Here is a 56,768-nt window from a genome sequence, read left to right as displayed (position 1 = left end):
CTTGTTGTGATCGACGTCGGACGGTGAGCCGACGTCCAGCGGGTTGAAATAGCTGGCGATCTCGCCGAGACCCAACAGCGCGGCGAGAATCCAGAGGATGGTCGCGATGATGTACCCGATCGGGCCGGCGGCCAGCAGCAGCACCAGCGCTGCGATCAGAATCGCCAATGTCAGATTGGCCCAGATCAGCATGTTGCGGATGCCGCTGCCTTCGAATTCGCAGTGCAGCATCTTCATGTGGTTGAGATCCGAGCCGTTCTGCCCGTAGTGAAGACCGATCTGCAGGATTGCCGGCTGCTCGGCGACCAGATCGCCGAGCGGGCCATCCCAGAACTCCTGCTTGGGCCGTGCAATGTCGGTCGGGCCCCCGGCCAGAAAAATGTTGATTGTGTAGTCGTCGTCACCGGCCTTGGTCAGATCGGGCGGATGATTGTGACCCTCGACGAGACCGATGGCGCAGACCACGCCGCCCAGGCAGATCAGCCGGTCATAGAGCCACCAGAGAAGAAAAATGATCAGCGCGATGAAGAGTGCGATCAGGATCGGCAGCGTGTAGATGAGAGAAGAACCCCCCGGCACCGCATAGGCAGCGATGAAAGCCGCGGCGATCAGCCCTAGAATGCCCAAGAGATAGGTATAGCCAACAACAGTGGCACCCACGAAATTGATCGGCTGGACGCAGGATGTGTATTGGCGATAGGCCATGACGTCCCCCTAGCTCTTGGTGACCTTGAGTGTCACACCGCCGGCATAGACGCCATCTGACAGGGCGTTCACGTTGAACGGCTTTTCGCCTGTGAAGCCGGTGCGCGGTGTGATCTCGACCGCGACCTGGACTTCCTGGCCGGGCGCGAGCTGCGGGGCCGGCGGCTGGATGTCGACTGCCCATCCGGGCGGCACTGGGAAGAGCGCGCGGTTGTGGCGCACCCTGATGCGGCGCAGGCGCTCCGGAAATGTGCCGCGGTCCTCCGGGCCGATCGCGGCCTTGCAGGCCTCCGGATCGGGAATGGCATAGGTGTCAACCTCGAAGGCGTAGCTTCGCGGTTTCGCGGAATCATTGCGCAGGCCGAAGGCGAACTGGGCCGGCGAATGGGCAGCAACAACGTCGAGATTGTTTTGCCCGAGATTGTTCGCCGGATTGGCGTCGTCGACCCATTCTAGCAAGACCTGCAGGCAATAATGCCCCGCCGTCGGCGGCGTCCTCCAGGGCATGCGTGCGTCGGCCGGAGCACCGGCACCGCCCTTGACGCCGAGATTGACGAAGGTCGTGCCGATCGCGGTCGAGACGGTCGCGATGCCAAAGGACAGATAGGAGAAAATCACCTTCAGCCCGACGCAGGGCGCCTCATAGGAATTGTTCCAGATCGTCGCGCCAATCTCATAGTCGGTATCGGGCAGGAGATCGTTTTCCGGTACGATGACACCGCCGCGGCGAAGGACGATGTCGGGGTTGTCCCAGGTGACCGGCAGGCCGAGGCTCAGGAGATACTGCTGCGAATAGATACAGGGATCGGGGCGGTGGAAGGAGGGATGATCGACCTCGCAGGGGTCCTTGCCTGCCGCCTCCTGCTCCGAATGGGGGAGCTTCAGCCGGGCGCACAGAGCCCTGATCACCGCGATCAGGCGCTTGAGCAGATCGATGCCGTCGACCGCCCACCGATAGGTGAGGACCTGCAGCAGATGGAGCACGATCCTCAGGATGAACTTGACGTGGTTCATGCCGCAGCACTCCCGTCGCCGGGCCGGTGGCGCTCGATCTCCGCTTCAACGTCAGGAGGCGCCCACTTTTCGCCCAGCGGTCATATATCGTCCGCTCACCGGCCTCGCTTATTCCGCGTCGGGGCCGCGCTGCGCCCTCTCCATCGGGACCATGCGACGAAGGCGCCGTAGGCGACGAACGGGATCAGCAGAATCGCCGCCTCGAGAGAACCCGATCCGCCGTCCGGGGAGACGCCGAAGATACGTTCGATGAAATCCATGTCGAAATGTCCTTCCCCTCGGCACCGGCGAACGAAGGGCGCCCGTCAGCCGCACCGCAACTGCCCGCGAAGCGCCGGACAGGATGGAGACCGGCCAACGACAGTTGGCGATCAAAAGCTGCGATCAGCCCGCAGCCACAACGCATGCCAATTTCGACGGGGCGAACGATAACGCTAAAGCCCGCCGCTTGAGGAGGGCAATATCGGACGCCGATTAGCAATAAAAATGCCGAGGGATACATGTTACCACAGCGAGCCTGCACAATTAAGCCCAAATCAGCCGCAATCGTCCAAAGGTGCTAGGCCGAGGTCGAGTGAGCGGGCTCTTCGACAAATGTCTCGATCCCCGCTGGCGGCGGAAGCCGATGGCGACGAACTCAACGCAGCAGCGGGGAGCCGAGTTAGATGACCGGTTTTGGAAGGCTCTGGCTCGCTAGGTCGGCCAGAAAGAGCCCAATCTAGCCAGTTCGGCCAACATCCGGTTTAGTGAAGCCGCAGCTATGGCCGGATATGGCGGATATCATTGAAAAAGTCCTGAACGACTACTTGGAGTGCAATATCGAGCAAGTTTGCTGCAGATTCGTCCGCCATCTAGCATCTTTTTGTGCTCCAGACGCCTACTTTTAGTCTCTTTGTTGCGCACGGAAATGGCGCTCCGACTTTTTCAACAGAATCCGCCGCTTGCGGACATCGGCCGAGGCGACGCCGCGCACCTCCCAAGTCCGCTTTCCACCCACAGGTGACGATCTCAACGGTGGGGCCGCTCGGACTTTGCCTCTAGGGTGCCGCCGGGTTCTTGCCGACCACCTTCTGCAGGTCGCGATCGACCTGGACCTTGACCTGCTGGTCGACCCGGACGTTCAGGTTGATCTCGATCGGCTTGTCCGGCGCCTCGACCCGGATCACCGGCGAACAGCCGCCGAGCAGCCCGGCGAGGCAGAGGCCGGCGCGGACGGCGCGGCCGGTTCGGGATCGGTCGGTCATCGGTGTCGGGCCTTTCCCGTTCGGCATGTCGGCTTCGTCAGCATGGCGCGGCCGTGCGGCGCCCCAGCCGCTGCGCATAATAGTCCCGGACGCGGTCGCCGATCTGCGCCAGGGCCATGGTCTGCCGGGCGATGACGTAGAGCGCGCCCGACAGGTCGACATTCAGCGCGATCGGGAAGCCGCCGTAGAGGTCGGGGTTGGACCCGCGCACCGCCAGCCGCACCCGCGCCTCGCCGTCGCTGCGGCCGTCCAGCGTCGCCCGCAGCGACTGGTACTGGAAGTTCTGCAGCGCCGTCATCAGCGTGTCCATGCCCGGCTCGGACGCCGCGGCCTTGATCGCCTCGGGCGCCGACTGGGCGCCGTAGCGGATCTCGCCCGGGCCGCGGGTCGCCAGCACCCCGCCCTCGACCACCACGGCGCCGCGGTCGAGGCGAAACGGCACGGTGCCGTCGATCGTGCCGGTGGCGACGACGTCGCCGATCCCGGCCGCGGCCACGGCCCGGGCCAGGTCGAGGCCCTCGATCCGCAGCACCGAAAGCGCGCGGCGCCCCGGGCCGCGGTCGATCCGGATCTTCGCCCCGGTCCAGTCCAGCGCCACCTGCCGCAGGTCGATGCCGCCGGCCTGGCTCCAGCCGAAGCGGGCGTCGATGCCGGACACGGGCGGCGTCTTGTCGTCGATGACGAAGCGCCCGACCGTCATCCGCTGCCCCGCCGGCAGCCGCAGCGGCGTGAGCTGGTCGAGCCGCAGGTCGGCGGATGCGCCCTCCGCCCGGCCCCAGGGGGTGCGGAAGGCAACGTTGCGCAGCTGCAGGCCGATCAGGGTCCCGGCGCCCTCGCCCCAGGCGATGCGCCCGTCGCCGGCCAGCCGCCCGTCGACGCAGGTGAGCGGCGCCGCGGCCAGGGCGGGGATCACGTCGCGCGGCTGCAGCCCGCGCTTGCGGAAGCGGATCGGGTCGAGATGCAGGTCGAGCCCACCGGCGCCGGTCGCCAGATCGTGCTGGCCGGTGGCCGTGGCCCGCGCCCGCCCCTGCAGGTCGGCGATATCGGCCTCGACCGAGAGGATGTTGGTGACGGAGTCGAACCGGGTGTGGGCGGTGGCCGACAGCGGCGCCACCGGGTTGCCGTCGATCGACAGTTGCCGGGCGGTGAGGTGGGCGTCGGCCGGCGCGTCGGCACCGGGATCGAGGGCGATGTCGGCATCCACCCCCTGCACCGTCAGCCCCGCCCCCGGCAGCGCCAGCTGCCCGTCCTGGGCGGTGATGCGGTAGGTGCCCACGGGCTGCACCGGCACGATGGCGAGGCTGGGCGTGGTCGCGACCAGCCGCGTCGCCGACGCCCCGCCGCCGATCGACAGGTCCAGCGCCACCGCCGGCATGGTGCCGCGCAGCAGCGGCGGGAGGTCGGAGGCGAGGTCGGTCTCGAGCAGCGGCAGGTCGCCATCCGGGCACAGCTGGGCGGCGGTGGGTTCGGCCAGGCGCAGCCGCGGGGTGAAGTCCTGGGCCGGGATGTCGACGCCCAGGCAGCCTTCCGGCCGCACGGTGACGCGGTTGTCGACCGAATCGACCCGCATGGTGCCATGCGCCGTGGCGTTGCCGCCGGCCTTGCCGGGCAGGCCGATGGTCGAGCTGCCGGAGAGCTTCGCGGTCCAGCCGTCATCGGTGGTCTCGCCCGACACCGTCATCGGGCCGGGATCGACGGTCAGGCCGATCGCTTCGAACGGGTCGAGGTCCAGCACCGCCTCCGGCACCCGCACCCTGGCCTGGCCGGCATCGTTGAGGCCCAGCTCGGCATCGACCGAGCCCGAGACGTCGAAGCCGGCGACATTGCCTTTGGTGGCGCCGGCCAGCCGCGTCCACCAGGTGTCGCCGACGCGGCTGAACACCAGGCGCTGCGGCCCGCCGTCGCCGGGCAGCCAGTCGAGATCGACCGACAGCTTGCCGGCGGCGAAGCGGCCGACCACCTTCCAGGGCCGGTTGCCGGCCAGGGTCAGCTTGCCGCCCGCCAAGTCGATATCGGCGTTGACCTGCCCGGTCTGCAGCACCACCCCGCTGCCGACCCGGACCCCGTCGGTCGACAGGCGGATGAAGCCGTCGGCCAGCATCCGCGGCAGCTCGTCGATGCTGGGCAGGCCGGGCGTCCGCACCGTCACCCAGGCGTTGAGGTTGGCCTTGCCGGTGACGCCGCCCTCGAAGCCCAAAGCGGGCGCCACCGCCGCCAGGTCGTTGGCGGCGACCTGCAGCGCCAGGTCGGTGCCCTCGCCCTGCCGCGCGCTCTGCAGCTGCAGGCCGATGGTGCCCTTCTCGTCGCCGATCTTGGCGGCGACGTTCAGCTGCTCGACACGCTGCAGCGAGCCGTTGCCCTGCAGGCCGAAATCATGCAGCCGGGACGTGCCGCGCTCGACCTCCGCCACCGTCAGCGCGCCCTCGATCTTGCCGCTGGTGTCGCGCTCGCCGCCATAGGCGATCCAGCCGCTGACGCCGTCGAGCGACAGCTGGTCCGAGCGGAACACCGCCTGTTCCAGCTGGACGCCGCCCCAGACCTGGCCCTTGGGGGTGTTGGTCAGGTCGAAATGGGCGCTGGCGGTGCCGCCGGCGCCGGCGGGCGTCAGCCGGCCCTTCCACACCAGCCGGCCCAGCTCGTTGACCTCGCCCTCGGCCTCGACCGGGGTGCGGATGGTGCCGTAGGGCGTGTCGAGCACGATCATGCTGTCGGTGACCGAGATCGACTGGAACGGGATCTCGATGTCCTGGCCGCCGCCGGTCGACGGCCGGGTCAGCACCTCCATCCGCGGCAGGGCCAGCGCGCCGGAGCGGTCGATGCCGATGCGGATCGAGACCCCGGACAGGGCGATCGAGCCGAGATGGCCGCTGCGGATCAGGGTCCAAGGGTTAAAGCCGAGCGAGATGCGGTCGATCTTGATCTGCCCGTCCGCCAGGGCGATGCCGCCGATCTCGGCCGAGCCGATGTTGAGGTCGGACACGGTGAGGCGGTCGACCGGGATGCCTTCGGCCCGCAGCCGGGCGATGGCCTCGCCCTGCACCCAGCCCGGCAGCACCGCCCGCGCGCCGACGGCCAGCACCACCAGAAATCCCAGGAGGCCGAGAAGGCCGATCGTCCAGCGACGATTGGGGAGAAGGCGCGGCATAATGGTCAGTCTAGCCGACGCCGGCGGCCGCTGGAACCGCGCGGCGACAAGGGGTTCGGAACGGGCGCGGCAGCGTCATGCGCCAGGAACGCCGGGGCGGCGTCCCGGTTCCCTTCCTGTCCGCTCCGAGATCGTTCGGAAACATGGCGGCGTGAGTCGGCTGGCGGTGGTTCCGAGAACCGGCGCGCAGCGGACATGGTCGTCCGTGAGCACCGGAAGCGCAGGAACCGCCGTCAGACGGCCGCGCCGGCGCGTTTCCGGACGGTCTCAGACCGGCTCCTCCTCGCCGACGGCCGAGATGCTGCGCCCCGGCTCGGCGCTGCGGGCCCGGGCCACGGCGCTGATGGTGCGGCGCAGGTCGGGATGGGCGCTGGCCAGCTCCTGCAGGTCGCGGGCGTTCAGCACCAGGAGCTTGCAGAAGGCGATGGCGGTGACCGAGGCGGTGCGGCGGCCGCTGATCAGCACCGCCATCTCGCCGAAGAAGTCGCCGCGGCCGAGCCGGAACTTGCGCCCGCCGCGCCCGATCTCCACCGCGCCGGAGGAGATGAAGTACATGGTGTCGCCGCGGTCGCCGGCATTGATGATGGTCTCGCCCGGCACCGCGAACAGCGGCTTCAGCAGCTTGCAGATCTGGGCGATGCGCTCCTCGCCCAGGCCCTGGAAGAACGGCAGCCGCTGCACCAGCGCCTCGGTGCTGAGGCCGAGGTCGAGCGCCGGCCGGCGCTGCAACGTGTCGTTGAGGCGGCTGACGTCGCGCTGCAGGTCCTCGTAGATCTCGCCGCTGATGAACTGCTGGTTGCGCAGCTCGTCGTATTCGGCCGATTCCAGGCGCAGCGCCGCCCAGCGCAGGAAGCGCTCGGACATCGCCCGCTCGTAGTCGGGATATTGCAGCCGCAGCGCGTCGATCGCGGCGACGCAGCCGTCCAGCCGGGTGGTCAGCACCGCGTCGAGCGACTGCCAGACCTCGGCGCCGAGCAGCCGCCGCAGCTCGGCCTCGGCGTGGCGCTTCAGCATCTCGATCATCATCCGCGCGACCTTCAGCATCTCCAGCCGGTCGGCGATGCGGCCCGCCAGCGGGCCCTGCCAGCCGGTGTAGCGCTGCAGCAGCATGGTGACGCGGAAATTGGTGCTGAAATCGATGTTGCGGGTGGACGCCGCGAGGTAGCCGGCGCGGCCGTCGGTCATCGCCGCGTCGTGCAGCCGCCCGACCTGGGCCAGCAGGTCGACCGTGGTGCGGCGCGACATCAGCTTCTGGTCGAAATGCTCGACCACCAGGTCGCGCTCGCGGTTGGCCAGGGCCATCAGCCCGACCCGCTCGCGCTCGACCGGGTCGAGCATGAAGGGCCGGCTGGCGAGGCCGCTGAGGCGGCTGCGATAGGCCTCGGCGGCCTCCTTGGCCAGCTCCGGCGCCAGGTGCTGCTCCTCGGCGATCTCCTCGATCCGCTCGGCGATGCCCTCGCGCGCCTGGTGCAGGGCGCGGTCGCGCAGCGCGACCTCGGTCGGGCTCAGGGCGTTGAGGCCCACGGCGCGCATCACCAGCCGCAGCGTGGTGGCGTTGACCAGCAGCGTCCACAGCACGAAGCCGGTGGCCAGCACCTCGACGAAATGGGTCGCCTCGGGGCCGAGCTGCGGGTTCTCGCTGACCGCCAGGGCCAGCGCCAGGGTGACGGCGCCGCGCAGCCCGCCCCACAGGATCACCAGCCGGTAGGGCCCGCTGACCGGCTGGGAGATCTTGAGCGCGGTCAGCAGCGGCAGCAGCCCCCACAGCACCACCGCCCGCGCCGCGAAGGCGGCGACGATCAGCACCAGCAGCAGCAGCCCGTCCTCGACCGTGGTGTCGCGCAGGAAGTCGGGCACCAGCATGGTGGCGAAGACGAAGATCAGGGCGGCGGCGCCGAAGCCGAGCAGCTTCCACACCTTCTCCAGCCCCTCCCAGCCCTCGGCCGAGATCCGCACCCGGCCGGTCGACCCCACCACCAGCGCCACCGTCACCACCGCGACCACGCCGGAGACGTGCAGGTAGCGCTCGGCGACGACATAGGCGATGTAGGGCAGCGCCAGGGTGACGGTGACCTCGGCCAGCGGGAAGCGGTTGAGCGGCCGCATCGCCGCGAAGGCGACCCGGCTGGCGATGAAGCCGAACACGCCGCCGCCGATGAAGAAGCGCAGGAACAGCAGCGCCGCGCCGCCGACATCGGCCTCGGCATCGGCCGCCGCGCCGGCGGTCAGCAGCCCGACCAGCACGATGTAGAGGGTGATGGCGGCGGCGTCGTTCAGCAGGCTCTCGCCCTCGACCAGGATGGTCAGGCGGCGCGGCGCCCCGGCGTCGCGGAAGATGCCGATCACCGCCGCCGGGTCGGTGGTGGCGACGATGGCGCCCAGCAGCAGGCACAGGATCAGGCTTTGCGACGAGGCGCCCCACAGCGCCAGCCCGACCACCAGGCTGCAGACCAGCACGGCGACCACGGCCAGCGTCAGGATCGGCGCGAGGTCGTCCATCATCCGCCGCACATCCATGCCCAGGCCCGCCTCGAACAGCAGGATCGGCAGGAAGATGTACAGGATGGCCTCGGACGAGATCTCGGTCCCGATCAGGCCGTGCGCCAGCTCGGTCAGCGGGCCGCCGCTGCCGATCACGCCGGAGACGGTGCCGATGGCGCCGATGGCGATGCCGAGCCCGGCGATCAGCACAGGGTGCGGCAGCGACAGCCGCGCGGCCAGCGGCTGCAGCAGCGCCACCAGCACCAGGACCACGGAGATGGCCAGCACGGCCAGAGCGATATCGGGCATCGGTTCCCATCGGCAGAGTCCGGACGCCCCCCGTCCGGCCCGCCGATACTACACGAGCCGGCGGGCCTGTCGCTCTCTTCGGAGAGGCGGCGCCCCTACCCCGCCACCTGCCGCACCGCGAACCGCTCCGGCGGGTTGGCGATGGCGTCCTGGGCGGCGACGATCTGGATCTCGCGCTTGCCGGCCCGGTGGGTCTCCTCCATCACCGCGAACACGGTCGCGGCGGTGCGGCCCAGCGCCGTGGCCGGGCTGCCGCTGCGCAGCCAATGCGCCAGGAACAGCGCCGCGGTGATGTCGCCCGAGCCGTTGACGTTGAGCGGCAGCCGCGGCGTCGCCACGATCCAGGCCCCGTCCGGCGCCACCGCCAGCATCTCGATGGCGTCGGCCGGCGCGTCGCTGCGGGTCAGGCTGGTGACCAGCACGATCTTCGGCCCGGTCGCCTGCACCGCGCGGGCGGCGGCCAGCGCGTCGTCCAGGGTGGCGATCGGGCCGCCGGCCAGGAACTCCAGCTCGAACTGGTTGGGGGTGATGATGTCGGCGCGCGGCACCGCCTGGTCGCGCATGAACTCCGGCAGGCCGGGGCGGACGAAGAAGCCGCGCCCGACATCGCCCAGCACCGGGTCGCAGCAATAGACCGCCTTCGGGTTGGCCGCCTTGACCTTGGCCACCGCGTCCAGCACGACATGGCCCAGCGACACGTCGCCCATATAGCCCGACAGCACCGCGTCGCAGCCCGGCAGCACGCCGCGCTCCTCGACCCCGCGCAGCACCTCGGCGATCTGGTCGGCCGGCAGCACCGGGCCGCGGAAGCTGCCATAGCCGGTGTGGTTGCTGAAATGCACGGTCAGCACCGGCCAGACATCGATCCCCAGCCGCTGCAGCGGGAACACCGCGGCGCTGTTGCCGACATGGCCATAGGCGACGGAGGACTGGATCGAGAGGATGGCGGTCACGGGGCGTCTTTCGTGTGAGGTGTCGGTTCGATCGTAGGTTGGGTTCGCCGCTTTGCGAACCCAACGATGGCGCGGTGGCTGGAATGTTGGGTTCGCAGACGCGAACCCAACCTACGCGGCCGCCAGGCTCATGTCAGGATCGCTCCTCAACAGCGCCACCAGCGCCCGCAACCCCCGGTCGAGCTCGTCGACATCGGCGGTGGCGGTCAGGGTGATGCGCATGGCGTGCGGCGTCTCGGCCCGGCCGGGCACGAACAGCTCGGTCGAGGTCATGGCCAGGCCGCGCTGCCGGGCCGCCGCCACCACATCCTGCGCCCGCCACGGCTCCGGCAGTTCCAGCCAGATGTGGAAGCAGCCGGGCTTGGTGTGCCACACCAGCCCCTCCAGCGCCCGCACCGCCACCGCCTGGCGCGCCTTGGTCTCGCGCCGGATGCGGTCGGCCAGCACGTCGCAGGTGCCGTCCTCGATCCAGTCGGCCACGATCTGCGCCATGACCGGCGGCGCCATCCAGTTGGTGGCCCGGGCGGCGGAGCTGAAGCGCCCGATGCGGTCGGACGGCATGGCCGCGAAGCCGATGCGCAGCGACGGTGCCATGCTCTTCGACGCCGCGGTGATGTAGATGCTGCGCTCGGGCGCGAAGCTGGCCAGGGCCGGCGGCGGGTCCTCGGCGACATAGCCGTAGATGTCGTCCTCGATGATGGTGATGCCGAGGTCGCGGCACACCTCGGCGATCGCCCGCCGCCGCTCGGTCGACATCGTCTTGGTGGTGGGGTTGTGCATGGTCGGCGTGGTGTAGAGCAGCCGCGCGCCGGACGCCCGGCCCACCGCCTCCAGCGCCTCGGGGATCATGCCCTCCTCGTCCATCGCCACCGAGCGCAGCGACAGCCGCAGCAGGCTGGCCAAAGCGCGCACGCCGGACCAGGTCAGCTCCTCCACCAGGATCGGGTCGCCGGGGTCGCTGAACGCCATCAGCGACGCGGTGATGGCGTGCTCGGCGCCGCTGGTGACCAGCACGCGCTCGGGCCCGACCTCGACGCCGCGGCGGCGGATCCACTTGGCTCCGGCGGCGCGGTGCTCCCACCGCCCGGTGTGGGCCTGGTAGTTGATCAGCTCGGCGAGGTTGTTGCTGTCCGCCACCCGGCGCATCGCCTTGGCGAATTCGTCGACGATGACATGGGCGGGCGGCCGGTTGACGCCGAGCTCGATGGTCTGCGGCCCGCCGACCGCGGGCATGTCGAGCGTGGCCTGGGACCGGGCGCCGGCCTTGACGAAGCTGCCGCGCCCGACCTCGCCGGCCACCAGCCCGCGGCGCTCGGCCTCGGCATAGGCGCGGCTGACGGTGCCGACGGTGACGCCGAGCCGCCAGGCGAGGTCGCGATGGGTGGGCAGGCGCTCGCCGACCTTCAGCCGGCCGGCATAGACGTCCTCGGCGATGGCGTCGGCGATGCGCAGGTATTTCGGCCCCGAGCGGTCGACCAGCGACGGCATCCACATGGCAGGGCCCTTCCCGATTGCGCCCGGATTGTATCGATCCGCATCACAGCACGATCGGGACAATCAGGCCAGGAAGGACCGGATGCGGGGGCGGCATGGCTGGATTGTCAGGGTGCAGAGGAAAGCATCGAGAATCATGCAGTCCCGCTGGCGGCGGCTTCAACTGCCACACTTAATCTCAGTTGGCCATGCATGGAATCCTCGGAGCTTATAGCTGACGCCAGCCGCTCGGCTACGTCCCTGACGAGTAGCCTTGACCGAAGCTCGCACTCCCAAACGACAAACACGCGCCATCCCAGCGCCAGAAGTTGAGTCTGAACCCTAACATCTCGCTCGACGTTACGGTCAAACTTATCCTGCCAATAGCGAGTGTTGCTTTTCGGTGTCGACGCCACCTTGCAGTTGGAATGGCGGTGCCAAAAGCACCCATGGACGAAGACAACCGCCCGGTGTTTCGGGAAGACAAGATCTGGCCGACCCGGCAGTTCTTTCTTGTGCAGCACGAACCTCAGCCCGAGCCCGTGGAGCGCACGTCTAAGCAACACCTCGGGCAAGGTGCCCCCGGATCGAATTAGCGCCATTCTGGCGGAGCGTTCTGCCGGCGTCAGGGAATCCACCACGATTTTGCCTGCCCCCAGATCCTGCACTTGTGATACATCAGGCTGATAGTGATGCGCTCAGATAGATTGATTAACATTGAGAAGCGGCAATGGGTTCTACAAGAACTTGTAAACGGACCCGATTTTAGAGTTCTTATAGGGCGCGGTTGTAGAGCCGTAGTGACCGGCCTGTGCGCCGGACAGGCGACTGCGAAGGCGGCGCAGCGGATGCCGTCGCTTCCAAACACCGCCTTCGCGGCGGAGCCGGATGCCAGGGGGTAGGTTTGGCAGAGCGTAAGGCGTTTAGAATCAGCACGGGTCTGAAGGACCTGATTGGGCGCGACCTCATTACCGACGATTTCGTCGCCGTGTTCGAACTCGTGAAAAACTCCTTTGATGCGCATGCCCGAAAGGTGTCCATCACGTTTGAAGAGGATGCAATCACCATTGCCGACAATGGCAAGGGCATGAGACGCGACGACATTCTAGACAAGTGGCTATTCGTCGCCTTCTCGGCCAAGCGCGAGGGCACCGAGGACGATGACTATCGCGATCATATCGGCGAGCGAACTCGGGCTTATGCCGGCGCCAAGGGTGTCGGGCGCTTTTCATGCGACCGGCTCGGCGCCAGGCTGCAGCTATTCTCCAGGCCAAGAGGCGGCACGGTCCAGAGCCTCGACATTGACTGGCAGCTCTACGAGAAAGATCCACACGAGGAATTCGGCGATGTTGAGGTCGACCTCGACGTGCTCACTGATTTCCCTTCTGAAGTAGGTCAACCACACGGTGCGACCGGCACGGTCCTGCGGATCACAGGACTGCGGTCGGAATGGGATCGGGCCAAACTGCAGAAACTGAAGCGTGAACTCACTAAGCTGATCGACCCCTTCGCGCAAGGTCCGCGTCGCTTCCGGATCGAGATTGAGGCTCCTGCCGAGGTTATCGCTGACGAAGCCGACGCTGCATATAATACCGGCCGGCGCGAGGACCAGCCTCTTCGTACATTGGTCAACGGTCCAATTGAAAACTCGATACTTGACGTCCTTAAACAGCGAACAACATTGATTCATATCAATATATCGGATGATGGACGATCTATAGAAACAACATTGGAAGATCGTGGGGAGCTTATCTATCGAATCAGAGAAAGCAATCCATATCCAAGCATTTCTGAAACCAAGTTGATCGCCGACATATATTTCCTAAATCGGAGCGCAAAAACAGTATTCTCCCATCGAATGGGTCTACCATCTGTCCAATTTGGCTCGATCTTTCTGTTTCGAAATGGATTTCGCGTGTTTCCAATTGGCGCGGAGGATGACGACTTCTTCCGGTTGAATCAGCGCAAGCAACAGGGTCAGCGGAGATTTCTGGGCGGTCGCGATGTCATCGGAAGGGTCGAGATCAAAGGCGTTACCGGCTTCGATGAAGCGACGAGCCGGAATCAGGGCCTGATCGTCAACCCGCAGGTAGAGGACCTTATTACCTGCATTCGCGACAAATGTATTCGGAGACTAGAGCGTTACGTCGTCGATATTACCTGGAAAGACAAATTTGACAACGACGTAGCGGACTCTTCCAGAATATATAGAGACGAGAGTAGCGCGATGGTGGCTCAACTCGTCTCGCGTCTGGCCGCCACAGAAGGTGTCGAGCTTCTCGAATACAATCCCGATTTGGTCCGAATCGTTGACGAAAAATCGCAGGCGTTCGAAACTTCGCTCGCCGCTCTCGAACTACTGGCAGAACAAACTGGAGATGCCGCGCTGCTTACCCGGGTCGAGGGTGCAAAGCGCCGGATCAGAGAGCTACAGGCTTCAGAGGCTGAGGCGCGAGAAGCGGAACGCAGGGCCGAGGCACGCGCATCAGCAGCTGAGAGCGCCGCGGCCGTAGCAGGGCGGCTTTACGGCGAGGAACGTGAGCGGAATGCTTTTCTGGTGGCCGCTGGCTCTCTCGATCAAGACACAATCCTCAACCTACACCATCAAATCATAATCCACGCTTCTGACGTCCAGCAGGGCATAAAGCGCATGATGGGCAAACTCCGGGGCGGCGCGGCGATCGAAGGCGACGAGTGGATTTCATTCCTGGAGCACGTGTCATTCCGGAACAGCCAGATACTTACTGCGGCCCGCTTCGCCACCAAAGGCGGCTACAAGCAGCAGTCAACAGAGGTAAAGGCTGACCTTTCAGTCTACATCCGAGACTACATCGAGACGATCTCGACGCTTTGGGCGCCGCGCGGCGTCGCCGTGAACGTGGAAACGGACGGAGGTGCCGTCGAGCGGCGCTTCCGTCCGATCGAAGTCGGCATTGTCATCGACAATCTGATTTCGAATTCGGCAAAGGCCCAGGCGGATAGTATTTGGTTCTTTGTCACGAAAACCAAGGGTGCAAAGCCGATGCTTGAGGTCCACGTGGCAGACGACGGCACTGGCTGGCCGACATCGCTGGGTCTGCGCAGCCGAGCATTCGACAAGGGGGTGACGACCACCGACGGCTCGGGACTAGGCCTTTTCCACGTGAAACAAGTCATCGATGGCCTTGGGGGGGAGATCGAAGTGATGGACGAACCGTATTCCGACGAGCTTGCCGGCGCGCATCTCAGAATGAGGTTTCCGTCGTGAAGCTCGAATTTCAGCTGCTCGTCGTCGACGACAATCCCAGCTCGATCCAGAATTCGGTAGCGCTCCTTCGGGATCACCTGGAGGTGAACGGCTTCTCACTGAAATGCCACAATGCTGCCGATCTTTCACCTAAAGGAATGAGGACACTTGCTCTGAAAGATGGCCGGAACTTCAATCTTGTCGCGGTCGATTTCAACTTGGGCAGGAGTGACATCGACGGCGCCGGGGCCGCAGCTAAGCTAAGAAAAGGACTGAGATACACCGATATGGTGTTCTACTCGTCCGATCCGGGCGTAAACCTTCTGGCGAAGCTTGCGGAGGAAGAAGTCCCGGGTGTCTTCGTGGCTTCCCGAGATAATCTCGATGAAACGCTCAAGGGGCTTGCCGACACCGTGATCGGCAAAGCGGTCGACCTCAACCATATGCGTGGCATCGCCATGGCCGAGGTCGCCGAGATGGACGTACTAATGGAAGAGGTTCTGGAAAAAGTGTTCGGCTCGCCGAATGATCGGCTCGTGGCGACAGGAAAGGAAACCCTCGAAAAGCTACTCACAGGCGAAGTGGAGAGAGTCGAGAAGCTCCGAGGCGCAGTCGCAAAGACACAAATTCTCGACATTGTCACCGACAGTGGTCTCTTTTCCTCGATGCAACGTTTCAAAGCGATCAATCGCGTCTGCAAGCTGATGAAGTCGAAGCCCACGAAAGCACTAGAGACCTTTAAAAAATATGAATCTGACATAATCCAGAACCGGAATACGCTTGCTCATGCCAAGGAAGATATGGCGGACGACGGCACGATCACGCTTCGTGCGATCAAGCGCGGCAGGCCCCCTGTGACTATCGACGACGCTTGGATGCGCTCATTCCGCGGCAAGCTGCGCGAGCAGAAGGTCGCCCTTACTGAGATCTGCACGGCTCTTGAGGTGCATCTCTTTGAAGTCGCCCAATAGGGGGGCGAGGCAGAGGCCGATCTGCTCAGCGACGAGCGGCGGGACAGCATTCGCGACTTGAGTGAATCGCGGGACTTCTTTCGCCCGGCGATGTCCGCCAGTGGTGTATTTTCCCTTGAACGAGAACCAGTCGGGGAAGGACTGCAGCCGGGCATTCTCCCGCACTGTCAGGGTGCGCGGTTCCGAATAGTGTAGCAGATCGTCTGGCAGGCTTGTGATGGTCGGCGCAGGCCCCAGCGGATCCATGACGCGGATCGCCATCTTCTTCAACCCGTGTGCCCGGCGCGTCTCAGGCGAAATTGAGACGTTAAGGCGGCCTTCCTCACGCGAACTGTGGATGATCGAGGCGAAACGCTCTCGGATCTCCGGCCGATGCCGGGCGAGCCGGGTATCGCTTGGCTTGCCCTCGAAGCCATCGCGCATCGCAATCTGGTAGGCACACGTCGGAACACTATAGTCGATGGCCTCGAAGCCGGGGCAATCATCGCAGGGGACAGTCCCGTTGCGCCGCACCTCAAGATCGCTGATCGCGTCGCGTGCTGCTGGCCGCTGCGGGAGTCCTCGCATCGTAAGAAAGGACGACGAGCGTTCGTATAGGTCATCGAAAAAGCATCCGAGCTTGCCGGCCATCCCCTCGTCCTTGCGAAGCCCAATCAGGAAGAAGCGGGAGCGGGACTGGGGAACCCCCAAATTGCTCGTCTTAATCACAGCGCTGACTGTATTGTAGTCGGCTTCCAACCTGTTGCGCAGCGCATCTGCGAAATTGGTGATTCCGGAATGCTCGCGACGATCGAAGCTTGAGGTAAAGCCACGAACATTCTCGATCAGCACAGCTCGTGGGCGGACCATGCCGACCAGTTCCAGATAGGCTTCAAACAGCTGATTGCGTGGATCGTCGGGGCGCCGTCGCCCAGCGTGCGAGAAGCCTTGGCAAGGGGGCCCACCCGCGAGCAGATCCACTGACCCGGCAAGACCGCGCAGTTCGACTTCGTTGCTGCTGAGCAGCTGAGCAATATCCCACGGTTGCCGTGCGATTCCCTGTGGCCAGCTATAGGATAGGGCGCCACGGCCGTCGGCGAAATTGGTCGAAAGTGTCTCGAACGCGAACGCGTCCCGCTCGATGGCGAATAGGCCTCGCCAGCCAGCGCGCTTCAATCCTAGGCTTAGGCCGCCACAGCCCGCGAACACGTCGACAAACGTCGGCCTCCGCGCGGCATCGAGAACATTCGCGGGAACCTCTATCTCGCCATGTCCTGCCATAATATCCAATCCCCGCCGTGCACAGCGCATTATTGCAGACTGCATACATTATCGTCAGCACTTTCGGAGGCGATTCGTCTCAAAGCGATGGCGCCGCGATGCGGCGCGATCCCGGCACCCGGAGACCCACGGGCACCGCCACGGCAAACCTCCACACATAGCTCCCTTCAGCTCAGCACCTGCCCACCGTCGACCACGATGGTCTGTCCCGTCACCCAGCTCGCCATGTCGCTCGCCAGGAACAGCGCGACCTTGGCGATCTCCTCCGGCGTCCCGAACCGCCCCCAGGGGATGTGGTCGAGCGTGCGCTGGTAGAGTTGGGGGTCGGACGTCCTGCGCCTCTCCCACCCGCCGCCCGGGAACTCGATCGAGCCGGGCGCGATGGCGTTCACCCGGATGCGCTTCGGCGCCAGCGCCAGCCCCTGGCCCATCGTGTAGTTGACCAGCGCCGCCTTGACCGCGGCGTAGGGCAGCGACCGCGGCACCGCGCTGAGGCCGGAGATCGACGAGATGTTGATGATGGCGCCGCCCCCCGCGGCCAGGCCCGCCTGCGCCAGGCTCGCCTGCTCCGGGCCCGCCTTCTCCGGGCCAGCCTGCTCCAGGAACGGGATGGCCGCCCGGGTGGCGCGCACCGTCGCCATCAGGTCGACGTTGACGCTGGCGAGCCAGCCGGCCTCGTCATCCGTCGAGCCGAGACCCGACGCGTTGTTGACCAGGACGTCGATGCCGCCGAGCGCGCCGGCGGCCGCCGTCACGAAGCGCTCGGCGGCCGTGGCCTCGCCGAGGTCGCAGGCCATGGCGAAGACCGTCCCGCCCTGCCGCTTCAGCTCGTCCTCGATCGCCGCGAGGCCCGGCGCGCCCCGGGCGCAGACCGCGACATCGGCGCCCTCCGCCGCGAAGGCCAGGGCGATCGACCGGCCGATGCCGCGGCTGCCGCCCGCCACCACGACCCTCCGGCCCTTGAACGAGATCTGCATGGCATGGCTCCGCGCCTGGATTCGGATGCCTCAGCCTACGCTCCGGCGCCGGCCGGGGCACGGGGTTCCGGCACTCGTCTCTCGTCGTCATTCCCGCGAAAGCGGGAATCTCTTTCCGTTCAGGCGGTGTCGAGATCCCCGCTTCCGCGGGGATGACGGGGGAAGTTAAGGGTCACACTTTGTGCACTATCCTTAATCCTCGATCTTGTTCATGATATGTTCCATGAACGAGCCGCACTCCGTCACCGCAGGCGCTGAGGTCGCCCCAGCCGATCCCGACCGGGATCGGGCGGAGCGGGGTGCCCAAAAACTCGACCGGCTGGCCGAGATGGCGATGGAGCAGGCGGAGATCATGCACCAGGCCCTGCTGTCCGCCGCCAGGGCCGATGACGCCGCCAAGGCCAAGGAGTTCGGGCTGGCCTTCGACCGCGCCGCCCGCGGCGTGCGCCGTGCCGTGGCGCTGCAGGCCCAGCTCGCCCGCCAGCGCCGCGAGGAGGCCGACAAGGCCGCCGCTGGCAGCCGCGCCCGGGCCGAGGACAAGGCCGGGCGCCGCCGCCAGGTGGCCCGCGCCGTCGTCTGCTCGCTCGCCGACGACCGCGGGCCGGACACCGAGCAGGCCAAGGCCGGGGTGGCCAAGCTGTGGGAACGGCTGGTCGAGGACCCGGAGATCGATGCCGGCCTCGCTTTGGCCGAGCATCCGCTGGAGGAGATCGTCTTCCACCTGTGCCGAGACATGGGCATCCACCCCGACCCGGCCTGGCTGGATCCGGGATATTCCGGCGCCGACTGGGAGTCCTACCGGCGGCTGAAGCAGGAGGATCGCGGCGCGGAGGATCGCGGCGCGGAGGATCCGCCCGACCCGGCCGGCCCGTGCTTCTGGCCCCAGGAGGGCGAGGCTGCCGGCCGCTACTGGTACCTCAAGCCGTCCGCGAAGGCGCCGGGCGTCGTCACCGGCTGGCACGACATCGAGACCCAGGAACGGCTCGACCGCCCGCCCTGGGAGCTGCCGGGCGGGCCTGCGCCGCCGGTCCGGAAGCCGCCGCAGTCGGACAGCAGTTGAGGGGGCGGCATGGCCTGCCCACCCGCCCGCTCGACCGCAGCTTTCCTTACTCCCCCCCCTTGCGGGAGGGGGTAGGGGGAGGGGTCTGCGCGCGTCCGCGCGCCGATGGGCTTGCGGCATCCGGTTCCTGAGAGGGCCGGCTCGGGCCGAGAGACCCCCCTCCCCCTACCCCCTCCCGCGGGGGGAGGGGGGACTCAGACAATCTGGTCCCGCGCCCTCACCCCGGGGAGAGGGCGAAGCCCTCTTCCCCTCCCGACCTCCCTGCCCTCACCGCCCGATGAAGCGCCACACGCCGTCCGCGCCGGTCTCGCGGACGATCTCGCCGGACGCGACCAGGCGGTTGAGATGGGCCGAGGCCTCGCCCACCGCGAACATCATCTGCTGCCGGTCCAGCGCGCGGTGGAACATCGCCGCCATCAGCTCCGCCACCGTCGACGGCTTGCGGCACAGCTCCCGCGTCAGGGCCAGCCGCTCGGCATGATGCGCCGCCAGCCAGTCGATCCGCTGATGCAGCCCGAAGAACGGGATGCCGTGCGACGGCAGCACCAGCGTCTCCGCCGGCAGCTGCCGCAAGCCCACCAGGCTGCGCAGGAAATCGGCGAGAGGGTCGGCCTCGGGCTCGGACGGCCACACCGAGACATTGGGGCTGATCTTCGGCAGCACCTGGTCGGCCGAGATCAGGATCCCGCGCCGGGCGCTGTACAGGCAGGCCATCTCGGCGGAATGGCCCTCGCCCACCATCACCCGCCAGGGGTCGCCGCCGACGCGCAAGGTCCCGCCGTCGCGGATGCGGTGGGCGGCGACCGGGATCGGCGACACGCCGCGGCGGTAGACGTTGCCGCGCGCCTCCACCATCTCCACCGCCTCCTGCGGCAGGCCGGCGGCGCGGTAGAAGGCGGCGTGGGCGGCCGACACCTCCGGCCGGTCGTCCGACCAGGTGGCGCGGGCCGTGGCGTATTCCGCCAGGGTCATCACCAGCGGGGCGGCGAAGCGCTCGCACAGCCAGCCGGCCAGGCCGATGTGGTCGGGGTGCATGTGGGTGACCAGCACCCGGGTGATCGGCTTGTCCGCCAGCGGGCCGGCGATCAGCCCGTCCCAGATCTCGCGCGACACGGCGTTGCCGATGCCGGCGTCGACCAGGGTCCAGCCACCATCATCGTCGGCGAGCAGCCAGAGGTTGACGTGGTTCAGCGCCATCGGCAGCGGGAAGCGCAGCCACAGCAGGCCGGGGGCGACCTCGACCGGCACGCCGGGCTCCGGCGCGGTCGGGTGGGGATAGGTGAGAGGGGTGGGTTCCATGGCCGGCAGCATCGCCGCCCGGCCCGGCGCCGCCAAGCGAATGTTGCGGGGGGCGGCCGCGAACCGGGCCGGCCTGGCGCCCCCCGGGGTGGGACCGTCAGCCGCGGCGCGCGGCCTCGATCGCGGCGACGTCGATCTTGCCCATCTGCATCATCGCCTCGAAGGCGCGCCGGGCTTCATCGCCGCCGGCCGCCATCGCCTCCATCAGCACGCGCGGCGTGATCTGCCAGAAGATGCCCCATTTGTCCCGGCACCAGCCGCACACATTCTCCGTGCCGCCATTGCCGACGATGGCGTTCCAGTACCGGTCCGTCTCTTCCTGGGTCTCGGTGGAGATCTGGAACGAGAAGGCCTCGCTGTGCTTGGGCGTGGGGCCGCCGTTGAGGCCGACGCAGGCGACGCCGGCCACCGTGAACTCCACCAGCAGCACGTCGCCCTTCTTGCCGGAGGGGTAGTCGCTGGGGGAGCGGTGGACGCGACCGACCGCGCTGTCGGGAAAGGTCTCCGCGTAGAAGCGGGCCGCAGCCTCGGCCTCCTTGTCGTACCAGACGCAGATCGTGTTCTTGGCCATGATGCAGTCCTTTCGCTTTGAAGCCGGTTTCCGGCCCTCCATCCCCATTCCCTGTCGTCCCGGGCGAGGGCCTTCCCCCCAAGAACGAACGGGCGGCGCCCGTTCCGACATCCCGCCGCGATCTTTTTTGCACGGCGGCGACAGGGCCCTGTCGCCGGCGAGACAGCCGACGACGTTCGGCTGTCGGCATAACGGCCCGCCCCGCCCTATTGATCCGCGCAGGATCACACCGAGCCCTCCCTGCCATGACCCATATGCCCGCGGCCGACACGGCCTTCCTGACCCTCGACGGCGACAGCCTCGGCATCGCGGCGCTGGCCCGCTTCGCCGCCGGCGCCACCCGGCTAGCCCTGTCCGACGCCGCCTGGATTCGGATCGGCGAGGCGCGCGCCGTGGTCGACCGCATCGTCGAGGCCGGGGTGCCGGCCTATGGCATCACCACCGGCTTCGGGTCGCAGAAGGACTTCGCCATCGACCCGCGGCGCGAGGCCGACTTCAATGTCCGGGTGCTGACCGGCCACGCCACCCGCGCCCCCGGCGGCAAGGTGCCGGCCCACACCGCCCGCGCCGCGCTGGCGGTGCTGCTGAACGGCTATGCCCGGGGCTGGTCCGGCGTGCGCCCGGCGCTGTGCGAGGCCCAGCTCGGCCGCGCCAATGCCGGGGCGGCGCCCGACGTGCGCTACGGCAGCTCGGTCGGCGCCTCGGACATCGTCGCGCTGTCGCAGCTGGCGCTGCCGCTGGTCGGCCGCGGCTCCGACGGGCCCGGGCTTGACGGCCACATCATGCCGCCGCCGCTGGACGGGCTGGCGGCGAAGGAGGCGATGTCGCTGCTCAACAGCAACGCCCTGACCCTCGCCGCCGGGGCGCTGGCGCTGGCCGAGGCGCAGCGGCTGCTCGACGCGCTCGACCTCGCCGCGGCGCTGTCGCTGGAGGGCTTCCGCGGCAATCCCGGCGCCTGGTCGGCGGTGGTCGAGGACGCCCATCCCCAGCCCGGCCACGCCGCCTCCGGCCGCGCCCTGCGCCGGCTGCTGCAGGACAGCGTGCTGTGGCAGCCCGGCGCCCCGCGCCTGCTGCAGGACCCCTTGAGCCTGCGCTGCGCGCCGCAGATCAACGGTGCCGCCCGCGCCACCCTGGCCTGGGCCTGGAGCGTGTGGGAGCGCGAGCTGAACGCGGTCGCCGACAACCCGCTGGTCGATCGTGCCACCGGCGCCGTGGTCTCGCATGGCAGCATGGAGACGACGCTGCTGGCGCTGTCGCTCGACGCGCTGCGCCTGGCCGTCGCCAAGGCCGTCGAGGCCTCGGGCGAGCGGGTGCACAAGCTGCAATGGCCGTCCTTCAGCGGCCTGCCCGCCGGGCTCGCGGCCGAAGGCGGGGCCAGCGGCGGGGTGCAGTTCCTCAATCTCGGCCACATCGCCGCGGCCAAGGGCGCCGCCGTCCGCATCGCCGCCCAGCCGGTGGCGCTACACTATCGCGGCCAGGTCTGCGACGGGGTCGAGGATGTCGGCGGCATGGCGCCCTTCGCGGTCGAGGAGGCCGAGCGCCAGCTCGACGCCGCCTGGTCGGCCGTGGCGGTCGAGGCGGCGGTGGCGGTGTGGGCGATCGCCCGCCGCGACCTGCCGGTCGACGGGCTCGGCCGGGGCCTGCGCGATCCCTGGCGCGCGCTGCGCCCGCTGCTGCCGATCGGCCGCGAGGGCGAGGCCCCGTTCGACCTCGCCCCGATCGAAGGCTGGCTCAGGGGCTGGGAGATGCCGGCCGGCTGGTGAAGCGCCCGCCGATGCGGTAGCGCGAGCCGGGAAACAGCAGCCGGGCGACGCTGACCAGGCGGCCGGACGACCAGGTGCGGCGATGGATCAGCAGGCAGGGCTCGTGCCGGCCGATCTTCAGGTGCTCGCGCTCCCACGGCTCGGCCAGCACCGCCTCGACCACATGCTCGCCATCCGGCATCGGCGCCGCCTGCATCAGATAGTCATGCGGCGTGATCCGGGTAAAGTCCTGCGCCAGGTAGTGCGGCGCCGAGTCGAGCCGCACCAGCCGGTCTTCCAGCAGGATCGGCACGTGGTCCTCGTGATGGATCAGGATCGAATGGGCGATGGCGGTGCCCTCGGGCACCTCCAGCCGCGCCGCCGTCTCCGCCGTCGCCGATTCCGGCCGCAGCAGCATCACCGCGGCGCTGTGGGCGTGGCCGCGGGCGCGGACATCGTCGGCGATGCTGCGGATCTCCATCAGCGGCGCCTCGGGCTTGGCCCCGGCGACGAAGGTGCCGACGCCCTGCACCCGCACCAGCACCCCGGCCTCGGTCAGCTCGCGCAGCGCCCGGTGGATCGTCATCCGGCTGATGCCGAGCGACTTCACCAGCTCGTTCTCCGACGGCAGGCGCCCGTTCTCCAGCCATTCCCCGGCCTCGATCGCACGCAGGATCATCGCCTTGACCTTGCGGTACAGCGGCAGCGGCTCGTCGAGCAGCACGGTCATCGCGGGGCGTCCATCATGGTCTTCCGAGGCTCTTGTCGTCCTCGCACAGCTTGTATATACAACCCTATACCAATCGAGCGCCATTGCCAATTCAACAGGGAGGCCTTGCCGTGACCACCACCGCCAACCGCCGCGTCATCCGGGCGCCGCACGGGACGGAGATGAGCTGCCGCACCTGGCAGGCCGAGGCCGCCCTGCGCATGCTGATGAACAATCTCGACCCCGACGTGGCCGAGAACCCGGACGAGCTGGTGGTCTATGGCGGCATCGGCAAGGCGGCCCGCAACTGGGCGTCCTACGACACCATCGTCCGCAGCCTGAAGGACCTCGCCCCGGACGAGACCCTGCTGGTCCAGTCCGGCAAGCCGGTCGGCATCTTCCGCACCCACACCGACGCGCCGCGGGTGCTGATCGCCAATTCCAACCTGGTGCCGCACTGGGCGACCTGGGAGCATTTCCGCGAACTCGACGCCAAGGGCCTGATGATGTACGGCCAGATGACGGCCGGCTCCTGGATCTATATCGGCAGCCAGGGCATCGTCCAGGGCACCTACGAGACCTTCGCCGAGGTCGGCCGCCAGCATTTCGACGGCAACCTGAAGGGCCGCTGGGTGCTGACCGGCGGGCTGGGCGGCATGGGCGGGGCGCAGCCGCTGGCCGCGACCATGGCCGGCGCGTCGATGATCGCGGTCGAATGCCAGGCCAGCCGGATCGAGCGCCGCCTGGCCACCCGCTATGTCGACCGCAAGGCCGAGACGCTGGACGAGGCGATGGCGATCGTGAACGAGGCGAAGGCCCAGGGCCGCGCCGTGTCGGTCGGCCTTCTGGGCAACGCCGCCGAGATCTTTCCGGAGATCGCGCGCCGCGCGAAAAACGACCCGGCCTGGCGCCCGGACGTGGTGACCGACCAGACCTCGGCGCATGACCCGCTGAACGGCTACCTGCCGGCGGGCTGGACCTGGGCCGAGGCGGAATCCCGCCGCCTGACCGATGCCGAAGGCGTGGTGCGCGCGGCCAAGGAGAGCATGGCGGCGCATGTCCGGGCGATGCTGGAGCTCCACGCCATGGGCATCCCGACGCTGGACTACGGCAACAACATCCGCCAGATGGCCCAGGATGTCGGCGTCGACAACGCCTTCGACTTCCCCGGCTTCGTCCCGGCCTATATCCGACCGCTGTTCTGCCGCGGCATCGGCCCGTTCCGCTGGGCCGCCCTGTCCGGCGACCCGGAGGACATCTACAAGACCGACCAGAAGGTGAAGGAGCTGATCCCCGACGACGCCCACCTGCACAACTGGCTGGACATGGCGCGCGAGCGCATCGCCTTCCAGGGCCTGCCGGCGCGCATCTGCTGGGTCGGCCTGGGCCAGCGGCACCGGCTGGGCCTCGCCTTCAACGAGATGGTGGCCAAGGGCGAGCTGAAGGCACCGATCGTGATCGGCCGCGACCACCTGGACAGCGGCTCGGTCGCCAGCCCGAACCGCGAGACCGAGGCGATGCAGGACGGGTCCGACGCCGTGTCCGACTGGCCGCTCTTGAACGCCCTGCTGAACACGGCGTCGGGTGCCACCTGGGTCAGCCTGCACCATGGCGGCGGCGTCGGCATGGGCTACAGCCAGCACGCCGGCATGGTGATCGTCGCCGACGGCACCGCCGATGCGGCCCGCCGGCTGGAGCGGGTGTTGACCAACGATCCGGGAACCGGCGTCATGCGGCATGCCGATGCGGGCTACGACATCGCCCGCGACTGTGCCCGGGAACAGGGCATGAAGCTGCCGATGCTGGAGGACACCAATGCATGACGGAGCCGCTCACGGCGCCCTGACCCTCCAGGACGAGACCGACCTCCGCGGCCGATACCCCGAGCCGAGCGATCTGGTCCGGAACAAGATCCTGGACCGGATCGACCCGCACGCCTGCGCCTTCATCGGCCTGTCGCCCTTCCTGGTCATCGCCACGGCCGGGGCGGACGGCAGCGCCGACGCCTCGCCCCGCGGCGATGCGCCCGGCTTCGTCGCGGTGGTCGACCGCAAGACCCTGCTGATCCCCGACCGGCGCGGCAACAACCTGTGCGACAGCCTCTCCAACGTGCTGGAGAATCCGAAGGTCGGGCTGGTGTTCTTCGTGCCGGGCGTCAACGAGACGCTGCGGGTCAACGGCGGCGCCGTGATCACCAGCGATCCGGCGCTGCTGGAGCCGATGGCGGTGGACGGCAAGGTCCCGACCTCCGCCCTCAAGGTCACGGTGGACGAACTGTATTTTCATTGCGGCAAGGCGCTGATCCGGTCCCGGCTGTGGGATCCGGCAGCCCAGATCGAACGCCGCAGCTTCCCGACCCTGGGCAGGATTCTCGCCGACCAGATCAAGGGACTGGATTCGGACGAGGTCCAGACCGGGCTCGAAACCTCCTACCGGGACAGGCTGTACTGACATGGCCGATATCATCTTCACCGCCGGCAGGCTGACGCTGGCCCAGCTTCGCGCCATCGCCCGCGGCGACGGCGCCGTCCGGCTCGATCCCGCCTGCCGGGACGGGGTCGAGGCCGGCGCCGCCACGGTCGCCGCGATCGTCGCCGAGAACCGCACCGCCTACGGCATCAACACCGGCTTCGGCAAGCTGGCCCAGACCCGGATCCCGACCGACCGGCTGGAGCAGCTGCAGACCAACCTGGTGCTGTCCCACGCGGTCGGCACCGGCCCGCTGCTGGACGATGCCGTGGTCCGGCTGATCCTGGCGCTCAAGCTCAACGGACTCGCCCGCGGCCGGTCCGGCGTGCGCTGGGCGGTGATCGAGGCGCTGCAGGCGCTGCTCAACGCCGGCGCCTATCCCTGCATCCCGGCCAAGGGCTCGGTCGGCGCCTCCGGCGACCTCGCCCCCCTCGCCCACATGTCCGCCGCGCTGCTGGGCGAAGGCGAGGTCCGGCTCAAGGGCAAGCGCTGGCCGGCGGCCGACGCGCTGCGCCAGATCGGCCTGAAGCCGCTGACGCTGGCGCCGAAGGAGGGCCTGGCCCTGCTGAACGGCACCCAGGTCTCGACCGCGCTGGCCCTGTTCGGCCTGTTCGCGGCGGAAGAGGTGTTCGCCGCCGGCCTGGTCGCCGGCGCCATGTCGGTCGACGCCGCCCGCGCCTCCGACGCGCCGTTCGATGCCCGCATCCACGAATGGCGCGGCCAGCCGGGCCAGATCGAGGTGGCGGCGACGCTGCGCGGCCTGCTCGACCACAGTGCCATCCGCGCCTCGCATGTCGAGAATGACGACCGGGTGCAGGATCCCTACTCCCTGCGCTGCCAGCCCCAGGTGATGGGCGCCTGCCTCGACCAGATCCGCCACGCCGCCAAGGTGCTGGAGATCGAGGCCAACGCCGTGTCCGACAACCCGCTGGTGTTCCCGGAGACCGGCGACGTCATCTCCGGCGGCAACTTCCACGCCGAGCCGGTGGCCTTCGCCGCCGACAACCTGGCCCTGGCGATCGCCGAGATCGGCGCCATGTCGGAGCGCCGGATCGCGCTGCTGACCGACAGCAACCTGTCCGGCCTGCCGCCCTTCCTGGTGTCCGACCCCGGCGTCAATTCCGGCTTCATGATCGCCCATGTCACCGCCGCGGCGCTGGCGAGCGAGAACAAGAGCCTGGCGCATCCGAGCTCGGTCGACAGCCTGCCGACCTCGGCCAACCAGGAAGACCATGTGTCGATGGCGACCCACGCCGCCCGGCGCCTGGGCGACATGGCCGAGAACACCGCCGTGATCGTCGGCGTCGAGCTGCTGGCCGCGGCGCAGGGCATCGACTTCCACCGCCCGCTGCGCAGCGCCGAGCGGATCGAGGCGGCGGTCGCCGTCATCCGGGCCAAGGTGCGGAAATGGGACGAGGACCGCTTCTTCGCCCCCGACATCGAGGCGGCGAAGCGGCTGGTCCAGGCCGGCACCTTCCTGGCCGACGCCGCCGGGCTGCTGCCGAGCACCGCGAAGAGGGCCGCGTGATGGATGCGTTCCGCCTGCACCAGGGCACCGCGCCCCTGCTGTTGAGCATTCCCCATGTCGGCACCGGGGTCCCGGATGCGATCCGGGCGAGGTTCACGCCGGAAGGCCAGCTGCTGCGCGACACCGACTGGCATCTCGACCGGCTGTACGGCTTCGCCGAAGGGCTGGGCGTCAGCATCATCCAGGCGGTGCAATCGCGCTATGTCGTCGACCTGAACCGCCCGACGGACGACCAGAGCCTGTATCCCGGCCAGGCCACCACCGGCCTGTGCTCGACCATCAATTTCGACGGAAGGCCGCTCTACCAGCCCGGCGCGGAGCCGGATGCGGCCGACATCGCCCAGCGGATCGAGACGGTGTGGAAGCCGTATCACGCCGCCCTGGCGGCGGAGCTGGAGCGGATCAAGGCGCAGCATGGCTACGCCCTGCTGTATGACGCGCATTCGATCCGGTCGCGGGTGCCGCGGCTGTTCGACGGGCTGCTGCCCGACCTCAACCTCGGCAGCAACGCCGGCGCCTCGGCGGCCCCGGCGCTGAAGGACCGCATCGCCGAGATCTGCCGCACGGCCGAGGGCTTCACCCATGTGGTGGACGGCCGGTTCAAGGGCGGCATCATCACCCGCCATTACGGCCAGCCGCAGCAGGGCGTCCACGCGCTGCAGATGGAGCTGGCCGAGCGCCACTACATGGATGAGGACCCGCCCTTCACCTATCAGGCGGAGCGCGCCAAGCCGCTGCAGGCGGTGCTGCGCCGGGTACTGGAGGCGATGCTGGCCTGGAAACCATGACCAGCGCGATGACACCGGTCGAGCTGTGGCTCGACCGGTGGGATCTGGAGGCCGATGGCGAGGCGGTGGAGCGCAACGGCGCCCATGTCGCCTTCGTCCGCCGCGGCCTGTATCGCGCCGTGCTGAAGGTGCTGAAGCCCGGCAGCGACGAGGCGCTGGGCCCGGTGATGCTGGCGCATTATCGCGGCCGCAGCGCCGTGCGGGTGCTGGGCCATGAGCACAACGCCGTGCTGCTGGAACGGGCCTTGCCGGGGACGGAGCTGACCGGGACCGTGCTGGCCGGCCGGGACGACGAGGCCGTGCGCATCCTGTGCCGGGTGATCGCAGACCTGCACCAGGACGACCCGCCGCCCGGCCCGTGGCCGACGGTGGAGGATTGGGGCCAGGCCTTCGCCCGCTATCGCGCCGGTGAGCCGAACACCGAAGTGCCAACCGACTTGCTGGACCGGGCCGAGGCGGAGTTCATGGACCTCTGCGCCACCCAGGGCCGGCGCTTCCTGCTGCATGGCGACCTGCACCACGAGAACGTGCTGGACGGCGGCGACCGCGGCTGGCTGATCATCGACCCCAAGGGCGTGATCGGCGAGCTGGCCTATGAGACCGGCACCAGCCTGCGCAACCCGGGCAAGGCCCGTGACCTGTACAACGACCCGCGCACCATCGCAGGCCGGGCGCGGATCTTCGCCGCGACGCTCGGCCTGCCCGAGGACCGCATCCTGCGCTGGGCCTTCGCCCAGGCGGTGTTGTCGGCGCTGTGGCATGTCGAGGACGGCGACGACGACGAGGATGTCGCGGCGGCGATCGAGACCGCCGCGGCGATGCGGAGCCTGCTGCCGGGCTGATCCAGCGTGGCGGAGGTGGCGAGGGCCGCACAGCCAGTCTTTGCTTGCCACGGGGTGGCACCCGATATGCATGCTGTCGGGGTTGGCCGGAGGCGCATCGTGAACGACAAGGATCTGAGGATCTTCGAGGCCGTCGCCCGCACCGGCGGCATCGGCCGCGCCGCCACGGAACTGCACACCGTCCAGTCGAATGTCACGGCACGGCTGCGGCAGCTGGAGGAGGAGCTGGGCGTCGCCCTGTTCGACCGCCACAGCCGCGGCGTCACCCTGACCGCGGCCGGCCGGCGCCTGCGCCCCTTCGCGGTGCAGATCGCCGATCTGATCCGCCAGGCCAAACGGGCGGCGCAGGATGACGGCACGCCGCGCGGGCCGCTGTCGATCGGCAGCATGGAGACCACCGCCGGGCTGCGCCTGCCGGAGGTGCTGGCCGCCTATACCCAGGCCTATCCCCAGGTCGACCTGTCGCTGACCACCGGCACCACGCCCTGGCTGACCCGGGCGGTGATCGCGCGCGAGCTGGACGGCGCCTTCGTCGCCGGCCCGGTCGACCACCCGGAGCTGACGGCGGAGACGGTGTTCGCCGAGGAGATGGCGATCGTCGCGGCACCGGGGATCGAAAGCCTCGACGACCTCGGCGCCATGCCCGACCTCAGGATCGTCGCCTTCCGGTCCGACTGCTCCTACCGCCAGCGGCTTGAAAGCATCCTGGCGGCGCAGGGCATCGTCAAGGTCCGGGTGATCGAGATCGGCACGCTGGACGGCATCATCGGCTGCGTCGCCGCCGGCATGGGCATCTCGCTGCTGCCCAGGGGCGTGGTCACCCAGGCGCTGCGCGACCGCCGCATCCGCGCCTTCTCGCCACCGGCCTGGACCGAGCGGGTCGACACGGTCTTCGTCCGTCGTGCCGATGCCCATCCGTCCAGCGCCCTGTCCGCCTTCCTGCAGATCGCCCGGCCATCCCCGGCCGTCCGGCTGGGGGAGCCGCTGGCGCTGGCCCGAAGCCATCGCTGATCGTGATGGCTTTTCATCTAAACTGATCGCTACCGCCGGTGAGGCAGCGCGCCTAGCTTAGGGGCATGCACACCGCGATCGACAGCCGCCGCCCCCATGGCCGGGGCCGCCATCATCCGCAGCCGGCCGGTTCCGTCTGGCGCTTCGCCACGGCAGGGCTGTGCGCCTCGCTGGTCGGGCTGGGGCTGGCGCGCTTCGCTTACACGCCGCTGATCCCGGCGCTGATCGCCGCGGAGTGGTTCAGCCCGTCCGACGTCGTCTATCTCGGCGCGGCCAACCTGGCCGGCTACCTCGCCGGCGCCCTGCTGGCGCGGCCGATCGCGGCCCGGACCGGGGCGGTGCCGGCGCTGCGCGGCACCATGGTGCTGGCGACGCTGTCCTGCCTCGCCTGCTCCGTCCCGGTCGCCTTCCTGTGGTTCTTCGCCTGGCGCTTCCTGGCGGGGTTGAGCGGCGGCGTGATCATGGTGCTCGCCGCCTCGACCGTGCTGCCGCACACCGCCCCGGGCAAGCGCGGCATCGTCGGCGGCATGATCTTCGCCGGGGTCGGCCTGGGCATCGCCGCCTCGGGCACGCTGGTGCCGCTGCTGCTGCAGCAGGGCCTGCGCGAAAGCTGGTACGGGCTGGCGGCGCTGTCCGGCGTGCTGACCCTGGTCAGCTGGGCGGCCTGGCCGAAGACCGACGCGGCCGCGGCGGCTCCTGCCCCGTCGCATGGCCCCGGCCGCGCCCGGCATTCCATCGCCATCCCGGCGCTGATGCTGGAATACGGCCTGAACGCCGTCGCCCTGGTGCCGCATATGGTCTTCGTCGTCGACTTCGTGGCGCGCGGCCTGGGCCAGGGCGTCGCCGTCGGCTCCGCCTACTGGGTGCTGTACGGGCTGGGCGCCATCGTCGGGCCGCTGCTGGCCGGGCACATGGCGGACCGCGCCGGCTTCGGCCCGGCGCTGCGGGTCTCGTTCCTGATCGAGGCGGTCGCCGCGTCGCTGCCGGCCTTCAGCAGCGAACCGGCGGTGCTGATCGTGTCCTGCGTCATCATCGGCGGCTTCACCCCCGGCATCGTGCCGCTGGTGCTGGGCCGCATCCATGAGCTGATCCCGCATGGCGCCGAGGCGCAGCGGGCGGCCTGGGGCCGGGCCACCACCAGCTTCGCCCTGTTCCAGGCCATGGCCGCCTACGGCCTGTCCTATCTGTTCAACCACACCGGCGGGGACTACCGGCTGCTGTTCGTGGTCGGCGGCACCGCCGTCACCCTGGCCCTGGCGATCGACCTGATCCTGGCGCTGGCGACCAGGGCCAAGCCTTCGGGAGCATCGTCATGACCCAGGCCTACACCATCATCGACCACAGCCACGACGTGGTCATCGTCGGCGCCGGCGGCGCCGGGATGCGCGCCGCGCTCGGCATGGCGGCGTCGGGGCTGAAGACCGCCTGCGTCACCAAGGTGTTCCCCACCCGCAGCCACACCGTGGCGGCGCAGGGCGGCATGGCGGCATCGCTGGGCAACATGGGCGACGGCGATAACTGGCGCTTCCATATGTACGACACGGTCAAGGGCTCCGACTGGCTCGGTGACCAGGACGCCATCGAATACATGTGCCGCGAGGCGGCGCCGGCGGTGCTGGAGCTGGAGCAGTTCGGCGTCCCGTTCTCACGCACCGAGGACGGCCGGATCTACCAGCGCCCCTTCGGCGGCCAGACGCTGGACTACGGCAAGCAGATGGCGCGGCGGACCTGCGCCGCGGCCGACCGCACCGGCCACGCCATCCTGCACACGCTGTACCAGCAGTGCCTGGCCCACCGCACCGAGTTCTTCGTCGAATACGTCGCGCTCGACCTCTTGATGGACGAGGACGGCGCCTGCCGCGGCCTCTTGGCCTGGAATGTCGAGGACGGCACGCTGCACCGCTTCCGCGCCCACCGCACGGTGCTGGCGACCGGCGGCTACGGCCGGGTCTACTTCTCCTGCACCGCGGCGCACAGCTGCACCGGCGACGGCAACGCCATGGCCCTGCGCGCCGGCCTGCCGCTGGAGGACATGGAGTTCACCCAGTTCCACCCGACCGGCATCTACGGCTCCGGCTGCCTGATCACCGAGGGGTCGCGCGGCGAGGGCGGCTATCTCACCAACAGCGAAGGCGAGCGCTTCATGGAGCGCTATGCCCCGACCGCGCGCGACCTGGCCGGGCGCGACGTGGTCTGCCGCTCGATGACGATCGAGATCAACGAGGGGCGCGGCTGCGGCCCGCAGAAGGACCACATCCTGCTGCATCTCGAGCATCTCGGGGCCGAGGTGCTGCACCAGCGGCTGCCCGGCATCAGCGAGACCGCGAAGATCTTCGCCGGGGTCGATGTGACGCGCGAGCCGATCCCGGTGCTGCCGACCGTGCACTACAACATGGGCGGGGTGCCGACCAACCGGCATGGCGAAGCCACCACGATCCGCGACGGCGACCCCGAGGCCGTGGTCCGCGGGCTGATGGCGATCGGCGAAGCGGCCTGCGTCTCGGTGCACGGCGCCAACCGGCTGGGGTCGAACTCGCTGCTCGACATCATCGTGTTCGGCCGGGCGGCAGCGCACCGGGCGGTCGACACGCTGCGGCCGGGCGAGAGCCACGCGCCCCTGCCAGCGGCGGCGACCGACAAGGCGATCGCCCGGCTGGACCGGGTGCGCTGGGCCAAGGGCGGCAGCAGCGCCGGCGACATCCGGCTGGCGATGCAACGCATCATGCAGCGGCACTGCGCCGTGTTCCGCGACGGCCCCTTGATGGAAGAGGGCCTGGGCAAGCTGAACGAGGTCACCGGCCCGATGCGGTCCGACCTCGGCCTGGCCGACCGGTCGATGGTGTTCAACACCGACCTGGCCGAGGCGCTGGAGCTGGACAACATGCTGCAGCAGGCGACAGTCAGCCTGCACTCCGCCATCGGCCGCACCGAAAGCCGCGGCGCCCATGCCCGGGAGGACTTCCCGAAGCGGGACGACGCGGCCTGGCTGAAGCACACGCTGGCCTGGCTGGATGAGGACGGGCAGGTCCGCCTGGACTATCGCCCGGTGCACATGCAGCCGCTGTCCAACGAGGTCGCGTCGATCCCGCCGAAGGAACGAGTTTACTAATCCGGCAGGATCGCGACCGCCCGGGTCCAGCCGGCCGAGGCGGCGCGGATCTTCACCGGGAAGCAGCTGACGGTGAAGCCCTTGGACGGCAGCGCCTCGAGATTGTGCAGCTTCTCCAGGTGGCAGTAACCGATGTCGCGGCCGGCCTTGTGGCCTTCCCAGATCAGGCTGGCGTCGCCGGTCTCCTTGAAGCGTCTGGCCGTGTGGCTGAACGGCGCGTCCCAGCTCCAGCCATCGGTGCCGACCAGGCGGATGCCCTGGTTCAATATGTGCAGCGTGGCGTCGCGGCCCATGCCGCAGCCGCTGTCGACATAGTCGGCCTCGCCGTAGCGGGCGCCGGCCCGGGTGTTGACCAGCACGATCTCGAGCGGCTTGAGGGTGTGGCCGATCCGCGCCAGCTCCGCGTCGATCTCGGCCGGGGTGACGATATGGCCGTCGGCCAAGTGCCGGAAGTCCAGCTTGATGCCGGGCTGGAAGCACCATTCGAGCGGCACCTCGTCGATGGTGATGGCGCGTTTGCCGCCATCCATCGTCGGGTGGTAGTGCCAGGGCGCATCGAGATGGGTGCCGTTGTGGGTCGAGATCGCGACCCTCTCCTCCGCCCAGCCCATGCCGTCGGGCAGTTGCTCCGGCTTCAGCCCCGGGAACACGAAGGCGATCTCGCGCGCCGTCTCCTCATGGGCGCGATAGCTGATCGAGACCTTCTGGAACGGCGGGTCGGCCGGAACGTCGTTCTCCAGCGGGATCGAGATGTCGATGAGCTTGGGCATGGTCCGGTCTCGGGTTTCGGATCAGAGAACGATGGTGCCGGTGCAGGCGCCGAAGCCGATCGGCACGAAGCCGTCGCGCCGGCACCGGGCGGTGAAGGTGACCTCGTCGCCGTCGGCGAGGAAGCCGCGCTGCTCGCCGTTCGGCAGCGTCACCGGCTCCCGCCCGCCCATGGTCAGCTCCAGCAGGCTGCTGAGCTGCGCCCGGGTCGGGCCGGAGATGGTGCCGGTGCCCAGCAGGTCCCCCGGCAGCAGATTGCAACCGCCGGAGCTGTGATGCGCCACCATCTGCGCCGGCGTCCAGTACAGGTACTGGGCGTTGGAGGTGATGATGACGGTCGGCCCCTGTCCCTCCGCCCGCATCCGGGCGGTGGACAGCCACACCGTCAGCTCGACATCCAGCCCGCCCGCTTCCTGGTCGGCGCCATCAAGCAGATGGTCGAGCGGCGCCGGGTCGCCCTCCGGCCGCACCATGGCCGGCACGCGGAACGGCCGCAGCGCGTCTGATGTGACCACCCAGGGAGAGACCGTGGTGCTGAAGCTCTTGCTCAGGAACGGGCCCAGCGGGACCATCTCCCAACGCTGGATGTCGCGCGCCGACCAGTCGTTCAGCAGGCAGAAGCCGACGATCCGCTCGCCCGCCTCGACCACCGGGATCGGGTCGCCGAGGTCGTTGCCGGGGCCGATGTAGAAGCCCATCTCCAGCTCGAGGTCCAGCAGCTGCGACGGGCCGAAGCCCGGCCGCCCGTCGCCGCCGCTGCGCGGCGCGCGCTGGCCCTGCGGTCGCCGCACCTCGCTGCCGCTGGCGCGGACCGAGGAGGCGCGGCCGTGATAGGCGATCGGCACCCATTTGTAGTTGGACGGCAGCGGATTGTCCGGCGCCAGCAGGGCGCCGGCGGCACGGGCGTGATGGATGCCGGCGAAGAAGTCGGTGTAGTTGCCGATCTCCGCCGGCAGGTGCAGCCGGCAGCCCGCCGCCTCGTGCAGCAGTTCGGGCCGCGGCGGCGCCGCCGCGTCGAGCAGCGCCACCACCTGCCGGCGCAGTTCGGTGCGGACGGATGCCGGCAGCGCGAACAGAGCATTCAGCGCCCCACCCTGCGCGGCCTCGGCGGCCTCGGCCGCGGCGCCGGTCAGCAGCCCGGCGGCATGGGCGGCGCCGACATCCAGGATGCTGTCGCCGATGGCGATGCCGAAGCGCGGCGCCCGGCCGGCCGGGCTGAAGACGCCGAAGGGCAGGTTCTGGATCGGGAAATCGGCCCCGTCCCGGTTGGCGGTGGCGACCCAGCTGCGGCGCCGGGGATCGTGCGTCTCGTCACAAGCTGTCATCGCGAAACCTTGTTTGCGCCATCAGAGCACGGCTTGGATGCCGGTGCCCCGGGGATCGGGCCGATGCGGCATCGTGTCCGCCGCATTCGGCCGCAGCGCATCGCCAGCGATAGATCGGGTGGCTGTCGGACCTGATCCGGTTCCTGACTGGCTTCTGCGCCCTGGCCGCAAGGACACGATAGCCGGCGCTATTGGGAACGGCTCGCAGTCGTCCCACCTGTGATCCATCGAAAAGGGCCAGATCACCTTCGAGATGGGCACCGCGCCCCTCGCCGCCCCCCCGGACACGCTGGTCCTGCGCGGCGATTCACCGGATACGGTCGGCCTGACCCGGCTGGAGGGCGTCATGGCCTCCCACCTCGTGCGCTTCGCCCTTCGTGAGGAGCGGAAGATCGACTGGACGTCGGCCGGCTGAGGCCAACGGCGGCCGGACCTCCGCCCTGTTTGTCATGCCACGGCTTGCCCTCGGATCAAGTCCAAGGGTGGCATCCAGGGGCGGCCGCAGCGGTCTTCGTGGCCCCTGGATTGCCCGGTCGAGCCGGGCAATGACACCTTATGATGTCAGACTTCGGCCCAAACCAAGCCGCCCTCACTTCCCGCGGCAGTCGTCCACATCGGTGCCGGCGGCGCACAGGCCCGTGCCTTTGCCGGGCTCATCGCAATCGCCGTCCTTGGTGAAGGGGCAGGCGGCGGGAGCCGCCGCCCCGGCGCCGCTGCCCTGGGTGCTGTTGCCGGGAGCGGGGCTGCCGCCGGCCGCCGAGCAATCCGCGGTGTCCGTGCCGGCGCTGCACAGCCCGGTGCCCTTGCCCGGCTCGTCGCATTCGCCGTCATGGGCGAATTCGCAGGCATCGGCCGGTCCCGACCAGGTCTTCTCGCCGGCCGGAGGGGCGGCTGGCGGAGCCGGCGTGGCTGGGGTCGGGGACACCGCGCCCGCCCGGCAGTCGGTCACGTCGGTGTTCGGGGCGCACAGGCCGGTGCCGCCATCCGGGTCGTCGCACTCATGGTCCTTGGCGAACTGGCAGCTATCGTCGCCGCTGGCCGCGGGCGGGGCGGGAACCGCCGGGGTCTGGCCAGCGGGATGCGCCTTGCAGTCGGTCGCGTCGGTGCCCGCGGTGCAGGCGCCCGAGCCGATGCCGGGTTCGTCGCACTCACCGTCCTTGGCGAAGGGGCAGCTGTCGTTGCTGGCGCCCGAGGGCGGCGTCGGCGAGGCCGGCACCGGCAGGTCGCCGCGCTTGGCCTTGCAATCGGTGGTGTCGGTCCCGGCGTTGCAGGCCCCCGAGCCGATGCCCGGCTCGTCGCATTCGCCGTCCCGGGCGAAGGGGCAGCCGTCGGCGGCATCGGGCGGCGGGGCGGATTGCTGCGGCGCGACCGGCGCCGGCGGCTGGGTCGGGACGGCGCCCTGCTTGGCCTTGCAGTCGGTGGTGTCGGTGCCCGCGGCGCAGGCACCGGAGCCGATCACGGGCTCGTCGCAGTCATGATCCTTGGCGAAGGGGCAGCTGTCGTCGCCCGGCCCGGTGGCCGGGGCTGTCGTCTGGGCCGGCGCAGTCTGGGGAGTCTGGACCGGAACGGGCGGTGCCGCGGCGGCGGCGCAATCCGCCGTGTCGGTGCCGGCGGCGCAGTGGCCGGAGCCCTTGCCCGGCTCGTCGCAGCGATGGTCGAAGGCGAAGCGGCAGGAATTCGCGGGGTCAGCCGCGGCACCCGGCCGGCAATCGGCGCTGTCGGTGCCGGCGGCGCAGGTGCCGTTGGTCTCGTCGCATTCGCCGTCATTGGCGAAGATGCAGGAGTTGTTGGTGCCGGCGGCCGGAGTCTGCTGCGCCGCGGCGGGTGCCGCATGCAGCTGGAGGCCCAGGGCCAGGACCGGCAGCGCCGTCCACAGCCATCCCCGCGTCGAAGCCATGCGATGGTCCCCTTCCCTTCGGCCGCGTCGTTCCGCGCACCGCCATAGATACATGCAGGAGAATGGCATGACAAAGGCGGCCGATCCCTCACCGCGCCCGTTGCCTGGCCCGTTGCCTGAATGGAACGATCGGGCGTATCAATCCGCCCTCCGCAGAAAGATGGTTCCCCGAGCATGACCACCCCCACGCCCGCCCCCGTCCATGTCATCGGCGCCGGCCTCGCCGGCAGCGAGGCGACCTGGCAGCTGGTGTCGGCCGGCGTGCCCGTGGTGCTGCACGAGATGCGGCCAGTGCGCGGCACCGAGGCGCACCAGACCGACGGCTTTGCCGAGCTGGTCTGCTCCAACTCCTTCCGCTCCGACGACGCGATGTACAACGCCGTCGGCCTGCTGCATGAGGAGATGCGGCGCTGCGGGTCGCTGATCCTGCGCCATGCCGATGCGCACAAGGTGCCGGCCGGCGGCGCGCTGGCGGTCGACCGCGACGGCTTCTCCGCCGCCGTGACCGCCGAGCTGGCGAACCATCCGCTGGTGACGGTCGAGCGCGGCGAGGTCGCCGGCCTGCCGCCCGAGGCCTGGGACAGCGTCATCGTCGCCACCGGCCCTCTCACCTCCCCGGCCCTGGCCGAGGCGGTGCGCGGCCTGACCGGCGAGGCCGAACTGGCCTTCTTCGACGCCATCGCCCCGATCATCCACCGCGAATCGATCGACTTCGACACCGCCTGGTTCCAGTCGCGCTACGACAAACCGGGCCCCGGCGGCACCGGCAAGGACTACATCAACTGCCCGATGTCGAAGGAGGAGTACGAGGCCTTCATCGCCGAGCTGCTGGCCGCGCCCAAGACCGAGTTCAAGGACTGGGAAAAGGACACGCCGTATTTCGACGGCTGCCTGCCGGTCGAGGTGATGGCGGAACGCGGGGCGGAGACGCTGCGCTTCGGCCCGATGAAGCCGGTCGGGCTGACCAACCCGCACAGCGAGCGCCGGCCCTGGGCCGTGGTGCAGCTGCGCCAGGACAACGCGCTGGGCACGCTGTTCAACATGGTCGGCTTCCAGACCAAGATGAAATACGCCGAGCAGGTGCGGGTGTTCCGCATGATCCCGGGCCTGCAGAACGCGGAATTCGCCCGGCTGGGCGGGTTGCACCGCAACACCTTCCTGAACAGCCCGCGGGTGCTGGACCCGACGCTGCGGCTGAAGGCGCTGCCGCGGCTGCGCTTCGCCGGGCAGATCACCGGCGTCGAAGGCTATGTCGAGAGCGCCGCGATCGGCCTCTTGGCCGGCCGGATGGCGGCGGCGGAGCGGCTGGGCCAGGCCATCGTCCAGCCGCCGCCGACCACCGCGCTGGGCGCCCTGGTCGGCCACATCACCGGCGGCGGCGCTGCCGACACCTTCCAGCCGATGAACGTCAATTTCGGCCTGTTCCCGCCGCCGGAGGTGCCGGAGCGCCAGCCCGGCCAGAAGAAGGTCAAGGGCCGCGACCGCAAGACCCTCTATGCCGAGCGGGCGCTGGCCGATCTCGACCTGTGGCTGGGGCGGCGCGAGGCGGCGTAACCCACTCGCCTCGTTCAGTAGCGCCCGAGGACGGCGCCGCGCACCAGGTCGGCCTGGCGCAGCGGCGGCGGCTCCTGGACCATGGTCGCGAAGACGTTGTGGTCGGCCCGGCGCAGCCGGCGCAGATAGCCGTCGGCGAGGCGGGCGGACAGCAGCGCCGGCACCGCCGCCCGCGGCACCCCGCGCCGYAGCGCCCGCGCCTCGGCCAGGCGTGAAGCGGCGGCATCCGCCACCTGCGCCACGGCCCGCTGCAGGCCCTCATGCGGCTTCATCTCGAACAGCAGGCCGCGCTCGACCCCGGCGGCCGCGACGATGTCCTCCGGCAGGTACAGCCGCTTCTGCCGGGCGTGGAACGGGATCGCCCGCATCAGCCCGACCAGGGCCCAGGCGGTGCCGATCTTGACCGCCGCTTCGTGTGCGGCGCCGTCGCGGATGCCCAGCACCTCGAGATGCAGGCGCAGCAGCGGCCCGGCGGTGTCGGCGGCGTAGCGTTCGAGATCGGCCAGCACCGCCGGCGGCTCGTCCTCCAGGTCGCGCTCGCGGGCCTCGATCACGGTCTCGAAATGGCTCCGGCTGAGCTGATGCGCCGCCACCGCGGGCGCCAGCTCGTCCAGCACCTCGTGCCGCCGCGGCCGGGCGTCATAGATCTCGCCGATGGCGTCGCGCCACCATTGCAGCCGGATCTGGCCGAGCAGCGGCTGGCTGACCACCTCGCGCGTCTTCGCCACCTCGATGTTGAAGGCGTAGAGCGCGAACAGCGCCGCGCGCCGCGGCGCGGGCGTGAACAGGCAGGTCAGGTAGCGGTCATGGTCGAGCCGGCGAACCTGCTCGCCATTCTGTCCCAGAAGATCTGATGTCGGCATGGCCGCCCCTATATGCCCGGTCGCCGCCCGGATCGCCACCGGCGATGATGATGCGGCCGCGGGGCGCTTGCCAGGGAACGCTTCAACCCTAAACTCTCGTTCGGACCACACATCGCGGCGGGCCGGGCCCGCCCCCACCTTCCGGGAAAGGAGCGGGGACCGATGAAGGCGATCATTGTCGGCGGCGGCGTCGGCGGGCTGGTGACGGCGCTGATGCTGCAGGCGCGCGGGCTGGACTGCGCGGTGTTCGAGCAGGCGAGCGAAAGCCGCGAGATCGGCGTCGGCATCAACACCCTGCCGCATGCGATCCAGGAGCTCGCCGGGCTCGGGCTGCTCGACCGGCTCGACGCCATCGCCATCCGCACCCACGAGTTGCTGTACTGCAACCGCTTCGGCCAGGTGATCTGGCGCGAGCCGCGCGGTCTCGACGCCGGCTTCGCCGTGCCGCAGTTCTCGATCCATCGCGGCCGGCTGCATGGCGCCCTGCACCAGGCGGCCCGCGAGCGGCTGGGCGGCGAGATCCATAACGGCCGTCGGCTGGCCGGTTTCGAGCAGGACGAAGACGGGGTCGTCGCCCATTTTGTCGACCGCCACGGCGCTCCGGCAGGATCGGTGCGCGGCGACCTGCTGGTCGGCGCCGACGGCATTCATTCCACGGTGCGTGGCGCGCTGTATCCCGGCGAGGGTCCGCCGCGCTGGAACGGCATGATGATCTGGCGCGGCGCCAGGGACTGGCCGGCCTATATGGACGGGCGGACCATGATCGTCGCCGGCGGCATGCAGGCGAAGGCCGTGCTGTACCCCATCGCACCGGGCGAGACACCGGAGACGCGGCTGACCAACTGGGCGGTCTGCGTCCGGCTGGGCGACGGCAGCACGCCGCCGCCGCGCCGCGAGGACTGGTCGCGGCCGGGACAGCTGGCCGAGGTGCTGCCCCATGCCGCCCGCTTCGCGCTGCCCGAGGCCGACATCTCGGCGATCGTCGCGGCGACGCCGGAGTTCTGGGAATACCCGATGTGCGACCGCGACCCGCTGCCGCGCTGGCGCCATGGCCGGGTGACGCTGCTGGGCGACGCGGCGCATCCGATGTACCCGGTCGGGTCGAACGGCGCGTCGCAGGCCATCCTCGACGCCCGTGCCCTGGCCGATGCCCTCGCCGAGACCGGGGACGTCGCGGCGGCGCTGGACCGCTACGAGGAGGATCGCCGGCCAAAGACCGCCGAGATCGTCCGGCTCAACCGGGTCGGCGGGCCGGAGGGCGTGATCGACGCCATCGAGCAGCTGGCGCCCGACGGCTTCACCGACATCGACGCCGTGCTGCCGCACGACCAGCGCCAGGCGATCGTCCGCGGCTATGCCTCGGCCGCCGGCTTCGTCGCTAAGCCGGCGGCGGCAGGAAGTTGACGTCGTAGCGGGCGGCCAGCGCCACCACCGCCTCGGGCGTCTGCTGCGGCAGGTCGTGGATGGCCTGGAACAGCTCGACCAGCCGGCCGGTCGGCGCCACCCAGAACAGCGACTTGGCGATGGCGCCGCTGTTGTTGAAGATGCCGTGCGGAATGCCCTTGGGCAGGCGCACGAGGTCGCCGACGGCGGCGCTGGCGTCGACGCCGTCGAGCCAGAAGTCGAGCCGGCCCTCGAGGATGTACAGGAACTCGTCCTGCAGCGGATGGATGTGCGGCGGCACGAAGGTGCCGACCCCGAAGGTGGCGTGCCAGGCGAAGCTGTCCGCGGAGATCTGCTTGGGCACATAGGTCTGGCCCAGGATCGACCAGGAGATGCCGTCGATCCCGTCCGCGGCCCCGGTGATGCCCGCCGTCATTGGCTTCATGTCACGCCTCCCTGCTGCTGTCTGCTGCTCGCTTCAAGTGTAGACAAGCGGCCGGGTTAAACAACTCCGGGGGCGAAGTCAGACCGGGATCAACGCCGCGGCGACGCGCCGGCCTTCCGAGATCAGGACGTTGAAGGTGCGGCAGGCGGCGCCGGTGTCCATCGCGTCCATGCCGATCCCGGCTTCGCGGATCTGCCGCCGCAGCGCCGAGGGCAGCAGCACCATGCGCGGGCCGCAGCCGATCAGCAGCACCTCGACCGGCGGGTCGATCCGCCGCACCGGGTCGAGATGGGCCAGCGTGAGGTCCTCGATCCGCTCGGGCGACCAGGGCTCCTGGCTCTCGGGCCACACCAGCATCGGGCCGTGGAACAGCCCGCCGGAAATGCGGAAGCCGCCGGCCGGATAGCCGTCGATCATCCGCCGCCCAGGCGGGATGACGGAGGAGATCTCGACCATCCCGCTCCGCCCCGCTCAGATCACTTGCGCGACAGGAAGCGGCCGAACCCCTTCGGCTTCTCGGCCTCGACCAGCGCGTTGGCGGCCGGCGGCGTGCTGTCGTCATCCGCATCCGTGCTCTTGGACCCGCCGTTCTTGGCCGGCTCGGTGCGGGCCAGGATGGTGGTGACGGTGCTGCGGATCACCTTGACCCGGACATTCTCGGCGATCTCGACGGTCAGCTCGTCGTCGGCGACCTTTGTCACCAAGCCCACGATGCCGCCGCCGGTGACGACACGGTCGCCGCGGCGCACGGAGCCGAGCATGTCGCGATGCTCCTTCGCCCGCTTCTGCTGCGGCCGGATGAGCAGGAAGTAGAACACCACGAAGATGAGGACGAGCGGCGCAAACTGCACAAGCATGCCGGCGCCGCCGGATGCACCGGCCCCAGCCGCCTGGGCATAGGCCTCGGAAATCAACATCACTCGCTCCACCTTTATAGACGCGCGCGACTATAGCGGCCAGGGCTACGGTTGCAACGGAATCCGGTCTCCACGGCTGCGGCAATCATGTCCGGCGGGATTGATCTCGGCGGGACCGATCGATAGCGTCGGCAGGCCCGGAGCGAAGGAGTATGACCGTTGGCCGACCTCGATGCGACCTATCTGCATCACCTGACCCGCATCGCCGAGGCGCTGGAGCGGCTGTCGCCGCCGGTCCCGGCGCCGACCGACCTGGCCAGCGCCGACGCCTTCACCTGGGACGCCGACCGGCACCGGCTGCAGCCGGTGCCGGCGGTCAGCCGGGTCGAGCTGCGCCTGCTGCAGGGCATCATGCTGCAGCGCGACCAGCTGCTGGAGAACACCCGCCGCTTCGCCCGGGGGCTGCCGGCCAACAACGCCCTGCTGTGGGGATCCCGCGGCATGGGCAAGAGCTCGCTGGTCAAGTCGGTGCATGCGGCGGTGAACGGCGAGGCCGGCGGCATCCTGGCGCTGGTCGAGATCCATCGCGAGGACATCGGCTCCCTGCCCCGCCTGCTGCAGCTGCTGCGCGCCTCCACCCGCCGCTTCATCCTGTTCTGCGACGACCTGTCCTTCGACGGCCAGGATGCCAGCTACAAGTCGCTGAAGGCGATCCTGGAGGGCGGCATCGAGGGCCGGCCGGAGAATGTGGTGTTCTACGCCACCTCGAACCGCCGCCACATCCTGGCGCGCGAGATGATCGAGAACGAGCGGTCGACCGCGATTATCGCCGGCGAGGCGGTGGAGGAGAAGGTGTCGCTGTCCGACCGCTTCGGCCTGTGGCTCGGCTTCCACGGCTGCAACCAGGACACCTATCTCGAGATGGTTCAGGGCTACGCCGCCGCCTTCGGCCTCAAGGTCGACCCCGACACGATGAGGGCCGAGGCGCTGGAATGGACCATCACCCGCGGCTCGCGCTCCGGCCGCGTCGCCTGGCAGTACATCCAGGACCTCGCCGGCCGGCTGGGCCAGAGGCTGGACGCCGCCGGATAGGCGGGGGCGACCAGCCACCCGCCTCAGCCCGGCGGCAGGTACTTGGTGGGGTCGACCGGCGAGCTGTTCTTGCGCACCTCGAAATGCAGCTGCGGCTGGTCGACCGCGCCGGTCTGGCCGACCGTGCCGATGGTCTGGCCCGCCGAAACGGAATCGCCCTTTTTCACCGACAGCGACGCGGCATGGGCATAGGCGGTGACCAGCCCGTCGCCATGCTGGATCAGCACCAGGTTGCCGTAGCCGCGCAGCTCGTTGCCGGCATAGGCCACGGTGCCGGCGCCGGCCGCCTTGATCGGGGTGCCGGCGGCGGCGGCGATGTTGATGCCCTGGTTCGGCTTGCCGGCGAGCGGCGCGTTGTAGCCGGCGATCAGCGAGCCGTGGACCGGCCAGGCGAAATGGCTGGCCGCGCTGGCGGTGCGCGCCGGGGGCTGGGTCACCGCCGGCGCCGCCACCACGGGCGGCGTCACGACGGCGGGGCTGGCCGGCTTGGGCACGATCGACAGCGGCCCGGTCGGCGTCGGGGTGGCGACACCCGGCACGGCGGGCGGCACGGTGCCGGGCACCGGCGGCGGGACCACGCCCGGCTGCACCGGCGCCGCGGCGCCGCCCGGCGGCGGCAGGCGCTGGACCGAAAGGCCGTTGGCGCCGGGCGTCACCGTCGCGGTGCCCAGCGGGGTGCCACCCATCGGCGTGATCGAGGTCGGCCCGGTGGCGGTGATGCCGCCGGAATTGGGCAGCGTGATGGTCGGCGCCGCCCCCGGCAGGGCGCCGGGCGCACCGGGCAGGCGCAGCGTCTGGCCGGTCTGCAGGGCGTAGGGCGGCTGCAGCCCGTTCAGCGCGATCAGCTGCGGCATCGACACGTCGTAGCGGCGGACGATCGACAGCACGTCGTCGCCCGGCTGGACCTGGGCGGTCGCCGGGCGCTGCACCAGGTCATCCGCGCTGGGCGGCGCGTTGCAGGCCGAGAGGCCCGCTACCGCGAGGCCCGTCAGTAGGATTGACCGGAACCGCCATCCTCCCCGTCGGGAAGGTCCGGCAGCAACGGCACGAAGCGAACTGGCCACAGATCCTCCCGCTCCAACCCGGTCTCGGTGCGCGTGAAGCGGACCAGGCGCTGGTTCCGCTTTTCGTCACCCATGGGAATCACGATTATACCACCGATCGCGAGCTGGTCCGTCAGCGCGTGGGGCGGCAGGTCGCCGCGATGGGCGGCGGTCACGATGATGCGCTCGAACGGGGCCTGTTCCGGCCAGCCCTTCATGCCGTCGCCCCAGCGCGCGGTGATGTTGCTGATGCGCATGGTCGCGATCCGCCCCAGCGCCAGGTCGAGCAGCGGCTTGTGCCGCTCGATGGTGTAGAGGCGGCGGCAGATCCGGGCCAGCACCGCGGCCTGGTAGCCGGAGCCGGTGCCGATCTCCAGCACCTTGTGCCGGTCGGTGACCGCCAGCGCCTGGGTCATCAGCCCGACCACCATGGGCTGGCTGATGGTCTGGCCATGGCCGATCGGCAGGGCGATGTCCTCATAGGCCTGGTCGAGGAAGGCGTCGGGCACGAAGGCCTCGCGCGGCACCCGCTCGATGGCGCCGAGCACGCGATGGTCCGAGATCCCCGACCGGCGCAGGGTCATCAAGAGCCGGATCAGCCGCGGCTCGGCGATCATGGACGGGATCCGGTCCAGGAGGACCGCTCCATGTCCTTGTCCCCCCTCCCCTTGCGGGAGGGGGTCAGGGGGAGGGGTCTGCGCGCGTCCGCGCGCGAATGGGCTGTCGCATCGGCAGGATTTCGGTCGAGCGCCGGCTGGGGCGGAGAGAACCCCCTCCCCCTACCCCCCWCCCGCGGGGGGAGGGGGGACTCGGTGTTTTCGGCCAAACGGAGCCAAGCCATGCGGCAGCCGCCCCTACTGAGCGAACGCGCCGCGGAGAGACTGGATCGCCGCGGCGTGGTTGAGGTCGAGATGCAGCGGCGTCACCGTGATGTGGCCCTCGCGCAGGGCGGCCACGTCGGTCTCGTCGCCCTGCACCGCCTCCTCGGTCCGGCTGGTGCCGATCCAGAAATAGGTGCGGCCGCGCGGGTCGATGCGCTCCTCCAGCACGTCGCCGATCTTGCGGATGCCGTGCGGCACCACGGCGACGCCCTTGACCGCGTCCGGGTCCACCGCCGGGAAGTTGATGTTGACCAGCACATGCTTGGGCCAGGTCGCGGCGATCGCCTTGCGCGCGACCTCGGCGCCCCATTTCGCCGCCGTCTCCCAGTCCGGCCGCCTTCCGTCGGCGAATTGCTGGCTGAAGGCGATGGCGCGGATGCCCAGCAGCGTCGCCTCCATCGCCGCGGCGATGGTGCCGGAATAGGTCACGTCCTCGGCGATGTTGCGGCCGTGGTTGACGCCCGACATCACCAGGTCCGGCCGCTTGTCCTTCATCACCTTGTTGACCGCCAGCAGCACGCAGTCGGTCGGCGTGCCGTCGACCGCGAAGCGCTTCTCCTCGATCTGCCGCAGCCGCAGCGGCCGGTGGATGGTCAGGGAATGGCTGACGGCGGACTGCTCGGTCTCCGGCGCGCAGACCCAGACGTCGTCGGTCAGCTCCCGCGCGATCTTTTCGAGCACCGAGAAGCCGGTGGAGTTGATGCCGTCGTCATTGGCCAGGAGGATGCGCATCGTCAGCCCTTCGCTTCCAGGATCTCGAGCCCGCCCATATAGGGGCGCAGCACCTCCGGCACCTCAACCGAGCCATCCTGCCGCTGATAGGTCTCCAGCACCGCGACCAGGGCCCGGCCGACCGCCACGCCCGACCCGTTCAGCGTGTGCAGGAACCGCGTCCCCTTCTCTCCCGCCGCCTTGAACCGGGCCTGCATCCGCCGCGCCTGGAACTCGCCGGTGTTCGAGCAGGACGAGATCTCGCGGTAGCGCGCCTGCCCCGGCAGCCAGACCTCGATGTCGTAGGTCTTGCGGGCGGTGAAGCCCATGTCGCCGGAGCACAGCACGATGGTGCGGAACGCCAGGCCGAGGCGCTTCAGCACGGTCTCGGCGCAGTCGGTCATGCGCTCATGCTCCAGCGCCGACTGCTCCGGCGTGGTGATGCTGACCAGCTCGACCTTGCTGAACTGGTGCTGGCGGATCATGCCGCGGGTGTCGCGCCCGGCCGACCCGGCCTCGGAGCGGAAGCTCGGGGTCAGCGCGGTGAAGCGCAGCGGCAGGGTCTCCTGCTCCAGGATCTCGCCGGCCACCAGGTTGGTCAGCGGCACCTCGGCGGTCGGGATCAGCCAGTGGCCGCTGGTGGTGCGGAACAGGTCCTCGGCGAATTTGGGCAGCTGGCCGGTGCCGAACACCGCCTCGTCGCGCACCATCAGCGGCGGCGCGATCTCGGTGTAGCCGTGTTCGGTGGTGTGCAGGTCGATCATGAACTGGCCGATGGCGCGTTCCAGCCGGGCCAGCGGCCCGCGCAGCACCACGAACCTGGCGCCGGACAGCTTGGCCGCGGCGGCGAAATCCATCAGCCCCATGCCCTCGCCGAGGTCGACATGGTCGCGGGCCGAGTTCAGCCGGCGCGGCTCGCCGGTGCGCCGGATCTCGACATTGGCGCTCTCGTCCGGCCCGTCGGGCACATCGTCGTCGGGGATGTTCGGCAGCACGGCCAGGCGCTCGGCCAGCGCCGCCTCGGCGTCGCGGTCGGCCTGCTCCAGCTCGCCCATCCGGGTCTTGATCGACGCGACCTCGTCGATCAGCGCCTGGGCGTCGCCGCCCTTCTGCTTGACTCCGCCGATCTCCTTCGACGCCACGTTGCGTCGGGTCTGCAGCGTCTGCAGCTCGGTGGTGATCTGGCGGCGGCGTTCGTCCAGCGACAGCAGTTCGGCGGCGACCGGCGACAGACCCCGCCGAGCCATTCCCTTGTCGAAGGCCTCGGGATGCTCTCGGATGAATCGGATGTCGTGCATCGCGCGCTCGATCTGCAGGGTCGGGAATCGTGGGCTGTTTATAGGAGGTGGGCCGCCAGGACGCAAACGGCCTGGGCCCCGGAGCCGAGCGATTCCGCCGGCCCGCGTCACCTCTCCCGCTTGCGGGAGAGGTCGGGCTCGCGCAGCGAGACCGGGTGAGGGCGGGCACCGGCGGAGGGAAAGAGCCCTCGCCGCCCGTGAGGCTTTTCCACATTCCTAACCCCGTCATTGCGAGCGCAGCGAAGCAATCCATCGGGCCGTTTGGGCGGGCCCATGGATGGATTCGTCGGCTTCGCCTCCTCGCAATGACGGAGAACGGGCGGAAGAGGCGACAGTCCCGGTGGGAATCGGAAGCGAATCCACCACCGCCTCAACTGCTGTTCGGCGGCTTGCGGGCTGGTCGGCCGGCCTCTTCCGCATCTGCGGAGGGCTCGGGCGCTTCGGGGGGCGGATCGGTGAGCGGCTCGTCCAGCGGCTCGGCCGCCTCGGCTTCGACGACGACGTCGTCCCAGCCCTGCGGCAGCCGACCGGGCTCGCGGCCGAGCCGCCGGCAGATGCGTCGCACGATCTCGTCGATCGGCAGGGTGTCGAGCTCGACGTCCAGGACCTCGGTCTCGGTCAGGCTCTCCCGCGGTTCGGCGACCGGGCGCTCGGCGCCCTTGGAACCATCCCCGGCCGGCCGCTCCGGCCCCAACGCCTCGGCCACGGCGCGGGCGACCTGCGCCCGCCGCCGCTGCCGGCGCTCCTGGATCTCGACGGCGGCTTTCTCCGCCGCGTCCTTGCGGGTCCGGTAGGCCTCGCGGATGCGCTCGGTCATGGCGATGGTCAGGCGCACCGCACGGGCGATGCGGGCCTGCGACAGCGCGAAATCGATCACCGGCGGCTCGAACCGGTTCCCGGCCACGATGTGCTGCCCCTCGAGCCGGCGGGCGGTGCGCATGTCGATGTCGACCAGCTCGCGCAGCGTGCCCAGCGCCCACACCGTCCACTCCCGGTCGGGATCGACCGGTTGGGTCTCGGCAGGGGCGGCGTCGATCGGCGCGGCGTTCATGGAACGTATCATGAACAAACTAGACCGGTTGCGCAATGAACAAAGTGTTTACGACCGGCGGCGCTCTCCCACGCCAAAACCCATCCTCGTCATCCCCGCGAAAGCGGGGATCTCGTCGAGTTCCCACCGGCGGGAGATTCCCGCGTTCGCGGGAATGACATTCAGGAGGGGCCAGCCGCCCCCCCCCCCGCCGCGGCCATTCGCGGCTGGCCTGGGAACCTTGTCCCGGCTACGACGGTTCCGGTGCGTCTTCAATCCACGGCCGGCCCGGCCGCACGCCCAACCGAGGCATGACCATGCAGGTGTTCCCGACCGCCTTCGTCGTGGCCCGCGACCTGAAGCGGCTGCAGCAGATCGTCACCATCCTGCTGCGCTTCGGCTTCGGCGACCTGGTGCGGCGGCTGGGCCTGCACCGGCTGCTGAAGCAGGCCGGGCTGGCGGCGGAGCCCGCCGCCGGGTCGGCCGCGTCGGAGGAGGAGAGCCCGGCCCGGCTGCGCCTGGCGATCGAGGCGCTGGGGCCGACCTTCATCAAGCTCGGCCAGATCCTGGCAACGCGCAGCGACCTGCTGGCGCCGGAGTGGATCGCCGAGCTGGAGAAGCTGCACAGCCGGGTCCCGCCCCTGCCCTACGAGGCGCTGGCGCCGCTGGTCGAGGCTGCGCTGGGCGGCGCGCCCGACACCCTCTTCGCCCGCTTCGACCGGGCGCCGCTGGCCTCGGGCTCGATCGCCCAGGTCCATCGCGCCGCACTGCTGGATGGCACCGAGGTGGTGGTGAAGATCCGCCGCCCCGGCCTGCGGCCGATGGTGGAGGCCGATCTGCGCCTGCTGGCCCATGCCACCAAGCTGGCGGAATCCGAGCTGCCGGAGCTGCGGCGCTATCGCCCCGAGGCGATCACCCGCCACCTCGCCACCGCCATCGGCGAGGAGCTGGACCTGGCCAATGAGGGCCGCAACGCCGAGCAGATCGCCGGCCAGTTCGAGGACCGGCCGGACATCGTGATCCCGGGCATCCACTGGGACTGGACCAGCGAGGAGGTGCTGGTGCAGGACTTCGTCGACGGCATCCCGCCCAGCGACGAGCCGGCGCTGGCCGCTGCCGGGCTGGACCGCCGGCGGCTGGCGGCGCGCAGTTCGAACGCCTTCCTGCAGATGATGCTGATCGACGGCGTGTTCCACGCCGACCCGCATCCCGGCAACGTGCTGTGCCTGGCGGATGACCGCATCGCCTATCTCGATTTCGGCACGGTCGGCCGGCTGTCGGCGCGGCGGCGCGACCAGCTGGTGACGCTGATGGCGGCGATCGTCGGCGGCAGCGCCGCTGGCCTGCGCGAGGTGCTGCTGGACTGGGCGGGGCAGCCGGACGTCGACGCCCGGCCGCTGGAGGAGGCCGCCGAGGCCTTCCTGGCCAAGCACACCCGCGGCGCGCTGGGCCAGCTGAAGCTGGGCCTGGCGCTGGCCGATTTCGTGGCCCTGATGCGCGACCACGATTTGGCCCTGCCGCCCGACCTCGCTTTGGTGTTGAAGGCGCTGATGACCGCCGAGGGCGTGGTGCGCCGGCTGGACCCGGATTTCGACGTGGTGCGCGAGGTCGAGCCGGTGGTGCGGCGCGCCCTCACCGCGCGCTACGCCCCGGACGCCCTGCTGCAGCGCGCCGGCACCGCGTTCCTGGAGCTGCACGCGCTGGCCGGCGACGCGCCGGGCATCCTGCGCCGGGTGCTGCGGCGGCTGGAGAAGGGCAGCATCAAGGCCCAGATCGAGATCGGCCGGATCGACCGCTTCGGCCGCAGCATCGAGCGCGGGGCGACGCGGATCGCCATCGCCATCGTCACCGCGGCCTTCGTGGTCGGGCTGGCGCCGATCCTGGCCGATGCCGGGCCGCGCCTGCTCGGCATCCCGGTCTTCGCCCTGCTGGGCGGCCTGATCGTCCTGGCCGGCATCGCCTGGCTGGTGCTGAGCGGCCGGCGGCGGGGGTAGGCGGGCGGCGGGGAGAGGTCGTTAGTATGAAATCGAGTGATTACATTGATATCGGGCATCCGGATCGCGGGCCTGCAAAGCGGTGATCTGCTTCCAGGTCGCATCCCAGCCGTCTTCGCTGGTCACAGCCGTCTTCGCTCCATCGGGCTCGACCTTAAACACTCGCCAGATCGGAAGCTCAGTGGCGGCAAACGAATCGAAGAACGCATCCATAAACTTCGAAAACCACTGAGAATCGTCACCCATGCCTTGTTCGTGATCCCCCAAAGCAAAGAGACCCCAAGGACAGCGCGGCCCGAAGCCGTATTCGCAGTAGGCAAGAGCGCTCTTTGATCGTACATCCTCAAACATGACCCAGCAGGGATATTTTTGGCCTGGCTCACCATAATCCCATAGGTGAAAAACTATGCGAGGTTCTATCAGTGCGCCATTGATGTATTCAAGCACCCTACGGTCCGAAACGTTTCTAAGTTCCGCTTCAATGAGCGCGCGGAGTGTAATTGCATTTGTATCCATGGCATATTGTAGCTAGGCTTACTTGTGAGAGCAACACCGTGACCGCTTCCCGCCTCTTTCGACCCCGCCCTCACTCGGCAATCGAGCGAATGACCCGCGCCGGATTGCCTCCGACCAGGCTGTTCGGGGGCACGTCCCGGGTGACCACCGAACCCGCCGCGACGACCGCGTTCTCCCCGATCGTCACCCCGCCGATGACGATCGCGCCGGCCGCGATCCAGACGTTTCTCCCGATCACGATCGGCTTCGCGACCACGCTGGCGCGCCGTTGGGACGGTTCGATCGGGTGGCCGGAGGTGATGAGGCTGACATTCGGCCCGATCATCACATCGTCGCCGATGTCGAGCCCGCCGAGGTCGTAGAAGGTGCAGTTCTGATTGACGAAGACATTGCGCCCGACACGGGTGTCCAGGCCGCCGGTGGCATAGAATGGCGGGATCAGCATAAAGCCGTCATCCACCGTCCTGCCGATGAGATCGCTGAACAGGGCCCGGACCTGATCGGCGTCGCTGAAGGCCAGGCGGTTGAGGGCGGCGGTGATCGCCATCGCCCGCTTGACCTCCGCCGTCATCGCCGTCGATTCCGGGGTTCGCCGCGGAATGATCCTGGCGCGATCGTCATTCACCATGCGTTGTCGTCCTTCCGGCGCGCCGAGAGTCGCGGAGTATAGCCATAGGGTGGAAGGGTCGGAATCGGCCCCTTGCGGACGCTTGAAATCCGCCACACCGTCTCCGGATCAAAGCCCCGAGGCCCGGCCCAGGGAGGACGCCCATGATCAAAGCCTCATGCCATTGCGGCGCCGTCCGCCTGGAGATCGACACTGCCCCCGCCGAGGTGACGGACTGCAACTGCTCGATCTGCCGGCGCTATGGGGTGCTGTGGGCCTATTATTCGCCGACGCAGGTCCGTCGCATGCCCGGCGGCGCGACCGACATCTACATGTGGGACGACCGGTCGCTGGAGTTCCACCGCTGCGCCGTCTGCGGCTGCGTCACCCATTGGGCCGCGGTCGACCCGGCCCGCGACAGGATGGGCGTCAACGCCCGGCTGATGGACCCGGCGGTGCTGGCCCGCGCCCGGCTGCGGCGCCTGGATGGCGCGGTCACCGAGCGCTACGTCGACGAGTGATGCGAGGCTCCCCGGCCTTCTCTCTTTAGTCATTGCCCGGCTTGACCGGGCAATCCAGGGGCCACCGGGAGCCGCTCTAGCCGCCCCTGGATGCCACGGTCAAGCCGTGGCATGACAATAAGGAGGGTAGGCGCCGCGCCCCTAAGCCGGCGTCTCCGGGTCGTCGGCGCGGGCGTCTTCGGCGTCGGCTTCGGCCTGGCGCTTGGCGCGGGTGCGCTCGATCCGGCCGCCGATGAAGATCGCGATCTCGTAGAGCAGCAGCATCGGCACCGCGAGGCTGATCTGGCTGATCGCGTCCGGCGGGGTCAGGACCGCGGCGACGATGAAGACGATGACGATGGCGTAGCGGCGCTTGGCCTTCAGCGTGGCGACGCTGAGGATGCCGACGCGCACCAGCAGCGTCAGCAGCACCGGCAGCTGGAAGGCGATGCCGAAGGCCAGCAAGAGCCGCATGACGATGTCGAGATATTCCCCGACCCGGCCCTCGAACCGGATGTCCAGGCCGCCATCGGGCTGGGCGCCCAGGATCTGGAAGGACAGGAAGAACTTCCAGGCCAGCGGGAAGACGAGGTAGTACACCACTACCCCGCCCAGCACGAACATCACCGGGCTGAACAGCAGGAACGGCAGGAACGCGTTGCGCTCGTTGCGGTACAGCCCCGGCGCGATGAACAGCCACAGCTGGCTGGCGATGATCGGGAAGGCCAGGCAGATGCCGCCCCACAGGCCGATCTTGATGTAGGTGAAGAACACCTCGGTCAGGCCGGTGTACTGCAGCGACCGGGCGGACCCCGGCGGCAGCGCGTTGGCCAGCGGCTGGGTCAGGAAGATGTAGATCGTGTCGGCAAAGTGGTAGCACACCAGGAAGCCGACCAGCGTGGACACCACCGCGTAGATCAGCCGGGTGCGCAGCTCCAGCAGATGGTCCATCAAGGGCATCTGCTTGTCTTCGATCTCCTTGTCGGACGTCGCCATCGGATCAGCTCGTGCGGTCGGGCAAGGATTGGGCGGGCGAAGACGGAGGCGGCACCGCCGGCTCCACCACGGCGGGCGTTGGGATCGGGTGGGCCAGGGCGTCGGCGTGGGCTTCCGGCTCGGCGGGCTTCGGGCCCTCCACCGGCTGCGGCTCGGCCGATGCCTGGCCGTTGGTCGAGCCCGGACCCGGCGCGGCCTTGTCGGTCTGGGCCAGCGGGGTGGTCAGTTCCGCCGGCGGCTCGAGCGCCTTGCGGATGTCCTTCACCGGGTCCAGCACCGAATTGACGTGCTCGGCCATCTGGCCGCGGATGTCGAGTTGCTTGCCGGCGTCCTGGACGGTCTTGCGCACCTCTTCCAGCTCAGCCTGGCGCACGATGTCGTCGACATGGCGCTGGAAGTCGCTGGTGATGCGGCGGGCATGCCGCGTCCATTTGCCGAGCTGGTACAGCGCGCGCGGCAAGTCCTTCGGGCCGAGCACCACGAGTGCCACGACCACGATGATCATTAGCTCCGACCAGTCGAAACCGAACATCACATCCGTCCATCACGCCCCGCCGCCGGAATGGGGCGCGGTTCCGGGCCTGGTGGTCCGGCCCTGGCGGAGTGTACCCATCCCCCAAGGCCGGACAAACCACAAGCTTTCAAGTGCGGATCCCCGCCGATCAAGCGCCGGGGTGCCGGGCGCCGGACTGCCGGCCGCCGGATCCGCCGGGACTACTGGCGATCGACCGTCGACCGGTTCTGGTTCCCGGTGGTGTCGCCGTCGACGCGCGGCAGCACGTCCGGCTGCCCTTCGGCGGTCCCGCCGGTCTTGGGATCGTCCTGCAGACCCGACTTGAAGTTCTTGATACCCTTGGCCAGGTCGCCCATCGCCCGCGGCAGCCGGTTCCCGAAGATCAACAGGACGACCACCAGAACGATCAACCAATGCCAAATACTCAAACCGCCCATAAACTTTCCTCCAGCCCCAAGGCGGGCGGATCATCGCAGAAAGGTTCCGCCACCGCAATGCCGGGGGACGAGGCGAATCGGCGCAGAAATCCTACGGTTTGATGGCAGCCGGACGGGGCGTCGTGCCCCACCCTGCCCGCCCCGCCGGGCTAGTCGCGGTCGTCCCCGGCCGGCTCCGGCTCGCTGTCCTCCGACAGGCTGCCGCCGGGCAGCACGGTCATGGCCGGGCGGGCGTCGAGCAGGCCGGAGGCCTTGAGGTCGTCCAGCCCGGGCAGGTCGGCGATGCCGGCGAGGCCGAAATGGTCGAGGAAGGCCGGGGTGGTCACCCAGGTCAGCGGCCGCCCCGGCGCCTGGCGGCGCTTGCCCGGCGCGATCCACCCGGCCTCGAGCAGCGTGTCCAGCGTGCCCTTGCTGGTCGCGACGGCACGCACCGCCTCGATCTCCGGCCGCGTCACCGGCTGGTGGTAGGCGATGATCGCCAGGGTCTCCAGCGCCGCCCGCGACATGCGGCGGACGACATGGCCGGCGTCGCGGATCAGCGGCGCGAGGTCGAGCGCGGTGCGGAAGGCCCAGCCGCCGGCCACCGGCATCAGGGTGACGCCCCGCCCCTGGTACTGCGCCGCCAGGGTGTCGATCAGCTCCGGCACGTCGGCGCCCTCGGGCAGGCGCTCGGCGATGGCGGCCTCGGTCAGCGGGGTCGGCGAGGCGAACAGCAGCGCCTCGACCAGGCGCAGGGCTTGGCTCGGTTCGGTCATTCTTCCGGGACCTGGCCTTCCAGGGGCTGGGATTTGAGCCAGATCGGGCCGAACAGCCCGTCCTGGCGGATCGCCAGGCGGCCGGACTTGGCCAGTTCCAGCGTGGCGACGAAGGTGGCGGCCAGCGCCGAGCGGCGGACCAGCGGGCTGCCGGTCATCGGCGGCAGGAATGCGGCCAGGGTGGTCCAGTTGGGGAAGCGGCCGAGCATGGCCACCAGCCGCTCCAGCGCCTGTTCCGGCGAATGCAGCTCCGACGCCTCGATCCGCAGGCCGCCCTCGGCCGCCGCCTTGGCGCGGTGGTGGTCGGCATAGGCCTTGAGCAGGTCGTACAGCGACACCGCCCAGACCGAGGTCACCACCTGCTCGTCATCCTCGGCGGCGCCGCGGGCGAACCGGTCGTGGCCGAGCTGCGGCCGGGCCATCAGCCCCAGCCCGGCCTCGCGCATCGCGTTCAGGCGGCGCAGCTGGAAGGCCAGCGCCTCGGCCAGCTCCGCCCCGCTCGGCTCGTCGTCGCCCGGCGGCACCGGCAGCAGCAGGCGCGACTTGAGATAGGCCAGCCAGGCCGCCATCACCAGGTAATGGGCCGCGAGCTCCAGCGACAGGCGCCGGGCGTGTTCGACGAAGGCGAGGTACTGGTTGGCCAGCGCCAGGATCGAGATCTGGGTCAGGTCGACCTTCTGCTCGCGCGCCTGTTCGAGCAGCAGGTCGATCGGCCCTTCATAGGATTCGAATTTGAGAATGAAGGCGGCATCGTCCCGGTCCGTCACCGGCGGCGTCTCGACCTTCGACCAGTCTTCCAGCATGGGCGAAGTGTCGCTGGCCGGGCCTGCCGGCGCAACCCGGATCTCAGGCAGAAGGAAGACGCCCCAGCGCCTCGCCGACCAGATCGAGATAATCGGCCACCGGGCGGTCGCTGGCCGGCCGCCGCAGCGCCTCGGCCCGGGCGATCCGGGCCGAGGCCTGGGGGCCGATCGCCGGCACCACCGCCGCGATCGCCCGCATCTCCGCCAGGTCGCCGTTGCAGTGCAAGGCGAGGTCGCAGCCCGCCGCCAGCGCCCGCCGCGCCCGCTCCGGCAACGGCCCGGCCAGGGCGCCCATCGACAGGTCGTCGCTGCACAGCACGCCGTCGAAGCCGATGCGGCCGCGCACCGCGTCGCGGATCGCGGTCGGCGACTGGGTGACCGGACGGTCCGGGTCGAGCGCGGTGAAGACGAGGTGGCCGGTCATGCCCCAGGGCAGGTCGGCCAACGCCCGGAACGGCGCGAAATCGGTGCGCTCCAGCGTGTCCAGATCGGCCTCGACCAGCGGCAGGGCGACATGGCTGTCGACCCGCGACCGGCCATGGCCGGGCAGGTGCTTGATCACCGGCATGGCGCCGCCGTCGAGGAAGCCCTCCGCCGCGGCGCGGCCCAGCCGGGCGACCAGGGCAGGGTCGCCCGAGAAGGCGCGGTCGCCGACCACGGTGCGGTCGGCCCCCGGCAGGTCGAGGTCGAGCACCGGCGCCGCGACCACGTCGATGCCGGCGGCGCCGACGGTCAGGGCGATCGCGGTGGCGTTGGCCCGCACCGCCGCCTCGGCCGCGGCCGGGTCGATCGCGGCCAGGGCGCCGAATCGGCCGGCCGCCGGAAAGGCCGGCCAATGCGGCGGCCGCAGCCGGGCCACCCGTCCGCCCTCCTGGTCGATCATCACGGGCGCGGCGCGGCCGACCGCGTCGCGCAGGTCGGCGACCAGCGTCGCCAGCTGGGCCGGCGTGTCGCAGTTGCGGCGGAACAGGATGAAGCCGAGCGGGTCGGAGTCGCGGAAGAAGCCGCGCTCCTCGGCGCTCAGGACGGTGCCGGCGCAGCCGAACAGGATCGCCTTGGACATGGGTCGGAAACCGGGATCAGCGGGGGACGACGAGGCAGCCGGTCTTCTCGCTGGCCAGCGCCTCGCACAGCCGCGTCGCCGCGGCCTGGTCGAGCGGCACGGCCTGGACGCGGTAGCCCAGCCGGGCCGAGGCCGAGACCTGGGGCGCCGCCAGCTGCAGCGCGCCGAACAGCGCGGGGAAGCGGCGCTGGAACCGGGCCCATTCCGCCTGCGCCTCTTCCGGCGTGGCGACGGCCGCGATCTGGGCCGCGAAGCTGCCGCCGGGCACGGCGACGATGTTGGGCAGCGCTGGTGCCGCGACGGGAGTCGCCGGCGTCGCCAGGGCGGCGACCTGCATCGGCGCGCCCTGGTCGGGGTCGATCCAGCCCTGGGCCCCGCCGCCCTGCCCGTTCAGCAGCGCGGCGATCGGGTCGGCGGCGGCCGGTGCGGCTGCAGGGGCCGCCGCCGGCGCCTGGGCCGCAACATCGGGAACGGCAGGGGCCGGAGCGGCCGCCGGCGCTTCGGCCGGGGCCGGCTGGGCCGCGACAGGGTCGACGACCGGCGCCGGGGC

The 56,768-nt window shown here is 69.6% G+C and carries 53 protein-coding genes (1 of these 53 running past the window's edge); 18 read left to right on the top strand and 35 right to left on the bottom strand.

Annotated elements, in window-relative coordinates:
* The 9 genes from AB4112_RS06190 to AB4112_RS06150 all read right to left on the bottom strand — a co-directional run.
* Positions 1–705, bottom strand: partial view of a hypothetical protein gene (locus AB4112_RS06190; RefSeq protein WP_309792831.1) — the 5' portion only. Its footprint begins 324 nt before the window's first position; the window shows 705 of its 1,029 coding nt (coding positions 1–705); it begins with the start codon at positions 703–705; its stop codon lies off the left edge, out of view.
* A gap of 9 nt (positions 706–714) precedes the next feature.
* On the bottom strand, positions 715–1,719 hold the full coding sequence (locus AB4112_RS06185) for a COG1470 family protein (protein WP_309792832.1): 1,005 nt from the start codon (positions 1,717–1,719) through the stop codon (positions 715–717).
* A 95-nt stretch (positions 1,720–1,814) separates the two neighbouring features.
* Entirely contained in the window at positions 1,815–1,979 is a 165-nt protein-coding gene (locus AB4112_RS06180; protein WP_309792834.1) for a hypothetical protein, read from the bottom strand.
* A gap of 777 nt (positions 1,980–2,756) precedes the next feature.
* Complete coding sequence (locus AB4112_RS06175) at positions 2,757–2,963, bottom strand: YnbE family lipoprotein (protein WP_309792836.1); 207 nt, start codon at positions 2,961–2,963, stop codon at positions 2,757–2,759.
* Between the two features lie 37 nt (positions 2,964–3,000).
* Entirely contained in the window at positions 3,001–6,108 is a 3,108-nt protein-coding gene (locus AB4112_RS06170; RefSeq protein WP_441717787.1) for an intermembrane phospholipid transport protein YdbH family protein, read from the bottom strand.
* A 267-nt stretch (positions 6,109–6,375) separates the two neighbouring features.
* A complete protein-coding gene (locus AB4112_RS06165) occupies positions 6,376–8,898 on the bottom strand; it encodes a cation:proton antiporter (protein ID WP_441717785.1) in 2,523 nt (840 codons plus the stop codon).
* 95 nt (positions 8,899–8,993) lie between these two features.
* The gene (gene pdxY, locus AB4112_RS06160; RefSeq protein WP_441717783.1) at positions 8,994–9,851 is read right to left on the bottom strand and encodes a pyridoxal kinase PdxY; all 858 of its coding nucleotides are present in this window, start codon (positions 9,849–9,851) and stop codon (positions 8,994–8,996) included.
* A gap of 111 nt (positions 9,852–9,962) precedes the next feature.
* Complete coding sequence (locus AB4112_RS06155) at positions 9,963–11,345, bottom strand: aminotransferase-like domain-containing protein (protein WP_441717781.1); 1,383 nt, start codon at positions 11,343–11,345, stop codon at positions 9,963–9,965.
* A gap of 134 nt (positions 11,346–11,479) precedes the next feature.
* Positions 11,480–11,962 carry a very short patch repair endonuclease gene (locus AB4112_RS06150; protein WP_441718318.1) on the bottom strand — a complete coding sequence of 161 codons (483 nt, stop codon included), beginning with the start codon at positions 11,960–11,962 and terminating at the stop codon, positions 11,480–11,482.
* 266 nt (positions 11,963–12,228) lie between these two features.
* On the opposite strand from AB4112_RS06150, the gene AB4112_RS06145 reads away from it, so the two are divergent.
* Together AB4112_RS06145 and AB4112_RS06140 are read left to right on the top strand one after the other, a co-directional pair.
* Positions 12,229–14,571, top strand: coding sequence for an ATP-binding protein (locus AB4112_RS06145; protein ID WP_441717779.1), 2,343 nt, complete (start codon positions 12,229–12,231; stop codon positions 14,569–14,571).
* The gene (locus AB4112_RS06140) at positions 14,568–15,521 is read left to right on the top strand and encodes a hypothetical protein (protein WP_441717777.1); all 954 of its coding nucleotides are present in this window, start codon (positions 14,568–14,570) and stop codon (positions 15,519–15,521) included. The genes AB4112_RS06145 and AB4112_RS06140 overlap by 4 nt, the downstream gene beginning before the upstream one ends.
* Here AB4112_RS06140 and AB4112_RS06135 read toward each other — a convergent pair.
* Together AB4112_RS06135 and AB4112_RS06130 are read right to left on the bottom strand one after the other, a co-directional pair.
* Entirely contained in the window at positions 15,432–16,781 is a 1,350-nt protein-coding gene (locus tag AB4112_RS06135) for a DNA cytosine methyltransferase (protein WP_441717775.1), read from the bottom strand. The two genes, AB4112_RS06140 and AB4112_RS06135, sit on opposite strands and share 90 nt — an antisense overlap.
* Before the next feature lie 167 nt (positions 16,782–16,948).
* Positions 16,949–17,758 carry an SDR family NAD(P)-dependent oxidoreductase gene (locus AB4112_RS06130; RefSeq protein ID WP_441717773.1) on the bottom strand — a complete coding sequence of 270 codons (810 nt, stop codon included), beginning with the start codon at positions 17,756–17,758 and terminating at the stop codon, positions 16,949–16,951.
* Positions 17,759–17,981: 223 nt separating this feature from the next.
* Here AB4112_RS06130 and AB4112_RS06125 point away from each other — a divergent pair, with 223 nt between their 5' ends.
* Positions 17,982–18,818, top strand: coding sequence for a hypothetical protein (locus AB4112_RS06125; protein ID WP_441717771.1), 837 nt, complete (start codon positions 17,982–17,984; stop codon positions 18,816–18,818).
* A 267-nt stretch (positions 18,819–19,085) separates the two neighbouring features.
* On the opposite strand, the gene AB4112_RS06120 is transcribed toward AB4112_RS06125, so the two are convergent.
* Together AB4112_RS06120 and AB4112_RS06115 are read right to left on the bottom strand one after the other, a co-directional pair.
* Positions 19,086–20,117 (bottom strand): MBL fold metallo-hydrolase, encoded by a 1,032-nt coding sequence (locus AB4112_RS06120; RefSeq protein WP_441717769.1) that lies wholly within the window; start codon positions 20,115–20,117, stop codon positions 19,086–19,088.
* Between the two features lie 97 nt (positions 20,118–20,214).
* Positions 20,215–20,688 carry a VOC family protein gene (locus AB4112_RS06115; protein WP_441717767.1) on the bottom strand — a complete coding sequence of 158 codons (474 nt, stop codon included), beginning with the start codon at positions 20,686–20,688 and terminating at the stop codon, positions 20,215–20,217.
* 245 nt (positions 20,689–20,933) lie between these two features.
* Between AB4112_RS06115 and AB4112_RS06110 the strand changes: the two genes are divergently transcribed.
* Positions 20,934–22,451 (top strand): aromatic amino acid lyase, encoded by a 1,518-nt coding sequence (locus tag AB4112_RS06110; protein WP_441717765.1) that lies wholly within the window; start codon positions 20,934–20,936, stop codon positions 22,449–22,451.
* On the opposite strand, the gene hutC is transcribed toward AB4112_RS06110, so the two are convergent.
* On the bottom strand, positions 22,420–23,160 hold the full coding sequence (hutC, locus tag AB4112_RS06105) for a histidine utilization repressor (RefSeq protein WP_309792862.1): 741 nt from the start codon (positions 23,158–23,160) through the stop codon (positions 22,420–22,422). The genes AB4112_RS06110 and hutC overlap by 32 nt on opposite strands.
* Before the next feature lie 161 nt (positions 23,161–23,321).
* Between hutC and hutU the strand changes: the two genes are divergently transcribed.
* The 8 genes from hutU (at position 23,322) to sdhA (ending at position 32,886) form a co-directional block, all read left to right on the top strand.
* The gene (gene hutU, locus AB4112_RS06100) at positions 23,322–24,962 is read left to right on the top strand and encodes a urocanate hydratase (RefSeq protein WP_441718315.1); all 1,641 of its coding nucleotides are present in this window, start codon (positions 23,322–23,324) and stop codon (positions 24,960–24,962) included.
* On the top strand, positions 24,955–25,590 hold the full coding sequence (locus tag AB4112_RS06095; RefSeq protein WP_441717762.1) for a pyridoxamine 5'-phosphate oxidase family protein: 636 nt from the start codon (positions 24,955–24,957) through the stop codon (positions 25,588–25,590). The genes hutU and AB4112_RS06095 overlap by 8 nt, the downstream gene beginning before the upstream one ends.
* Before the next feature lies 1 nt (position 25,591).
* On the top strand, positions 25,592–27,136 hold the full coding sequence (gene hutH, locus AB4112_RS06090; RefSeq protein WP_441717760.1) for a histidine ammonia-lyase: 1,545 nt from the start codon (positions 25,592–25,594) through the stop codon (positions 27,134–27,136).
* A complete protein-coding gene (gene hutG, locus AB4112_RS06085) occupies positions 27,136–27,924 on the top strand; it encodes an N-formylglutamate deformylase (protein ID WP_309792868.1) in 789 nt (262 codons plus the stop codon). The genes hutH and hutG overlap by 1 nt, the downstream gene beginning before the upstream one ends.
* Positions 27,921–28,766, top strand: a complete 846-nt coding sequence (locus AB4112_RS06080) for an aminoglycoside phosphotransferase family protein (RefSeq protein ID WP_441717758.1) — start codon at positions 27,921–27,923, stop codon at positions 28,764–28,766. The genes hutG and AB4112_RS06080 overlap by 4 nt, the downstream gene beginning before the upstream one ends.
* A 99-nt stretch (positions 28,767–28,865) precedes the next feature.
* Complete coding sequence (locus tag AB4112_RS06075; protein WP_441717756.1) at positions 28,866–29,777, top strand: LysR family transcriptional regulator; 912 nt, start codon at positions 28,866–28,868, stop codon at positions 29,775–29,777.
* A gap of 65 nt (positions 29,778–29,842) precedes the next feature.
* Complete coding sequence (locus tag AB4112_RS06070) at positions 29,843–31,093, top strand: YbfB/YjiJ family MFS transporter (protein ID WP_441717754.1); 1,251 nt, start codon at positions 29,843–29,845, stop codon at positions 31,091–31,093.
* Positions 31,090–32,886, top strand: a complete 1,797-nt coding sequence (gene sdhA / locus AB4112_RS06065; protein ID WP_309792875.1) for a succinate dehydrogenase flavoprotein subunit — start codon at positions 31,090–31,092, stop codon at positions 32,884–32,886. The genes AB4112_RS06070 and sdhA overlap by 4 nt, the downstream gene beginning before the upstream one ends.
* Here sdhA and AB4112_RS06060 read toward each other — a convergent pair.
* Positions 32,883–33,656, bottom strand: coding sequence for a cyclase family protein (locus AB4112_RS06060; protein ID WP_441717752.1), 774 nt, complete (start codon positions 33,654–33,656; stop codon positions 32,883–32,885). The two genes, sdhA and AB4112_RS06060, sit on opposite strands and share 4 nt — an antisense overlap.
* Before the next feature lie 21 nt (positions 33,657–33,677).
* Complete coding sequence (gene fahA, locus AB4112_RS06055) at positions 33,678–34,979, bottom strand: fumarylacetoacetase (protein ID WP_441717750.1); 1,302 nt, start codon at positions 34,977–34,979, stop codon at positions 33,678–33,680.
* A gap of 226 nt (positions 34,980–35,205) precedes the next feature.
* Here fahA and AB4112_RS06050 point away from each other — a divergent pair, with 226 nt between their 5' ends.
* On the top strand, positions 35,206–35,394 hold the full coding sequence (locus tag AB4112_RS06050; RefSeq protein ID WP_441718312.1) for a DUF2218 domain-containing protein: 189 nt from the start codon (positions 35,206–35,208) through the stop codon (positions 35,392–35,394).
* A gap of 174 nt (positions 35,395–35,568) precedes the next feature.
* Here AB4112_RS06050 and AB4112_RS06045 read toward each other — a convergent pair whose 3' ends face one another.
* On the bottom strand, positions 35,569–36,876 hold the full coding sequence (locus tag AB4112_RS06045) for a hypothetical protein (protein ID WP_441717748.1): 1,308 nt from the start codon (positions 36,874–36,876) through the stop codon (positions 35,569–35,571).
* A 174-nt stretch (positions 36,877–37,050) separates the two neighbouring features.
* Between AB4112_RS06045 and trmFO the strand changes: the two genes are divergently transcribed.
* Positions 37,051–38,430 carry a methylenetetrahydrofolate--tRNA-(uracil(54)-C(5))-methyltransferase (FADH(2)-oxidizing) TrmFO gene (gene trmFO / locus AB4112_RS06040; RefSeq protein ID WP_441717747.1) on the top strand — a complete coding sequence of 460 codons (1,380 nt, stop codon included), beginning with the start codon at positions 37,051–37,053 and terminating at the stop codon, positions 38,428–38,430.
* 14 nt (positions 38,431–38,444) lie between these two features.
* Here the strand turns inward: trmFO and AB4112_RS06035 are convergent, their stop codons facing one another.
* Positions 38,445–39,293: a phytoene/squalene synthase family protein gene (locus AB4112_RS06035; RefSeq protein ID WP_441717746.1), complete on the bottom strand. Its 849-nt coding sequence runs from the start codon at positions 39,291–39,293 to the stop codon at positions 38,445–38,447.
* A gap of 162 nt (positions 39,294–39,455) precedes the next feature.
* On the opposite strand from AB4112_RS06035, the gene AB4112_RS06030 reads away from it, so the two are divergent.
* Positions 39,456–40,697 (top strand): flavin-dependent oxidoreductase, encoded by a 1,242-nt coding sequence (locus tag AB4112_RS06030; protein WP_441717744.1) that lies wholly within the window; start codon positions 39,456–39,458, stop codon positions 40,695–40,697.
* Here AB4112_RS06030 and AB4112_RS06025 read toward each other — a convergent pair.
* The 3 genes from AB4112_RS06025 to yajC form a co-directional block, all read right to left on the bottom strand.
* On the bottom strand, positions 40,672–41,121 hold the full coding sequence (locus AB4112_RS06025) for a cupin domain-containing protein (RefSeq protein WP_441717743.1): 450 nt from the start codon (positions 41,119–41,121) through the stop codon (positions 40,672–40,674). The two genes, AB4112_RS06030 and AB4112_RS06025, sit on opposite strands and share 26 nt — an antisense overlap.
* 78 nt (positions 41,122–41,199) lie before the next feature.
* A complete protein-coding gene (locus AB4112_RS06020; protein WP_309792892.1) occupies positions 41,200–41,577 on the bottom strand; it encodes an Mth938-like domain-containing protein in 378 nt (125 codons plus the stop codon).
* 20 nt (positions 41,578–41,597) lie between these two features.
* Entirely contained in the window at positions 41,598–42,038 is a 441-nt protein-coding gene (gene yajC / locus AB4112_RS06015) for a preprotein translocase subunit YajC (protein WP_441717741.1), read from the bottom strand.
* 159 nt (positions 42,039–42,197) lie between these two features.
* Between yajC and AB4112_RS06010 the strand changes: the two genes are divergently transcribed.
* On the top strand, positions 42,198–43,070 hold the full coding sequence (locus AB4112_RS06010; RefSeq protein ID WP_441717739.1) for an ATP-binding protein: 873 nt from the start codon (positions 42,198–42,200) through the stop codon (positions 43,068–43,070).
* A 23-nt stretch (positions 43,071–43,093) separates the two neighbouring features.
* On the opposite strand, the gene AB4112_RS06005 is transcribed toward AB4112_RS06010, so the two are convergent.
* The 5 genes from AB4112_RS06005 to AB4112_RS05985 form a co-directional block, all read right to left on the bottom strand.
* The gene (locus AB4112_RS06005) at positions 43,094–43,999 is read right to left on the bottom strand and encodes a peptidoglycan DD-metalloendopeptidase family protein (protein WP_441717737.1); all 906 of its coding nucleotides are present in this window, start codon (positions 43,997–43,999) and stop codon (positions 43,094–43,096) included.
* A 59-nt stretch (positions 44,000–44,058) separates the two neighbouring features.
* Positions 44,059–44,730, bottom strand: coding sequence for a protein-L-isoaspartate(D-aspartate) O-methyltransferase (locus tag AB4112_RS06000; protein ID WP_441717735.1), 672 nt, complete (start codon positions 44,728–44,730; stop codon positions 44,059–44,061).
* A gap of 237 nt (positions 44,731–44,967) precedes the next feature.
* A complete protein-coding gene (gene surE / locus AB4112_RS05995; protein ID WP_309792902.1) occupies positions 44,968–45,726 on the bottom strand; it encodes a 5'/3'-nucleotidase SurE in 759 nt (252 codons plus the stop codon).
* Positions 45,727–45,728: 2 nt separating this feature from the next.
* On the bottom strand, positions 45,729–47,003 hold the full coding sequence (gene serS, locus AB4112_RS05990; protein WP_441717733.1) for a serine--tRNA ligase: 1,275 nt from the start codon (positions 47,001–47,003) through the stop codon (positions 45,729–45,731).
* Positions 47,004–47,373: 370 nt separating this feature from the next.
* Positions 47,374–48,054 (bottom strand): hypothetical protein, encoded by a 681-nt coding sequence (locus AB4112_RS05985; protein WP_441717731.1) that lies wholly within the window; start codon positions 48,052–48,054, stop codon positions 47,374–47,376.
* Positions 48,055–48,350: 296 nt separating this feature from the next.
* Between AB4112_RS05985 and AB4112_RS05980 the strand changes: the two genes are divergently transcribed.
* Positions 48,351–50,027 (top strand): ABC1 kinase family protein, encoded by a 1,677-nt coding sequence (locus tag AB4112_RS05980; protein WP_441717729.1) that lies wholly within the window; start codon positions 48,351–48,353, stop codon positions 50,025–50,027.
* A gap of 21 nt (positions 50,028–50,048) precedes the next feature.
* Here the strand turns inward: AB4112_RS05980 and AB4112_RS05975 are convergent, their stop codons facing one another.
* Both AB4112_RS05975 and AB4112_RS05970 read right to left on the bottom strand, forming a co-directional pair.
* On the bottom strand, positions 50,049–50,474 hold the full coding sequence (locus AB4112_RS05975) for a hypothetical protein (protein WP_441717727.1): 426 nt from the start codon (positions 50,472–50,474) through the stop codon (positions 50,049–50,051).
* A 139-nt stretch (positions 50,475–50,613) separates the two neighbouring features.
* Complete coding sequence (locus AB4112_RS05970; RefSeq protein ID WP_309792910.1) at positions 50,614–51,267, bottom strand: sugar O-acetyltransferase; 654 nt, start codon at positions 51,265–51,267, stop codon at positions 50,614–50,616.
* 47 nt (positions 51,268–51,314) lie between these two features.
* On the opposite strand from AB4112_RS05970, the gene AB4112_RS05965 reads away from it, so the two are divergent.
* Positions 51,315–51,671, top strand: a complete 357-nt coding sequence (locus AB4112_RS05965) for a GFA family protein (protein ID WP_441717725.1) — start codon at positions 51,315–51,317, stop codon at positions 51,669–51,671.
* A gap of 141 nt (positions 51,672–51,812) precedes the next feature.
* Here the strand turns inward: AB4112_RS05965 and tatC are convergent, their stop codons facing one another.
* The 7 genes from tatC to AB4112_RS05930 form a co-directional block, all read right to left on the bottom strand.
* Positions 51,813–52,646, bottom strand: a complete 834-nt coding sequence (tatC, locus tag AB4112_RS05960; protein ID WP_309792914.1) for a twin-arginine translocase subunit TatC — start codon at positions 52,644–52,646, stop codon at positions 51,813–51,815.
* A 4-nt stretch (positions 52,647–52,650) separates the two neighbouring features.
* Positions 52,651–53,178, bottom strand: a complete 528-nt coding sequence (gene tatB / locus AB4112_RS05955; protein WP_309792917.1) for a Sec-independent protein translocase protein TatB — start codon at positions 53,176–53,178, stop codon at positions 52,651–52,653.
* Positions 53,179–53,360: 182 nt separating this feature from the next.
* A complete protein-coding gene (locus AB4112_RS05950; RefSeq protein ID WP_374710600.1) occupies positions 53,361–53,558 on the bottom strand; it encodes a hypothetical protein in 198 nt (65 codons plus the stop codon).
* A 188-nt stretch (positions 53,559–53,746) separates the two neighbouring features.
* Entirely contained in the window at positions 53,747–54,352 is a 606-nt protein-coding gene (gene scpB / locus AB4112_RS05945) for an SMC-Scp complex subunit ScpB (RefSeq protein ID WP_309792920.1), read from the bottom strand.
* Entirely contained in the window at positions 54,349–55,155 is an 807-nt protein-coding gene (locus AB4112_RS05940; protein ID WP_441717721.1) for a segregation and condensation protein A, read from the bottom strand. The genes scpB and AB4112_RS05940 overlap by 4 nt, the downstream gene beginning before the upstream one ends.
* A gap of 43 nt (positions 55,156–55,198) precedes the next feature.
* Positions 55,199–56,218, bottom strand: coding sequence for a beta-N-acetylhexosaminidase (nagZ, locus tag AB4112_RS05935; RefSeq protein WP_441717719.1), 1,020 nt, complete (start codon positions 56,216–56,218; stop codon positions 55,199–55,201).
* A gap of 16 nt (positions 56,219–56,234) precedes the next feature.
* On the bottom strand, positions 56,235–56,768 hold a 534-nt coding region (locus AB4112_RS05930; protein ID WP_441717717.1), incomplete at its 5' end, for an SPOR domain-containing protein.

This window comes from Inquilinus sp. 2KB_23 (genome assembly GCF_052115705.1).
GTDB classification, from domain to species: domain Bacteria; phylum Pseudomonadota; class Alphaproteobacteria; order DSM-16000; family Inquilinaceae; genus Inquilinus; species Inquilinus ginsengisoli_A.
Note: the sequence above shows the minus strand (reverse complement) of the source record. Positions and strands in the feature narration are given on the sequence as shown.

Bases quoted from the DNA above. Each gene is read 5' to 3' on its own strand.
- hutU (WP_441718315.1), top strand. From the start codon at position 23,322: ATGAGCTGCCGCACCTGGCAGGCCGAGGCCGCCCTGCGCATGCTGATG.
- AB4112_RS06030 (WP_441717744.1), top strand. From the start codon at position 39,456: ATGAAGGCGATCATTGTCGGCGGCGGCGTCGGCGGGCTGGTGACGGCG.
- surE (WP_309792902.1), bottom strand. From the start codon at position 45,726: ATGCGCATCCTCCTGGCCAATGACGACGGCATCAACTCCACCGGCTTC.
- fahA (WP_441717750.1), bottom strand. From the start codon at position 34,979: ATGACAGCTTGTGACGAGACGCACGATCCCCGGCGCCGCAGCTGGGTC.
- hutC (WP_309792862.1), bottom strand. From the start codon at position 23,160: ATGACCGTGCTGCTCGACGAGCCGCTGCCGCTGTACCGCAAGGTCAAG.
- AB4112_RS06080 (WP_441717758.1), top strand. From the start codon at position 27,921: ATGACCAGCGCGATGACACCGGTCGAGCTGTGGCTCGACCGGTGGGAT.
- sdhA (WP_309792875.1), top strand. From the start codon at position 31,090: ATGACCCAGGCCTACACCATCATCGACCACAGCCACGACGTGGTCATC.
- AB4112_RS06060 (WP_441717752.1), bottom strand. From the start codon at position 33,656: ATGCCCAAGCTCATCGACATCTCGATCCCGCTGGAGAACGACGTTCCG.
- AB4112_RS05965 (WP_441717725.1), top strand. From the start codon at position 51,315: ATGATCAAAGCCTCATGCCATTGCGGCGCCGTCCGCCTGGAGATCGAC.
- AB4112_RS06175 (WP_309792836.1), bottom strand. From the start codon at position 2,963: ATGACCGACCGATCCCGAACCGGCCGCGCCGTCCGCGCCGGCCTCTGC.
- AB4112_RS06120 (WP_441717769.1), bottom strand. From the start codon at position 20,117: ATGGAACCCACCCCTCTCACCTATCCCCACCCGACCGCGCCGGAGCCC.
- AB4112_RS06115 (WP_441717767.1), bottom strand. From the start codon at position 20,688: ATGGCCAAGAACACGATCTGCGTCTGGTACGACAAGGAGGCCGAGGCT.
- nagZ (WP_441717719.1), bottom strand. From the start codon at position 56,218: ATGTCCAAGGCGATCCTGTTCGGCTGCGCCGGCACCGTCCTGAGCGCC.
- AB4112_RS06125 (WP_441717771.1), top strand. From the start codon at position 17,982: ATGAACGAGCCGCACTCCGTCACCGCAGGCGCTGAGGTCGCCCCAGCC.
- AB4112_RS06025 (WP_441717743.1), bottom strand. From the start codon at position 41,121: ATGAAGCCAATGACGGCGGGCATCACCGGGGCCGCGGACGGGATCGAC.
- AB4112_RS06000 (WP_441717735.1), bottom strand. From the start codon at position 44,730: ATGATCGCCGAGCCGCGGCTGATCCGGCTCTTGATGACCCTGCGCCGG.
- yajC (WP_441717741.1), bottom strand. From the start codon at position 42,038: ATGTTGATTTCCGAGGCCTATGCCCAGGCGGCTGGGGCCGGTGCATCC.
- AB4112_RS05980 (WP_441717729.1), top strand. From the start codon at position 48,351: ATGCAGGTGTTCCCGACCGCCTTCGTCGTGGCCCGCGACCTGAAGCGG.
- trmFO (WP_441717747.1), top strand. From the start codon at position 37,051: ATGACCACCCCCACGCCCGCCCCCGTCCATGTCATCGGCGCCGGCCTC.
- AB4112_RS06155 (WP_441717781.1), bottom strand. From the start codon at position 11,345: ATGTGGATGCCGTCGCTGGTCGACCGCTCGGGGCCGAAATACCTGCGC.
- AB4112_RS06070 (WP_441717754.1), top strand. From the start codon at position 29,843: ATGCACACCGCGATCGACAGCCGCCGCCCCCATGGCCGGGGCCGCCAT.
- AB4112_RS06110 (WP_441717765.1), top strand. From the start codon at position 20,934: ATGACCCATATGCCCGCGGCCGACACGGCCTTCCTGACCCTCGACGGC.
- AB4112_RS06045 (WP_441717748.1), bottom strand. From the start codon at position 36,876: ATGGCTTCGACGCGGGGATGGCTGTGGACGGCGCTGCCGGTCCTGGCC.
- hutH (WP_441717760.1), top strand. From the start codon at position 25,592: ATGGCCGATATCATCTTCACCGCCGGCAGGCTGACGCTGGCCCAGCTT.
- tatB (WP_309792917.1), bottom strand. From the start codon at position 53,178: ATGTTCGGTTTCGACTGGTCGGAGCTAATGATCATCGTGGTCGTGGCA.
- AB4112_RS06135 (WP_441717775.1), bottom strand. From the start codon at position 16,781: ATGGCAGGACATGGCGAGATAGAGGTTCCCGCGAATGTTCTCGATGCC.
- AB4112_RS06095 (WP_441717762.1), top strand. From the start codon at position 24,955: ATGCATGACGGAGCCGCTCACGGCGCCCTGACCCTCCAGGACGAGACC.
- AB4112_RS05940 (WP_441717721.1), bottom strand. From the start codon at position 55,155: ATGCTGGAAGACTGGTCGAAGGTCGAGACGCCGCCGGTGACGGACCGG.
- AB4112_RS06130 (WP_441717773.1), bottom strand. From the start codon at position 17,758: ATGCAGATCTCGTTCAAGGGCCGGAGGGTCGTGGTGGCGGGCGGCAGC.
- AB4112_RS06180 (WP_309792834.1), bottom strand. From the start codon at position 1,979: ATGGATTTCATCGAACGTATCTTCGGCGTCTCCCCGGACGGCGGATCG.
- AB4112_RS05985 (WP_441717731.1), bottom strand. From the start codon at position 48,054: ATGAACGCCGCGCCGATCGACGCCGCCCCTGCCGAGACCCAACCGGTC.
- AB4112_RS06170 (WP_441717787.1), bottom strand. From the start codon at position 6,108: ATGCCGCGCCTTCTCCCCAATCGTCGCTGGACGATCGGCCTTCTCGGC.
- serS (WP_441717733.1), bottom strand. From the start codon at position 47,003: ATGCACGACATCCGATTCATCCGAGAGCATCCCGAGGCCTTCGACAAG.
- AB4112_RS06185 (WP_309792832.1), bottom strand. From the start codon at position 1,719: ATGAACCACGTCAAGTTCATCCTGAGGATCGTGCTCCATCTGCTGCAG.
- AB4112_RS06165 (WP_441717785.1), bottom strand. From the start codon at position 8,898: ATGCCCGATATCGCTCTGGCCGTGCTGGCCATCTCCGTGGTCCTGGTG.
- scpB (WP_309792920.1), bottom strand. From the start codon at position 54,352: ATGACCGAACCGAGCCAAGCCCTGCGCCTGGTCGAGGCGCTGCTGTTC.
- tatC (WP_309792914.1), bottom strand. From the start codon at position 52,646: ATGGCGACGTCCGACAAGGAGATCGAAGACAAGCAGATGCCCTTGATG.
- AB4112_RS06020 (WP_309792892.1), bottom strand. From the start codon at position 41,577: ATGGTCGAGATCTCCTCCGTCATCCCGCCTGGGCGGCGGATGATCGAC.
- hutG (WP_309792868.1), top strand. From the start codon at position 27,136: ATGGATGCGTTCCGCCTGCACCAGGGCACCGCGCCCCTGCTGTTGAGC.